The sequence below is a fragment of the Sagittula salina genome (assembly GCF_017813235.1).
GTDB classification, from domain to species: domain Bacteria; phylum Pseudomonadota; class Alphaproteobacteria; order Rhodobacterales; family Rhodobacteraceae; genus Sagittula; species Sagittula salina.
Genome location: NZ_JAGISH010000011.1, coordinates 114728 through 171863, shown reverse-complemented (window position 1 = coordinate 171863; position 57136 = coordinate 114728). Strand labels below are relative to the sequence as shown.

The 57136-nt window shown below is 65.3% G+C and carries 50 protein-coding genes (2 of these 50 cut by a window edge); 26 read left to right on the top strand and 24 right to left on the bottom strand.

Annotated elements, in window-relative coordinates:
* A protein-coding gene (msrP, locus tag J5474_RS18175; RefSeq protein WP_209362687.1) for a protein-methionine-sulfoxide reductase catalytic subunit MsrP crosses the window boundary here: on the bottom strand, positions 1 to 111 show its beginning. It extends 789 nt beyond the left edge of the window; the window shows 111 of its 900 coding nt (coding positions 1-111); the start codon lies at positions 109 to 111; its stop codon lies beyond the left edge, outside the window.
* 160 nt (positions 112 to 271) lie between these two features.
* Positions 272 to 1837, bottom strand: coding sequence for an FMN-binding glutamate synthase family protein (locus J5474_RS18170; protein ID WP_209362685.1), 1566 nt, complete (start codon positions 1835 to 1837; stop codon positions 272 to 274).
* A gap of 124 nt (positions 1838 to 1961) precedes the next feature.
* On the opposite strand from J5474_RS18170, the gene J5474_RS18165 reads away from it, so the two are divergent.
* The 3 genes from J5474_RS18165 (at position 1962) to J5474_RS18155 (ending at position 4335) form a co-directional block, all read left to right on the top strand.
* Positions 1962 to 2414 carry a DUF302 domain-containing protein gene (locus J5474_RS18165; RefSeq protein ID WP_209362683.1) on the top strand — a complete coding sequence of 151 codons (453 nt, stop codon included), beginning with the start codon at positions 1962 to 1964 and terminating at the stop codon, positions 2412 to 2414.
* Positions 2415 to 2543: 129 nt separating this feature from the next.
* Positions 2544 to 3413, top strand: a complete 870-nt coding sequence (locus J5474_RS18160) for a ParB/RepB/Spo0J family partition protein (protein WP_209362681.1) — start codon at positions 2544 to 2546, stop codon at positions 3411 to 3413.
* A gap of 160 nt (positions 3414 to 3573) precedes the next feature.
* Positions 3574 to 4335, top strand: coding sequence for a hypothetical protein (locus J5474_RS18155; protein WP_209362679.1), 762 nt, complete (start codon positions 3574 to 3576; stop codon positions 4333 to 4335).
* A gap of 168 nt (positions 4336 to 4503) precedes the next feature.
* Here the strand turns inward: J5474_RS18155 and clpB are convergent, their stop codons facing one another.
* Positions 4504 to 7116, bottom strand: coding sequence for an ATP-dependent chaperone ClpB (clpB, locus tag J5474_RS18150; RefSeq protein ID WP_209362677.1), 2613 nt, complete (start codon positions 7114 to 7116; stop codon positions 4504 to 4506).
* A 396-nt stretch (positions 7117 to 7512) separates the two neighbouring features.
* On the opposite strand from clpB, the gene pyrF reads away from it, so the two are divergent.
* Together pyrF and J5474_RS18140 are read left to right on the top strand one after the other, a co-directional pair.
* Complete coding sequence (pyrF, locus tag J5474_RS18145) at positions 7513 to 8247, top strand: orotidine-5'-phosphate decarboxylase (RefSeq protein ID WP_209362675.1); 735 nt, start codon at positions 7513 to 7515, stop codon at positions 8245 to 8247.
* A gap of 398 nt (positions 8248 to 8645) precedes the next feature.
* Positions 8646 to 8921 (top strand): hypothetical protein, encoded by a 276-nt coding sequence (locus J5474_RS18140; RefSeq protein ID WP_209362674.1) that lies wholly within the window; start codon positions 8646 to 8648, stop codon positions 8919 to 8921.
* A 299-nt stretch (positions 8922 to 9220) separates the two neighbouring features.
* On the opposite strand, the gene J5474_RS18135 is transcribed toward J5474_RS18140, so the two are convergent.
* The 3 genes from J5474_RS18135 to J5474_RS18125 are packed head-to-tail and all read right to left on the bottom strand — an operon-like array spanning position 9221 to position 10789.
* The gene (locus J5474_RS18135) at positions 9221 to 9640 is read right to left on the bottom strand and encodes an NUDIX domain-containing protein (RefSeq protein WP_209362673.1); all 420 of its coding nucleotides are present in this window, start codon (positions 9638 to 9640) and stop codon (positions 9221 to 9223) included.
* Entirely contained in the window at positions 9633 to 9896 is a 264-nt protein-coding gene (locus tag J5474_RS18130; protein ID WP_209362672.1) for an NfeD family protein, read from the bottom strand. The genes J5474_RS18135 and J5474_RS18130 overlap by 8 nt, the downstream gene beginning before the upstream one ends.
* A complete protein-coding gene (locus J5474_RS18125; protein ID WP_209362671.1) occupies positions 9893 to 10789 on the bottom strand; it encodes an SPFH domain-containing protein in 897 nt (298 codons plus the stop codon). Before J5474_RS18125 ends, J5474_RS18130 begins: the two co-directional genes overlap by 4 nt.
* Positions 10790 to 10888: 99 nt before the next feature.
* Here J5474_RS18125 and J5474_RS18120 point away from each other — a divergent pair, with 99 nt between their 5' ends.
* Positions 10889 to 12142 (top strand): DNA polymerase IV, encoded by a 1254-nt coding sequence (locus J5474_RS18120; RefSeq protein ID WP_209362670.1) that lies wholly within the window; start codon positions 10889 to 10891, stop codon positions 12140 to 12142.
* A gap of 72 nt (positions 12143 to 12214) precedes the next feature.
* Here the strand turns inward: J5474_RS18120 and J5474_RS18115 are convergent, their stop codons facing one another.
* From J5474_RS18115 to J5474_RS18100, 4 genes are all read right to left on the bottom strand, one after another.
* Complete coding sequence (locus J5474_RS18115) at positions 12215 to 12553, bottom strand: DUF3775 domain-containing protein (RefSeq protein WP_209362669.1); 339 nt, start codon at positions 12551 to 12553, stop codon at positions 12215 to 12217.
* An 88-nt stretch (positions 12554 to 12641) separates the two neighbouring features.
* Complete coding sequence (locus J5474_RS18110) at positions 12642 to 13373, bottom strand: SDR family NAD(P)-dependent oxidoreductase (RefSeq protein WP_209362667.1); 732 nt, start codon at positions 13371 to 13373, stop codon at positions 12642 to 12644.
* Between the two features lie 38 nt (positions 13374 to 13411).
* The gene (locus J5474_RS18105) at positions 13412 to 14209 is read right to left on the bottom strand and encodes a DUF1365 domain-containing protein (protein WP_209362665.1); all 798 of its coding nucleotides are present in this window, start codon (positions 14207 to 14209) and stop codon (positions 13412 to 13414) included.
* Positions 14206 to 15498 (bottom strand): NAD(P)/FAD-dependent oxidoreductase, encoded by a 1293-nt coding sequence (locus J5474_RS18100; protein ID WP_209362663.1) that lies wholly within the window; start codon positions 15496 to 15498, stop codon positions 14206 to 14208. Before J5474_RS18100 ends, J5474_RS18105 begins: the two co-directional genes overlap by 4 nt.
* Positions 15499 to 15718: 220 nt before the next feature.
* On the opposite strand from J5474_RS18100, the gene J5474_RS18095 reads away from it, so the two are divergent.
* Both J5474_RS18095 and J5474_RS18090 read left to right on the top strand, forming a co-directional pair.
* The gene (locus J5474_RS18095; RefSeq protein WP_342454065.1) at positions 15719 to 16291 is read left to right on the top strand and encodes a sigma-70 family RNA polymerase sigma factor; all 573 of its coding nucleotides are present in this window, start codon (positions 15719 to 15721) and stop codon (positions 16289 to 16291) included.
* Entirely contained in the window at positions 16288 to 16956 is a 669-nt protein-coding gene (locus J5474_RS18090) for a ChrR family anti-sigma-E factor (RefSeq protein WP_209362657.1), read from the top strand. The genes J5474_RS18095 and J5474_RS18090 overlap by 4 nt, the downstream gene beginning before the upstream one ends.
* A gap of 254 nt (positions 16957 to 17210) precedes the next feature.
* Here J5474_RS18090 and lpdA read toward each other — a convergent pair whose 3' ends face one another.
* The 5 genes from lpdA to mutL form a co-directional block, all read right to left on the bottom strand.
* Positions 17211 to 18935, bottom strand: a complete 1725-nt coding sequence (gene lpdA, locus J5474_RS18085) for a dihydrolipoyl dehydrogenase (protein WP_209362655.1) — start codon at positions 18933 to 18935, stop codon at positions 17211 to 17213.
* Positions 18936 to 18940: 5 nt separating this feature from the next.
* Complete coding sequence (gene aceF, locus J5474_RS18080; protein ID WP_209362653.1) at positions 18941 to 20221, bottom strand: dihydrolipoyllysine-residue acetyltransferase; 1281 nt, start codon at positions 20219 to 20221, stop codon at positions 18941 to 18943.
* Positions 20222 to 20242: 21 nt separating this feature from the next.
* Positions 20243 to 22900: a pyruvate dehydrogenase (acetyl-transferring), homodimeric type gene (gene aceE / locus J5474_RS18075; RefSeq protein WP_209362651.1), complete on the bottom strand. Its 2658-nt coding sequence runs from the start codon at positions 22898 to 22900 to the stop codon at positions 20243 to 20245.
* Positions 22901 to 23142: 242 nt separating this feature from the next.
* Positions 23143 to 24294, bottom strand: coding sequence for a DNA recombination protein RmuC (locus J5474_RS18070; RefSeq protein WP_245216561.1), 1152 nt, complete (start codon positions 24292 to 24294; stop codon positions 23143 to 23145).
* An 11-nt stretch (positions 24295 to 24305) separates the two neighbouring features.
* Positions 24306 to 26195, bottom strand: coding sequence for a DNA mismatch repair endonuclease MutL (gene mutL, locus J5474_RS18065; protein ID WP_209362647.1), 1890 nt, complete (start codon positions 26193 to 26195; stop codon positions 24306 to 24308).
* Positions 26196 to 26735: 540 nt separating this feature from the next.
* Between mutL and J5474_RS18060 the strand changes: the two genes are divergently transcribed.
* Positions 26736 to 27629 carry an MBL fold metallo-hydrolase gene (locus tag J5474_RS18060; RefSeq protein WP_245216560.1) on the top strand — a complete coding sequence of 298 codons (894 nt, stop codon included), beginning with the start codon at positions 26736 to 26738 and terminating at the stop codon, positions 27627 to 27629.
* A gap of 11 nt (positions 27630 to 27640) precedes the next feature.
* Positions 27641 to 28015 (top strand): rhodanese-like domain-containing protein, encoded by a 375-nt coding sequence (locus tag J5474_RS18055; RefSeq protein ID WP_209362643.1) that lies wholly within the window; start codon positions 27641 to 27643, stop codon positions 28013 to 28015.
* A 55-nt stretch (positions 28016 to 28070) separates the two neighbouring features.
* On the opposite strand, the gene J5474_RS18050 is transcribed toward J5474_RS18055, so the two are convergent.
* Positions 28071 to 28652, bottom strand: coding sequence for a DUF1285 domain-containing protein (locus J5474_RS18050; RefSeq protein ID WP_209362724.1), 582 nt, complete (start codon positions 28650 to 28652; stop codon positions 28071 to 28073).
* Between the two features lie 66 nt (positions 28653 to 28718).
* Here J5474_RS18050 and J5474_RS18045 point away from each other — a divergent pair, with 66 nt between their 5' ends.
* The 4 genes from J5474_RS18045 to J5474_RS18030 are packed head-to-tail and all read left to right on the top strand — an operon-like array spanning position 28719 to position 35420.
* Positions 28719 to 29738, top strand: coding sequence for an AAA family ATPase (locus J5474_RS18045; protein WP_209362641.1), 1020 nt, complete (start codon positions 28719 to 28721; stop codon positions 29736 to 29738).
* Positions 29735 to 30610, top strand: a complete 876-nt coding sequence (locus J5474_RS18040; protein ID WP_209362639.1) for a DUF58 domain-containing protein — start codon at positions 29735 to 29737, stop codon at positions 30608 to 30610. The genes J5474_RS18045 and J5474_RS18040 overlap by 4 nt, the downstream gene beginning before the upstream one ends.
* Complete coding sequence (locus J5474_RS18035) at positions 30607 to 33378, top strand: DUF4159 domain-containing protein (RefSeq protein WP_209362637.1); 2772 nt, start codon at positions 30607 to 30609, stop codon at positions 33376 to 33378. The genes J5474_RS18040 and J5474_RS18035 overlap by 4 nt, the downstream gene beginning before the upstream one ends.
* Positions 33375 to 35420 (top strand): glutamine amidotransferase, encoded by a 2046-nt coding sequence (locus J5474_RS18030; protein WP_209362635.1) that lies wholly within the window; start codon positions 33375 to 33377, stop codon positions 35418 to 35420. The genes J5474_RS18035 and J5474_RS18030 overlap by 4 nt, the downstream gene beginning before the upstream one ends.
* A gap of 167 nt (positions 35421 to 35587) precedes the next feature.
* On the opposite strand, the gene J5474_RS18025 is transcribed toward J5474_RS18030, so the two are convergent.
* Positions 35588 to 36493, bottom strand: a complete 906-nt coding sequence (locus J5474_RS18025; RefSeq protein ID WP_209362633.1) for a LysR family transcriptional regulator — start codon at positions 36491 to 36493, stop codon at positions 35588 to 35590.
* Positions 36494 to 36596: 103 nt separating this feature from the next.
* Here J5474_RS18025 and ilvD point away from each other — a divergent pair, with 103 nt between their 5' ends.
* Positions 36597 to 38444: a dihydroxy-acid dehydratase gene (gene ilvD / locus J5474_RS18020; RefSeq protein ID WP_209362631.1), complete on the top strand. Its 1848-nt coding sequence runs from the start codon at positions 36597 to 36599 to the stop codon at positions 38442 to 38444.
* Between the two features lie 45 nt (positions 38445 to 38489).
* Here the strand turns inward: ilvD and J5474_RS18015 are convergent, their stop codons facing one another.
* Entirely contained in the window at positions 38490 to 39185 is a 696-nt protein-coding gene (locus J5474_RS18015) for a DUF599 domain-containing protein (protein ID WP_209362630.1), read from the bottom strand.
* Entirely contained in the window at positions 39185 to 39595 is a 411-nt protein-coding gene (locus J5474_RS18010) for a CopD family protein (RefSeq protein WP_209362628.1), read from the bottom strand. The genes J5474_RS18015 and J5474_RS18010 overlap by 1 nt, the downstream gene beginning before the upstream one ends.
* 157 nt (positions 39596 to 39752) lie before the next feature.
* Here J5474_RS18010 and J5474_RS18005 point away from each other — a divergent pair, with 157 nt between their 5' ends.
* The 7 genes from J5474_RS18005 (at position 39753) to J5474_RS17975 (ending at position 46832) form a co-directional block, all read left to right on the top strand.
* Positions 39753 to 41198, top strand: coding sequence for an FAD-linked oxidase C-terminal domain-containing protein (locus J5474_RS18005; RefSeq protein ID WP_209362626.1), 1446 nt, complete (start codon positions 39753 to 39755; stop codon positions 41196 to 41198).
* A gap of 115 nt (positions 41199 to 41313) precedes the next feature.
* Complete coding sequence (locus J5474_RS18000) at positions 41314 to 42426, top strand: FAD-binding protein (RefSeq protein WP_209362624.1); 1113 nt, start codon at positions 41314 to 41316, stop codon at positions 42424 to 42426.
* A 33-nt stretch (positions 42427 to 42459) separates the two neighbouring features.
* Positions 42460 to 42798 (top strand): hypothetical protein, encoded by a 339-nt coding sequence (locus J5474_RS17995; protein WP_209362622.1) that lies wholly within the window; start codon positions 42460 to 42462, stop codon positions 42796 to 42798.
* A gap of 9 nt (positions 42799 to 42807) precedes the next feature.
* Positions 42808 to 44169 (top strand): glycolate oxidase subunit GlcF, encoded by a 1362-nt coding sequence (gene glcF / locus J5474_RS17990; RefSeq protein ID WP_209362619.1) that lies wholly within the window; start codon positions 42808 to 42810, stop codon positions 44167 to 44169.
* Positions 44170 to 44390: 221 nt separating this feature from the next.
* A complete protein-coding gene (locus J5474_RS17985; RefSeq protein ID WP_209362721.1) occupies positions 44391 to 45113 on the top strand; it encodes a trypsin-like serine peptidase in 723 nt (240 codons plus the stop codon).
* A 257-nt stretch (positions 45114 to 45370) separates the two neighbouring features.
* On the top strand, positions 45371 to 45844 hold the full coding sequence (locus J5474_RS17980) for an Hsp20 family protein (RefSeq protein ID WP_209362617.1): 474 nt from the start codon (positions 45371 to 45373) through the stop codon (positions 45842 to 45844).
* A gap of 94 nt (positions 45845 to 45938) precedes the next feature.
* Positions 45939 to 46832, top strand: coding sequence for a LysR family transcriptional regulator (locus J5474_RS17975; RefSeq protein WP_209362615.1), 894 nt, complete (start codon positions 45939 to 45941; stop codon positions 46830 to 46832).
* Here J5474_RS17975 and J5474_RS17970 read toward each other — a convergent pair.
* The 5 genes from J5474_RS17970 to J5474_RS17950 form a co-directional block, all read right to left on the bottom strand.
* Positions 46829 to 47371 carry a hypothetical protein gene (locus J5474_RS17970; RefSeq protein ID WP_209362612.1) on the bottom strand — a complete coding sequence of 181 codons (543 nt, stop codon included), beginning with the start codon at positions 47369 to 47371 and terminating at the stop codon, positions 46829 to 46831. The genes J5474_RS17975 and J5474_RS17970 overlap by 4 nt on opposite strands.
* 440 nt (positions 47372 to 47811) lie before the next feature.
* Positions 47812 to 49983 (bottom strand): esterase-like activity of phytase family protein, encoded by a 2172-nt coding sequence (locus J5474_RS17965; RefSeq protein ID WP_209362610.1) that lies wholly within the window; start codon positions 49981 to 49983, stop codon positions 47812 to 47814.
* Positions 49984 to 50104: 121 nt separating this feature from the next.
* A complete protein-coding gene (locus tag J5474_RS17960) occupies positions 50105 to 52162 on the bottom strand; it encodes a vWA domain-containing protein (protein ID WP_209362607.1) in 2058 nt (685 codons plus the stop codon).
* The gene (locus tag J5474_RS17955) at positions 52159 to 52716 is read right to left on the bottom strand and encodes an RNA polymerase sigma factor (protein WP_245216559.1); all 558 of its coding nucleotides are present in this window, start codon (positions 52714 to 52716) and stop codon (positions 52159 to 52161) included. Before J5474_RS17955 ends, J5474_RS17960 begins: the two co-directional genes overlap by 4 nt.
* A gap of 87 nt (positions 52717 to 52803) precedes the next feature.
* Positions 52804 to 53598 (bottom strand): alpha/beta hydrolase, encoded by a 795-nt coding sequence (locus J5474_RS17950; protein ID WP_209362605.1) that lies wholly within the window; start codon positions 53596 to 53598, stop codon positions 52804 to 52806.
* A gap of 67 nt (positions 53599 to 53665) precedes the next feature.
* On the opposite strand from J5474_RS17950, the gene J5474_RS17945 reads away from it, so the two are divergent.
* The 4 genes from J5474_RS17945 to J5474_RS17930 form a co-directional block, all read left to right on the top strand.
* Positions 53666 to 55141, top strand: coding sequence for an NAD-dependent succinate-semialdehyde dehydrogenase (locus tag J5474_RS17945; protein WP_209362602.1), 1476 nt, complete (start codon positions 53666 to 53668; stop codon positions 55139 to 55141).
* Complete coding sequence (locus tag J5474_RS17940; RefSeq protein ID WP_209362600.1) at positions 55126 to 55515, top strand: hypothetical protein; 390 nt, start codon at positions 55126 to 55128, stop codon at positions 55513 to 55515. The genes J5474_RS17945 and J5474_RS17940 overlap by 16 nt, the downstream gene beginning before the upstream one ends.
* 12 nt (positions 55516 to 55527) lie before the next feature.
* Positions 55528 to 56433, top strand: a complete 906-nt coding sequence (locus tag J5474_RS17935) for a hypothetical protein (RefSeq protein WP_209362597.1) — start codon at positions 55528 to 55530, stop codon at positions 56431 to 56433.
* Positions 56434 to 56621: 188 nt separating this feature from the next.
* Positions 56622 to 57136: the 5' end (the start) of an aminopeptidase P family protein gene (locus J5474_RS17930; RefSeq protein WP_209362595.1), read on the top strand. Its footprint extends 712 nt past the window's final position; the window shows 515 of its 1227 coding nt (coding positions 1-515); it begins with the start codon at positions 56622 to 56624; the stop codon falls past the right edge of the window.

Here is a 57136-nt window from a genome sequence, read left to right as displayed (position 1 = left end):
CCCGGCAATGCCCAGCGCCCCGGCGCCCGTCATCAGCTGACGGCGGTTCAGGAACAGCGTCTCGGCGGTCACGTCCCCCGGTGTCAGGTCGTTGTTCCAGCGGCGGCTCATGGCGGTCTCCTTGCGGTGTTTGCTGCAAGTCAAGATACGTCACGCCGCGCGCGCCCCCAACAAACACTGTCTCACGTTGCCGCCATGGGACTGAAACATTCGCTCAGAGGCGCGGGGGACGATTTCGGCCGTAGGGCCGCACTGTCCGCGCCAACCCGCGCTACAGTTCCTCCCCCTCGATCTGGAGCCGCTTCAGCGCCTCTTCGAATTGCTTGTGCCCGCGTGCCCGGGCCATCCCCGTCAGGCCAAGGTGCACCGACGGGTGGATTTCGTTCATCTGCCGGGTGGCACCGCTGTCCGTCACCACCCGCACATGGCGGCGGCGCATCTGCCGCGGTTCCGCCACGCCGACCGAATGGGCGATCATCTCCACCTCATGGATCACAGCCTTGGCGTAGGCCGCGACGCGCTTGTCCTTTTCCTCGACCACCAGACCCTTCTGCAGCGACGGGATATGCGTCGTGATTCCGGTCGGGCAGGTGTTCTTGTTGCACTTCAGCGCCTGGATGCAGCCCAGCGAGAACATGAAGCCGCGCCCCGCACAGACGAAATCCGCCCCCATGCAGATCGCCCAGGCCACGTCCGCCGGCGCCACCAGCTTGCCCGCCGCGATGATGCGGATGCGGTCGTGCAGGCCGGCGAGATCACGCAGGTCGACCATCCGGATCAACGCATCGCGCAGCGGCATCCCGACGAGGTCGATCAGCGGCATGGGCGCGGCGCCGGTGCCGCCCTCCCCGCCATCCACCGCGATGAAATCCGGCGCGCATTCGCCCCCCCGCTCCTTCACCCGCTTGAAGAAGTCGAACCAAGGATCCGCCGATCCGATGCAGGTCTTGAAGCCCACGGGCTTGCCGGTCACCTCACGGATGTGGCCGATCAGATCCAGAAGATCGTCGAAATCGTCCACTTCCCGGTGCCGGTTCGGGGAAATCGCGTCCTGCCCCCTCGGCACGCCGCGAATCCGCGCCACCTCCTCGTCGATCTTCGCCGCCGGAAGGATGCCGCCCTTGCCCGGTTTCGCGCCCTGGCTCAGCTTGATCTCGAACATGCGGATGCGCGGGTCCGCCGCCATCTGCCGCAGCTTGTCGTCACTCAGGTTGCCCGCCTCGTCGCGAACGCCGAACTTCGCCGTGCCGATCTGGTAGACGATGTCGCAGTTCCCCTCCAGGTGGTAGGGCGCCAGCCCCCCCTCGCCGGTGTTGAGCCAGATCCCCGCCTTCCCCGCGCCGCGCGCCAGCGCCTGTATCGCGGGTTTCGAAAGGGCGCCGTAGCTCATGCCGGAGATGTTGAAGATCGACGGCGCCACATAGGGCTCGCGGCAATGCGGGCCGATCACCATCGGCTCCGTCGTGGCGAACTGATCGTCAAGCGGCGGAAACACCGCGTTCATGAAGATCGGCGTGCCGGGGATGTTCAGGTTCCGGGTCGACCCAAAGGCTACCGTGTTCGACTTGTTCTCCGCTGCGCGGTAGACCCAGTTGCGCTGCGCCCGGTTGAACGGCATCTCCTCCCGGTCCATGGCAAAGAAATACTGGCGGAAAAACTCCCCCAATTCGGTGAACAACCCGCGAAATCGCCCGATTACCGGGTAGTTCCGACGGATCGCGTCGCTGGTCTGCCGTGTGTCCAGCCAGAACATCGCGGCGATCGCCAGCACGCCCAGCCCGCTGGCCAGCACGAACAGCAGCGCAAGGTACTGTAATACGGCCATCACGAATTCCATATTCACCTCCGGGAATGTCTGGATGCACAGCAGTGTCAGACGTGGTATCCACACTACATTGCCATCATCGCACCGCGTTGGCACCCCTGCCTGCGCAGGACACGGGCAATCTACGGGAGGACCCATGAAGAAACTCTTCACCGCGCTGGCGCTACTGGCGGCGACCGCCGCCCATGCGGACAACCCGCGCCCCGACATCATCGCCTACGACACCGACCAATCCTTCGAAGACGTGGTCTTCGGGCTGGAAAACACCATCCTCGACGCCGGCCTGGTGGTGGATCACATCAGCCACACCGGCGAAATGCTCGCCCGCACCAAAGAAGACGTCGGCGGGACAATGGATCTCTTCCTTCAGGCCGACGTCTACAGCTTCTGCTCGGCGCAGGTCAGCCGCGAGGTGATGGAGGACGACCCCCTCAACCTCGTCTTCTGCCCCTATGACATCTTCGTCATGGTCCGGGCCGACACGCCCGACACCACCACCATCGGCTTCCGAACCTACCCCGAGGGCGCCATGAAGAAGGTGGAAACCATGCTGGACGATATCGCCCGCGCCGCTATCGGCCTGGACTGACGCGCCGGGCTATCCACCATCGCACCGGCGGGCCTGCCGGAACGTTACCGCACCGCACGCTGAAACCGCGCCCGCGCAACACCCCGCGCGGGCGCCTACACTGCCGCCTCCCCGCAACCGGAGGCCGCCATGATACATGAAACATCCGAGACGACCGGAACCACCCAGACCGATCAGATCCGCCAGATCGCGATTGCGGAAATCGACCGCAACGCCCTGCCCCGCGACCGCACCACCGAAGACCCCTCGCGCTACGACCTCGAATGTTCCATCCTCACGCAGGGCCTGCGCATGCCCATCGAGGTCTTCCAACGCGCCGACCCCAAGGGGTCCTTCCGCTACGGCCTGATCTCCGGCTACCGCCGCCTGTCGGCCTGCGAGGCGCTCGGCCACGATACCATCGCTGCCTTCCTGCGCCGCCCCGGGGACCACGCCACGGCCCTCGCCGCCATGGTGGCGGAGAACGAAATGCGCGAGCAGATCTCCGCCTGGGAAAAGGGCCGCCTCCTCAACCGCGTCCTGTGCGAAGGCTTCTACCCGACCGAAGATGCCGCCCTCGACAGCCTCTTCCCCTCCGCCTCGCGTCAGAAACGCGCCCGCCTGCGCTCCATCGTGCTGGTGGTATCCGAATTCGACGGTTGCCTGAACGAGGCCGAAACCCTCTCCGTCGCCCGCATCGAACACCTCGCCACAGCGCTGCGGCTGGGATTCGGCGACCTCATCCACGCCGCTCTCCTGCCCTTGGGTCGCAAGGCCTCGCTGGCGACGCAATGGGCCGCCATCGCGCCGATCCTAGCCGAAGGCTTCAGCGCGGAGGAAGCCCCGATCTCCGCCCGCTCGCCCCGCCGCATGATCCAGCCCCGCACCGGCCTGACACTGCGCCGCGAACTCACCCGCGGCGGCTACGCCATCCACATAACCGGCAAACTCGCGCGCAGCCCCGGCCTCGTCGACGACATCTTTGAACTGGTGGAGCGGATGGTGGGGGTGAGGGAGTAAACGAAAGATATCCAGCGCTCTCCCGCAGCACCGAGATATTTGGCCCTACAACATACTGGCGGGGAGGCCAGGGAAAGGCATTACAGACACGGAAACGGCACTACGGTATATATCGACTGCGACGCCCAGCCTCCCTCTTCGCAAGATTAAGGACTGAAAATTGCTCCCGAGCACTTCTGACACCGCAGTCTCTGTAAACGGACTTTTTGTCCTCGCGCGAGACTTGCAGCGTTTTCTGGGCCGCTACAGCATTAACCTAATTTTCTGGACACACGATGAAACCTACAAAGTCTCACTGCGCGGTTCGGGTACGCCGATATTTTACCGCGACGAATACTTCGTCATTTGCACACAGCATCAGATAAGCGGAGTGAATCCGGAAGATATCAGCTTACTGACTGAGGACGGAGCGTTCGCGGTCACATCGTCGGGATATACTGTTCCTCCAAAATGCGCGGCAGGCATGCAGCAAGATTTGGAGGACATTATTGCATTCAACTTCAGCGACGCATGTCGCGATCACGAAGCACTGAAACGAAGATTTTTTAAGTTTACTGAAATCCCGGCCACTGTACGGAATGACCAAGTAGTTGCGATACTGAATTACGGATACCCTTTCGGCGAGCAGAAATATGATATTGATGAAAACAATCACATTGGATTATGTCTGCGGGCGACAACTCTTCTCCCAGCCAGCCAGCCTTCGGACGAAACACTAATCCACCTCAAACCGATCACCGATTTTGGTTTCTTACCAGATGGGCTTAGCGGTGGACCGAACTTCGTCGTTCAAGAATCCGAGGGCGCGCGTCGCGCTTATTTTGCGGGTACTACCGTGCGCGCTGGCAGGTCCGATGCATACATTGTAAAAAGCGGCTTTATAAAAGAAGTTCTAGATGCCGCCATCGATCTCCGATTGTGATCCCTGACATCCTCCGTCGGACCGTCCTTCCGGAAAAGCTTAATTGGCTCTAAACACCCCAACCCTAACTCCTTGGAATCCCTGAAGGCCTTATCCGTCCCAGCATGGGACACATGAAAAAGGCGGGGTTTCCCCCGCCTTTGTCCAAGCCTTCATCCGGGGCCCCGGTCAGTGGACCACGGCATCGTCCGGCTTGGGCCGGTTCGTGGCGCCCACCCGATCCCCGATCAGGAGTCCGTCGGTCCCCGCAGTGACCGGCACCACGTCCCCGTCCGAAACATCGCCCGAGAGCAGCATCTCTGCCAGCGGATCCTGAAGCGCCCGCTGGATCACCCGCTTCAGAGGCCGTGCCCCGAAGACCGGATCGTAGCCTTCCTCCGCCAGCCAGGTCTTGGCCGCCTCGTCCAGTTCGAGCCGGATCTTCCGCGCCGCCAGCCGCTTCAGAAGGCGGGACATCTGGATGTCCACGATGCCGCCCATATCCTCGCGTTTGAGCCGGTCGAAGATGATCGTCTCGTCCAGTCGGTTCAGGAACTCGGGGCGGAAGTGCGCCCGCACCGCATCCATCACGTCGCGCCGGGCCTGCGCGCTGTCGCCCCCATCCGGAAGCTGCGACAGGGCCTGACTGCCAAGGTTCGAGGTCAGCACGATCAGCGTCTGCTTGAAGTCCACGGTCCGTCCCTGGCCATCGGTCAGCACGCCATCGTCGAGCACTTGCAGCAGCACGTTGAACACGTCCGGGTGCGCTTTTTCGACCTCGTCGAACAGCACCACCTGATAGGGGCGCCGCCGCACGGCCTCTGTCAGGACGCCGCCCTCGTCGTAGCCCACGTAGCCCGGAGGCGCACCGATCAGCCGCGAAACCGCGTGCTTTTCCATGAACTCCGACATGTCGATGCGCACCATCGCGCTGTCGTCGTCAAAAAGGAACTCCGCCACGGTCTTCGTCAGCTCGGTCTTGCCGACACCCGTTGGCCCGAGGAACAGGAACGAACCCAAGGGCCGGTTCTCGTCGTTCAGACCGGCGCGCGCCCGCCGGACGGCATTCGCCACCGCTGTCACCGCCTGGTTCTGGCCGACGACCCGACGGTGCAGGTTCGCCTCCATGCCCAGGAGCTTGTCGCGCTCGCCCTCAAGCATCTTGCCCGCCGGAATGCCGGTCCACCGCTCGACCACGCTCGCGATCTGGTCCGGGCGCACGGCCTCTTCGACCATCATCTCGTCGGCGCCCTCGGCCTCGGCCAGCTTCTTCTCCAGTTCCGGGATCTTGCCGTACTGAAGCTCACCGGCGCGGGCGAAGTTGCCCTCGCGCTTCACGATCTCCAGTTCGGCCCGGACATGGTCCAACTGCTCCTTCAGGTCGCGTGCGGAGGCCAGCTTGTCGCGTTCCGCCTGCCATTGCGCCGTCATGGCGTCGGATTTCTCCTGCAGGTCGGACAGGTCCTTCTCCAGCTTTTCCAGCCGGTCCTTCGAAGCCTGGTCGTCCTCCAGCTTCAGCGCCTCGACCTCGATCTGCTTCTGCAGGATGTCGCGGTCGAGCGCATCCAGTTCCTCGGGCTTCGAATCCACCTCCATCCGCAGGCGCGAGGCGGCCTCGTCCATCAGATCGATGGCCTTGTCCGGCAGGAAACGGTCGGTGATGTAGCGATGCGACAGCGTCGCCGCCGCCACAAGAGCGGAGTCGGAGATCCGCACGCCGTGGTGCAGTTCGTACTTTTCCTTGATGCCGCGCAGGATGGAGATCGTGTCCTCCACTGTCGGCTCCTGCACAAAGACCGGCTGGAAACGCCGCGCCAGCGCCGCGTCCTTTTCGACGTGCTTGCGGTATTCCTCCAGCGTGGTCGCACCGACGCAGTGCAGTTCGCCGCGCGCCAGCGCCGGTTTCAGAAGGTTCGAGGCATCCATCGCGCCGTCGGCCTTGCCAGCGCCGACCAGCGTGTGCATCTCGTCGATGAAGAGAATGATCTCGCCCGCCGCGGAGGTGACCTCCGACAGGATCGACTTCAGCCGCTCCTCGAACTCGCCGCGGTACTTCGCACCGGCGATCAGCGCGCCCATGTCGAGGCTGAGCAGCCGCTTGTTGTGCAGGCTCTCCGGCACGTCGCCATTGACGATGCGCAGGGCGAGACCCTCGGCAATCGCGGTCTTACCCACGCCCGGTTCACCGATCAGCACGGGGTTGTTCTTGGTCCGGCGGCTGAGGACCTGCATGGCACGACGGATTTCCTCGTCCCGGCCAATGATCGGGTCGATCTTGCCCTCGCGGGCACGCTCAGTCAGATCCAGCGTGTATTTCTTCAGCGCTTCGTAGGCGTCCTCCGCACTGGCGCTATCCGCCGTGCGGCCCTTGCGGACGTCGTTGATCGCGGTGTTCAGCCCCTGTGCGGTGACTTTGGCCGCGTCCAGCGCTTCCTTCGCGGGGGACTTGACCATGGCCAGCGCCATGAGCATCCGCTCCACCGGAACGAAGCTGTCGCTGGCCTTCTTTGCAAGTTTTTCGGCCTCGTCCAGCACCTTGCCGGTGGCGGAATCGAGGTAAACCTGCCCAGCGTCGCCCGACACTTTCGGAATCTTCGCCAGCTTCGTGTCCAGCACCTGCACGACGCGTTGCGGCAGGCCGCCGGATGCCGTGATCAGGTTCGACGCAAGCCCTTGCTCGTCGTCCATCAACGCTTTGAGAAGATGCTCGGGGGCAAGCTTCTGATGGCTTTCCCGCATGGCAATGGTCTGCGCGGCCTGAATGAAACCCCGCGCGCGGTCGGTGAACTTCTCCAAGTTCATGTGCTGTCTCCTTGTCAAGCGCCCCTCTACGACCACGCCCGCATCCGCGGCACGCGGCCCCCTCGGGCCTCGGTTTCAAGATGGGAGCGTGCGCGGCCCTGTTCAAGCGCCATGTTGCGAAAATGCAACGCATGGCGTGCACCGTCCCTATACCGCCCCCCAAGGTAAGGGACAGGGCAGTCCCCGAGTCGAAAAAACGGGGCTTTTCGAGACGGTTGAAGATGTATCTTGTGGGCATCGAATCCGACCTCTCTTGCCAGCGCAAGACCCTGCGGCAGGCGCGCCGCGGGCCGGACGACCGGCGATACAGGCCGCGCCCGGCGTCCAGTGACCGGATCTGCGGCACGCTTGACCTGCGCGGCTCCTCCGGTCACATGTGGTCAAAAGGAGCCTCGCATGACCGAAGCCATGACCCGTTCGGACGACCGCCTTATCGTTGCCCTCGACGTACCGAACGTTCTGGACGGGCTGGACCTTGTGTCGAAGCTGGGCGACAGCGTTTCGTTCTACAAGATCGGTCTCGGAATGCTCACGGGCGGCGGCCTCGCGCTGGCCAATGAGTTGAAGCACGAACACGGCAAGCGCATCTTCCTCGACATGAAGCTCTTCGATATCGGCGCCACAATCGAGGCGGCGGTGCGTGGCATCGCGCAATACGACCTCGATTTCCTGACGGTACACGGCGACCCGTACGTTATCCGCGCCGCTAAGGAAGGGGCCTCCGGTTCGGGTATGAAGATCCTCGCCGTCACGATCCTGACCTCACTGGATCGCAGCGACCTCGACGCCGCCATGTACAAGGACGGCGACATCCCCGATCTGGTGGCTGAGCGCGCGGGCCGCGCCTTCGAAGCCGGGGCGGATGGCGTCATCGCCTCCCCGAACGAGGCTGCGTTGATCCGGGCCCTGCCCTCCGCCGAAGGCCGACTGATCGTCACCCCCGGCGTCCGTCCGGTCGGTGCCGACAAAGGCGACCAGAAGCGTATCGCGACGCCGGCTCAGGCGATCCGGGATGGCGCGAATCATATCGTTGTGGGCCGCCCGGTCCATCGCGCGAACGATCCCCGCGCCGCTGCGTCCGCAATCGTGGCCGAAATGCGGTCGCCACAGGCCCGGACCCCGAACGGCTGAGAAGCTCCGGCGAAAGGGTTCTTCCTCTTACGGATACTGCCCGCCGTCCAGTTCACGCGTACTGCATGCGCTGGCGCGGCCAGGGCAGCCCTCGAATGCAGACCGTGCCGCCACGATCGGCGTCCCGGCATACATACGGGCGGTCGTTGCGCCAAACAAACCGTGAAGACGGCCCCATATGGGGGCGGCGTCTGATCCTGCAACAGCCCGAAACGTCACGTCAGCGTGTGTGGATAACTTCAGGTGCAAATCCGCCTAGCGTCGCGCTGATTTCCGCCAAAGCGCGGAATTTGAATGTGAAACCCGTACCGCATAACCCATGAAACTTTTCCACAAGTTGTTACGTTAATGCATCAGAACGGCCCGGTGAGGGTCCCTGGACAGAAAGGAATTGAGGCATGAGTGACATGACACCGCGCATTCATGACGTCCGCTACAATGCTGTCGAGCAGTGCTTCGAAGCATTGGTCACCCTTCACACTCCGGCGGGCCGAGTGAACGTGGCGAGCGAGTTCGCCGCCCCCATGACAGCCGATTTCGAGGCCGCTTCCCGTGGCCTGCTGAACAACGCCCTGATCTCGTTGAGCGACGCATCCGCCTTGAAATCACGGCTCATGCGCCGTCCGGCCCTGCCGCCACGAAGCACGGGCGCGGCAATGTCCCATGCTGCATAGGTTTCGCCCTTCGCCGTTCTGACCGAGAACCGAAACACACGAATTCGTCCGGCGGGACTGCTCACCCACCATGGACGATACTGCGGTCCGCTGTCCCTCGGACCGTGACCATGGCCGGATGCCTCTTCTGCCCAGGCTCCGCCCCCCTACGGGGAAATCTGCCTGCAGCTCATGCACCTGTATGAGCCTGCCCGTCCGGGTCCTCTACTGTCCCCCGAGGCCCGGATTCACTGACCGGGGTCCGCCGATTACTGGCGGCCCCGGTTTTTTCTTGTTTGGGTCCGCCTGCCGGATTTTTATTACCCGGCCACGCCAAGCCCGAACAAATAGTCGCGAAGAATTCTGCGGAAGTGCGGGATGGCGTCCTCCGCCGCGACAAAGTCGTTGGGCGGCATGGCCAGCCAGCTTTCGCCCTCGTCCCCCATAACGACCGCCTCTGCCAACCGCGCGGGGCCGTGCAGGGCAAAGAACCACTCGATCCCCTTCGGCCCTTCCCGCCGGTGCGCCACTGTCAGTCCCGCAGGTTCCAGAGCAAGGCCCAGCTCCTCGCGGGTTTCGCGCAGGACGCAGACCTCCGGCGTCTCGCCCGGCTCGCGCAGCCCGCCGGGGAAATCCAGATACCCCGGCCAGTCGATCTCCGCGATCCGGTCACGCCGCAGCACCAGCAGCTGCCGCCCCGCAAAGAGCATCAGCTTTGCTCCGCGAAAGGGTTCATTCATTTATATCCGTTTCCCAGATCTTGACCTGCCCCTTGCGTTCACCAGCCAGTCTGCGGATCGCCACCCAGGCCACGGCAGAGACCGTCGCCCAGATCAGCAGCGCCATCGGAAGAGACAGGCCGGTTATCAGCAACATCAGCCCCACGGCAAAGGCTCCGATTGCCAGCCCCAGCGCCACGAAGCCGGGGGCGAGCACTTCCACGATCAGCAGAAGCACCCCGAAGGCGATCCACAGCCACCACGTTTCCCAGGTCATGACTTGCCTCCCTTGAAGAACCGGAAAGCGTCGGCAAAGGCATCGACAGCGTTCGCCGGCAGCACGACGGTCTGGGTGCCGCCCTTCTCCGCCATCCGGCGCAGGGCGTCGACCTGCTTCAGCGCGACCTCATATTGCGCCGCTTCAACGCCGTTCTCGCGGATAACCTTGGCGACGACCTCATTGGCGTAGGCCTCCGCATCTGCCGTGATGCGGCGCGCCTCCGCTTCCTGCTTTGCCGCATAAAGCTGCGCGTCGGCGGCAAGCTCCACCGCGCGACGTTTGCCCTCGGCCTCTGTAACCTGCGCGCGGCGGGCGCGTTCCGCGTTCAATTGCTGCAACATCGCGTCGCGGGTCGCCTGATCGAGGTTCACGTCGAGGATCTCCGCCCGTGTCACTTCGATCCCCCAGTTGTCAACCGCATCCTCCACGCTGGTCTTGATCTCCGTGATCAGCCGGGAGCGATTGGACTGCACCTCGTCCAGCTCCATCTTGCCGATTTCGGCCCGCACGATTCCGGCAACCGTGGTGGCGATCGCCGCGTCGACGTCGCGAATACGATAAACCGTCTTTTCCGGTTCGAGAATACGGTAGAAGACCGACGTCTCCACCTCGACCAGCACGTTGTCCATGGTGATGGCGTCCTGCGATGCCGTGGGCAGTTGCCGCTCCAGAACAGAGATCTTGTGCGCTACCTTATCAAGGAAGGGGATGATGAAATTGATCCCCGGCCCCAGCACCGCCCTCAGGCGGCCAAAGCGTTCGACCACGTGTTTTTCCGACTGCGGCACGATGCGCACGCCGAGAAAGATGCAAAGGAGAATGAACGCCGCCAGCAGCAGCAGGACGATGTTCCCCCCGAGCAGTTCGGCAACAATGGTTTCAATGGGCATCCGCTACGCCTTTCGATCAAATATCTGTCAGCAAAGGTAAGCGCTCCGTGCTCGCGGCACCAGATTGTCGATGCCCCGCAGACACGATATTCTGGTGCTATGCCCAGCCTGTGCCGCGATTGCCTGACACCGTTCGAAACCGGATCGCGCTGCCCCGCCTGCGGGCGGCCCAGAGTGCTGTCGCACCCCGAACTCTTCGACCTCTCCATAGCGCATATGGATTGCGACGCCTTCTATGCTTCCGTCGAAAAACGCGACAACCCGGAACTGGCGGCAAAGCCCGTCATAATTGGCGGCGGGCGGCGCGGGGTGGTGTCGACCGCCTGCTACATCGCACGCATCCGGGGCGTGCGATCCGCCATGCCGATGTATCGCGCGCTGCAGCTTTGCCCCGATGCCGTGGTCATCAAGCCGCGCGGCGCGGTCTATGCGCAGGTCAGTGGCCAGATCCGCGCGTTGATGGAGGAACTCACTCCGGCGATCGAACCGCTCTCGCTCGACGAAGCCTTCCTTGACCTGACCGGTACTGCGCGGCTGCACGGGGCGCCGCCTGCCGTCATGCTGGCCCGGCTGGTGAAACGGATGCAGGAGGAAATCGGCGTTACCGGCTCCATCGGTCTGTCGCACAACAAGTTTCTGGCCAAGATCGCCTCTGACCTCGACAAGCCGCGTGGCTTTGCCGTGATCGGTCAGGCCGAGACGCCGGCCTTTCTGCGGCCGAAACCCGTGCGCCTTTTGTGGGGTGTGGGCGATGCGGGGCAGGCCGCGCTGGATCGCGCAGGCATCCGCACCTTCGAAGACCTGCTGCGCTGGGAAAAACGCGATCTGGTGCAGCGTTTCGGGTCCATGGGGGAGCGGTTGTTCCACCTCGCACGGGGCGAGGACCGTCGCCGCGTGACCCGCAATGCCCCGGTCAAATCGATCTCCAACGAGACGACATTCGACGAGGACACCGGCGACAGGGATCTGCTGGACGGCCACCTCTGGCGACTGTCGGAGAAGACCACAGACCGTGCCAAGGCGAAGGGCATGGCAGGCCGGACCGTGACCCTGAAGCTGCGGCGGGCGAATTTCACGCTCATGTCGCGGCGCATGACCCTGCCCGACGCGACTCAGATGGCAGACACGTTGTACCGCGCGGCGCGTGGTCTTTTCGATCAGGTGCCGGAGCCGGGGCCCTGGCGGCTCATTGGTGTCGGTCTGTCGGACCTTGTGCCCGCGTCCATGGCGGACCGGCTGCCCGACCTTCTGGATCCGCACGCGGCGACGCGGGCAAAGGCCGAGCGCGCGGCGGACGAGATCCGCGCGCGCTTTGGCAATGACGCCATTCTCAAGGGTCGCGCCCTGCGCTGACCCTACGGCCATCAGTCAGAACCCCACTCCGGCCTCCAATCAGGCCCCGGTCAGGCCCCGGTCAGGTCCCGGTCAGGCCCCACGCCGTAGCAGATCGTCCTCTTCGTCAGTAGGATCGTAGCCCAACGCCTCAAGCCCCGCCTCGAGGTTGTCGGACAGGTGTGGCGTGCCGATCAGGTAATCGGCGGTCGGTGTCGTCGCCTCGCCCAGCGCGGTCTGGAAAGCGTCTTCGAATTCCTCCGCCTCGAACGACCCGCGCCCGACCCACATGATCGCCGTCAGGGCTGCCGCCTCTTCTTCGTCCATCCGGTCGATGAGGCCACGCAATTCGCCCTCACCCCGATTCAATTCCCGCGCCATCAGAATGACCCCGGCCACCTCCCGCACGCTGATCTTGTCGCTGAATTGCATGTCGCGCCTCCCTTTTCCGAGTCGCGACCAGACTACAGCAAAAGAGGCATCGCACCTTGATCTTAAACAAACACCGGCAAGCGGACGCTCATGAAAATATCCGGTAATAGAGCCAGTCCGGCAGGAACTGGCTGCCGCGGAAGACCCACGAGAATAGCCGCGGGAACGCCTTCTGGAAACCGCCCCGCGTCATGTGGCCGAAATAGACCTGCGCCGCCTCGTCCGGCTGCATCTTGAAGGGCATGTGGAAATCGTTCTTCTCGGTCAGCCGGGTCTCGATGAAGCCGGGGTTTATCAGCTGCACCTCCACCCCTGTGCCACGCAGGTCGGCGTGAAGCGATTCCGCCAGCGCCATGACGCCGGATTTCGTGGCGACATAGGCCGCGGCACCCGGCAGCCCACGATAGCCCGATAACGATCCGGTCATCACGATATGCCCCCGTCCACGCGCAACAAACCGCGGCACGACCACGCCCATCAGCCGCATTGCCCCGCCAAGATTCACGTCCGCCATGAGGTTGGCGTGCTCCGCGTCCCACTCCTGTGCGCCGAAGGGCCAGTAGACCGCCGCCAGTTGCACCACCCCGTCGAAATCCCCGATCGTCTCGGCCACGCGCTCAAGCGCTCCGGCGTCGGTGATATCGACCGGCAAAACATGCGCCTTGCCCGGCAGGCTGTCAGCCAACGCCCCCAGACGGTCCTCCGACCGCGCGGACAGGTACAACTCCGCCCCGGCGGCGCTCATCTCGCGGGCCAGTGCCGCGCCCAGCCCCTCGCTGGCGCCCACCAGCCAGTACCGCTTTGCGCTCCAGTCTCTCATAAGGCCTCCTCAGGTATCATCACGGGGACCAGTTCAGATCATGCCGTGTCGCGTCGGTGTTCGGCGCTCGCTTTGCCCATTCCCAAGTCGCCTGCTTTCGTGACCTCCGGCCCCAGCGGCAAGGGGCGCGGGCGATATCGCGCACTCTTCAGCTTCAGCGTCATCGCCTGCCAATAAATCAGCGCCAGCACCCGCCGCGTACCAAAGGGCCGCCGCAAAGCCGACCACAGGATCGCGCGATTTGTCAGCGGCTTGCGCGACCCGACCAGCGTGGCGATGACCCCGCCCCCGTCGTGGTCGAGGTCGATCCACACCCCCACCCGATCCGGCTGAATGTCGAAGCGAAAGGTATAGGCCCCCGCAATCGGCTGGAACGGCGATACGTGAAAGACCTTCACCGCCCGCAACCGATCCGACGCCCCGATCAGAGACCCGTCCTCTTTCGCACACAGGTAGGAATGCCGGTCGCCGAAAGTGTTCGTCACCTCCGCGATCACCGCCCGCAGTCCCTCCCCGTCACAGGCCAACCAGAAGGATACCGGGTTGAAGACGTGTCCCAGAAGGCGCGGCTGCGCCAGAAGCAGCAGCGGCCCGGCAAAGCGCACGCCGTGCGCAGCCAGAACATGCCGCGCCCATGCCGCGCCGCGCCCCCGCCCCGGCGCTCCGCCGTGGTCCGCATCCTGTACCGACATCAGCCCCGCCCGGTTGCGCCCGAAAAGCCCCGGCCCCGCCGAACCATCGGGATCGACCAGCACGTAATCGACGGAGTAACGAAAGGCGTTCTCGATCGCCCCTTTCCGCGCGTGGAAAGTATGCGCCGCGACCAGCTCGGTCATGCGGCGGCCCTTTCGCGCGCCTGTTCGGTCCGCGCGCGCGCAACCTCGGCTGCGCTGGCCAACCCGTCCTCGTGGAACCCGTTGCGCATCCACGCGCCGCAAAACCATGTGTTCCGCGCACCGTTGAAGGCAGCCACGGCGCGCTGCGCCTCCAGCATCCCGGCGTCATAGACCGGATGCCGCAGTACCACCTCGTCATGCACCAGCGCAGGATCGATGCCACGGGTGGAATTCAGCGTCACGAACAGCGGTCGCACCTCCAGGATTGGTTGCAGGCAGTTCATCCAGTAAGTCAGGTCGATGGTCTCCGACCGCTTGTCCGGCGCCTCGCAGTAGTTCCACGCCGACCAGCAGGCCCGGCGGCGCGGCATCAGCGCGGTGTCTGAATGCAGGACCACGCGGTTGGGCTGATAGGTCACACGGTCCAGTGCCTGCGCCTCGCGCGCGTCGGCATCCACCAGCAGGCGGCGCGACACGTCGCCATGGGTGGCAAAGACCACCTCGTCGAAGGCGTCCCAGTGACCATGCGCGCGGACCATAACGCCGGTGCCTGTGCGCTTGACCGCCTCCACCGCCACACCGGGCCGCAGATCGACGCGCTGCCGTCGCATCTCTGCCTCAAGCCGCGTGACGTATTCGACCGACCCGCCCTGAACCGTGTACCACTGATGCTGGCCGGTATGGCTGAGCAGCGCGTGGTTCTGAAAGAACCGCACCAGAGCGTGCGCCGGAAAGTCGAGGATTTTTTCTACCGGCGTCGACCAGATCGCCCCCGACAGCGGCAGCAGGTAGTGGTCGCGGAACCAGTCCCCGGTCCCCAGCACCTTCAGAAATTCGCGCAGCGTGAGGCTTTGGTCCTGCGCCACCGAGACGGCACGGGCGTTGAACCGCATTACGTCGCGCAGCATCCCCCAGAACTGCGGGCGTAAAGCGTTACTTTTCTGAGCGAAGACCGCCCCCATGTCGCGCAGCCCATATTCCAGCCCGCTCCGAAGTGACGCGGAAAAACTCATGTCGGATTTCACCACCGGCACGTCCAGCCGATCGAAAAGCGCGGTCAGCAGGGGATAATTGGCGTAGTTGAACACGATGAAGCCGGTGTCGACCGGCTGCCCCTCAACCACACGCGTACGAGCATGACCGCCCAATCGCGGCTCGGCTTCGAACAGCACAACGCGCGCATCATCGGCCAGCATGTGCGCCACTCCCATGCCGGAAATGCCGCCACCGATCACGGCGATGCGGCGGAGGGGCTCTGCCGCTTTCACGGGACTGTGCTCGAACGGCATGGTGTTTCCTTCGACTGTGTTTCGTCCAGCACTACGCAGGCAACGGCTCGCCGGATGACTCGGCGCTGAAAAAAACAGTGCCGCCACTGATCCGGTCCCCCGCGGCGCGCGTAGACTGCTTATGTTGACCGCGCTCCGCCATACCGCCCCCTGCGACCCGCCGCCCCTTGCCGTGCCCCCGCGCCGCAGGGCACAACGGATCGGGACGAAGGATCTCAGAGTGCCGCACGACACGACCAAAGCCGAAGACCCCGCCATCTGGGCCAATGCCCTGATCCGGATCCGCGACCACCGGGACGAAGCGGCCTTTGCCGCGCTCTTTTGCCATTTCGCCCCCAGGATCAAAGGCTTCCTTATCCGCTCCGGTACCGATCCGGCGCTGGCAGAGGAATGCGCGCAGGACGTCCTTGCCACCGCGTGGCGCAAGGCCGCGCTGTTCGACCCGTCGCGCGCGTCCGCCGCTACGTGGCTTTTCACCATCGCGCGAAACCGCCGGATCGACATTGCCCGGCGGCAAAGACGCCCTGAACCCCAAGACCTCCCCTGGGGTCCGGAGCCCGACCCGGATCAGGCCGAACTGCTCGGTCTGCAACAGGAGACCGAATACCTCGGCGCGGCGCTGAAGGCGCTGCCCAAGAAACAACGCGACCTGATCGAGAAGGCGTATTTCGGCGAAATGACCCATTCGGAGATCGCCGCCGAAACCGGTCTCCCGCTGGGCACGATCAAGTCCCGCATCCGGCTGGCGCTGGACCGCCTGCGCCACGCACTCGACGTGAGGGATCCCCGATGACGCATAGTCCATACAATCCAAAACATCACCTGACCGACGACCTGATCGCGGCCTACGCCACCGGCACCCTGGCGGAGGCGGTGAACCTGATCGTCGCCACGCATGTCTCGCTCTGTGACAGTTGCCGCGCTGCGGTGGAGGCACACGAAACGCTTGGTGGCGCGGTGCTCGAGGACAGCGCGGGCGCCGCGATGGGTGACGATGCGCTCGACCGTGCGATGGCCGCGATCCGGGGAACGGTTCCAGAGGCCCGCCCGATCCGCCTGTCCGCCGACCCCGCGCCCGACCCGGTGGTGCCCGCACCGCTGGCCGCCTACATCGGCGGGCTCGATCGCGTGCGCTGGCGCTCGCTGGGCATGGGGGTGAAGCAGTCGATCCTGCGCACCACGCCCGAAGCCACGGCCCGCCTGCTGTACATTCCCGCCGGCACCGCCGTGCCGGACCACACGCACAACGGGCTGGAGCTGACCCTGGTCCTGCAGGGGGCCTATTCCGACGAGGACGGCCATTTCGCGCGCGGCGATGTGGAGGTTGCGGACCCTTCGGTGAACCACATGCCGGTCGCTGACATGTCTCAGGATTGCATATGCCTCGCGGTCACCGACTCACCGCTGCGGTTCAACTCTTTCCTGCCGCGTCTGCTGCAACCACTCTTCCGGATCTGACACCGCGCGCGCAAGTAAATTGACCCGTTAACCATTTTTGACGCAGCGTCAGGCAGTATGGGCTATTATCCACCTGTTTCTGGAGTCCGTCAGGTCCAGATCTACCGTAAACGACTGCAGATCCTGTCAAGAATCCTGGTCTTCCCTTGTGCCGGCACCGGCGCGCCACGCCAAACCCAACACCAGATAAGGGCGCCCGGTTGCGACCGGGCGCCCCTTTCCGCGCGCGCTCGTGGTGTTAACTCCGCCCCACGTCAGTGCTTTTTCTTCTTCGGCGGCATCAGATCGGTGATGGTGCCCTCGAACATCTCGGCGGCAAAGTTCACTGTTTCCGACAGGGTCGGGTGCGGGTGGATCGTGTGACCAAGATCCACAGCGTCCGCCCCCATCTCGATGGCCAAAGCAATCTCTGCGATCAGGTCGCCCGCGTTGGGACCGACAATGCCGCCGCCCACTACCCGTTGGTCCTGGGGGTCAAACAGCAGCTTGGTCATGCCCTCGGAGCGTCCCAGAGACAGCGACCGACCAGAGGCGGCCCAAGGGAAGACGCCCTTTTCGACCTTTATGCCATCGGCCTTGGCCTGCGTTTCCGTCACCCCGACCCAAGCGACTTCGGGGTCGGTATAGGCCACGGAAGGGATCACCTTCGCGTCGAAATGCCGGTTCTCGCCCGCGCAGACCTCTGCCGCGACCTTGCCCTCGTGCACAGCCTTGTGCGCCAGCATCGGCTGCCCAACCACGTCGCCAATGGCAAAGATATGCTTGGCTCCAGTGCGTTGCTGGCTGTCCACGCCGATAAAGCCGCGTTCATCCACGGCCACGCCAGCCTTGTCAGCATCGATCTTCTTGCCATTCGGACGGCGACCCACAGCGATCAGCACCTTGTCGAAGGTATCGGAGAAAGTTTCGCCCTGGTCGTCCTCAAAGGTGACAGTCAGCCCCTCATCCTTCGCCTCGACCGCAGTCACCCTGGTCTTGAGGAAGATGTTCTCGTAGCGGCCTTTAATGCGCTGCATCAAGGGCTTGACCACATCCTTGTCGGCACCGGGAATGATCTGGTCCATCAGTTCGACGACCGTGATCTTCGCGCCGAGCGCATCGTAGACGCAGGCCATTTCCAGCCCGATAATCCCGCCGCCGAGCACCAGCATCCGGCCCGGCACGTTCTCCAGTTCCAGCGCGCCGGTCGAATCGATCACGCGCGGGTCGTCGTGCGGAATGAAGGGCAGCGTCACCGGCTCGGACCCGGCGGCGATGATGCATTGGTCAAAGCTGACGCTGGTCCCCTCCACGTCGATCATGTTCGGTCCGGTGAACTTACCGAAGCCCTTGACGATCTTGACCTTTCGCGCCTTTGCCAGACCGCCCAGACCGCCCGTCAGCTTGCCCACGACCTCGTTCTTGAAACCGCGCAGACCAGCCAGATCGACCTCTGGCTTGGCAAATTTCAGCCCGTGGTGGGCGACTTCCCCGGCCTCCGTGATGACCTTTGCCATGTGCAGGAGCGCCTTGGAAGGGATGCAGCCGACGTTCAGGCAGACACCGCCGAGGCTGTCGTCCTTCTCGATCAGCACAACCGATTTCCCCAGATCGGCCGCCCGGAACGCCGCCGTGTAACCGCCCGGACCCGAGCCGAGAACGACGACCTCGGCGTGCACGTCGCCCCTGCCCGTCGCCGTTCCACTGGCCACCACGGCCTTTGGCGTTTCGGCCTTGGGGGCCTCCTTCGGCGCTTCGTCCGAAGAGGCCTTGGCCCCTTCCAGCACCACGATCACGTCGCCTTGGGAAACGCGATCCCCCTCCTTCACTTTGATTTCCTTGACGACACCGGCGCCGGAGGACGGAACCTCCATGGTCGCCTTGTCGGATTCCAGTTCGATCAGCGCGTCCTCTTCGGCCACGGTATCGCCAACGGAAACCAGCACGGAGACCACCGGAACGTCATTGAAATCACCAATATCGGGTATCTTGATGTCCATCTCGTTCACCACATCAGCTTGCGCATGTCATCGAGCAGGTCCTTGAGCGTCACGCAGAAGCGTGCCGCAAGGGCCCCGTCGATGGCGCGGTGGTCATAAGAAAGCGAAAGCGGCTGCATCAGGCGCGGAACAAATTCCGAACCGTTCCAGACCGGGGCCATCTTAGAGCGCGTCAGGCCGAGGATCGCCACCTCCGGCGCATTGACGATGGGGGTGAACGACGTGCCGCCGATGCCACCCAGCGACGAGATCGTGAAGGTTGCCCCCTGCATGTCCTTCGATTTCAGGTTGCCGTCGCGTGCCGCCTTGGACAGCTCCATCAGGTCCCTGGAGATTTCCACCAGTCCCTTGCGGTCGGCGTCCTTGATCACCGGCACCATTAGTCCGTTCGGCGTATCGGCCGCAAAACCAATGTTATAGTAGCTCTTGCGGATCAGTTTGTCCCCGTCCGGGTGGATCGAGGAATTGACCTCCCAGTGCTGTTTCAGCGCGGAGACGGATGCCTTGATGACGAAGGACAGCAACGTGACACGATAGCCCTCCTCCTTGGCCTGCGTGTCCATCTCCTTGCGGTATTTGTCCAGCTCGGTGATGTCGGCTTCGTCGTTGTGGGTGACGTGCGGGATGTTCAGCCAGCTGCGGTGCAGAGCCGGGCCGGAGATCTTCTTGATCCGCGGCATTTCCACGTCTTCCACCGCGCCGAACTTCGAAAAGTCGACGGCGGGGATCGGCGGAATGCCCATGCCACCCTGCGCCCCGCCCGCTGCCGCCGGAGCCGCCACGGTTTTCATCGCCTTTTCAACGTCCTCGCGCAGGATGCGTCCCTTGCGGCCGGTGCCGTTAATCGTGTTCAGGTCGACCTCGACCCGGCGGGCAAAGGCCCGGACAGAGGGCGAGGCGTGCACCTTCGAGAAGCCCGCATCGGTCTTTGGCGCAGGCGCGGGTGCCGGGGCGACATCCGCCTCGGGTTCCCTGTCCTGCTTTTGCGTCTCGTGCTCTTTGCCCGGAGGAATCGGCTTTGATTCCATGTCCCCGGCCTTGTCGGTGGCGTCCTCGGCCTCGATGACCAGCACGACGGAGCCTTCGGAGACCTTGTCGCCTTCGGAAACCTTGATCTCCTTCACGACGCCCGCGTGCGAGGACGGAACCTCCATGGTCGCCTTGTCAGACTCCAGTTCGATGATGGCGTCTTCGACGGCGATGGTGTCGCCGACGCTGACCAGTACCGTGACGACGGGCACATCATTGAAATCGCCGATATCCGGCACTTTGACTTCGGTTGTCATTCTTGAATCCTCCTCGTCCCGTCAGACCAGCCGCGGGTTCGGCTTGCCGCCGTCGATGTCGTATTTCTTCAGGGCTGTTTCGAGTTCCTTCTCGCCGACCACACCCTCGCGGAAAAGGTCGACCATCGCGGCCGCCGCGATGTGGTTGGCATCCACCTCGAAGAAGCGCCGCAGGTTCACCCTGCTGTCGGACCGGCCAAAGCCGTCCGTGCCCAGTACCGTCATCCGTTGCATCACCGCGCCACGCACCTGTTCGGCATAATTCTTCATGTAATCGGTGGCGACGATGATCGGCCCCTGCGCGTTGGCCAGAGTTTGGGTCACATAGGGCACGCGTTCTTCGGCGAAGGGATTCAGCCGGTTGTGGCGCGCGCAGTCCTGATAGTCACGGGCCAGTTCGTTGAAGGAGGTGGCCGACCAGATGTCGGACGTGACGCCGAAATCCTCCTCCAGCATCTTCGCCGCATGCAGGGCCTGCACAAGGATCGTGCCGGACCCCATCAGGTTCACATGTTTCTTGGCGGGCTTTTCGGCTTTCTTCATCCGGTAGAGACCCTTGATGATCCCTTCTTCGGCGCCCATGGGCATCTCCGGGTGGTGGTAGTTCTCGTTCATCAGGGTGAGGTAGAAGAACACGTCCTCCTGATCCGCGAACATGCGCTGAAGACCGTGCTGCACGATCACCGCAACCTCATACGAAAACGTCGGGTCGTAGCTGATACAGTTAGGAATGGTCCCGGCGAGGATGTGGCTATGCCCGTCCTCGTGCTGCAGGCCTTCGCCGTTAAGTGTGGTCCGGCCCGCGGTGCCGCCCAGCATGAAGCCCCGCGCGCGGCTGTCCCCGGCGGCCCAGGCAAGGTCGCCGATGCGCTGGAAGCCGAACATGGAGTAGTAGATGTAGAACGGGATCATCGGCACGCCGTGGGTGGAATACGACGTTGCAGCGGCGATCCAGTCGGCCATGGCACCAGCCTCGTTGATGCCCTCCTGCAGCACCTGCCCGGTCTCGGATTCCTTGTAGTAGGACATCTGGTCCCGGTCCTCGGGCGTGTATTGCTGCCCCAGCGGGTTGTAGATGCCCACCGAACGGAACAGCCCCTCCATCCCGAAGGTGCGGGATTCGTCCGGGACGATCGGCACCACCTGCTTGCCCACCTTCTTGTCACGCAGGAGCGTGGTCAGGATCCGGACAAAGGCCATGGTGGTGGAGAATTCGCGGTCCCCGCTGTCCTGCAACTCCTTCTTGAAGGCCTCCAGCGGCGGGATTTCCAGCGAGGGCGCGTCGGTGAACCGTTTCGGGAAGGCCCCGCCCAGTTCCTTGCGCCGCTCGGCCATGTAGGCCTTCTGAGCGTTGTTCAGGCTGACGAAGGGAACGTCGTGCTCCAGTTCCTCGTCGGTGACGGGGATCTTGAAGCGGTCGCGCATGGCCTTCAGTTGTTCCACCTGCATCTTCTTCTGCTGGTGGGTGGTGTTCTGGCCTTCGCCAGCGGTGCCCATGCCGTAGCCCTTGACCGTCTTGACCAGAAGCAGCGTGGGCTGGCCCTCGGCTTCGGTCGCGCGCTTGAAGGCATTGTAGACCTTCTTCGGATCGTGCCCGCCGCGGCGCAGGGCCCAGATCTGCTCGTCGGTCCAGTCCTTCACCAGCTCGGCGGTCTCCGGGTACTTGCCGAAGAAATGCTTCCGGATGTAGGCGCCGTCTTTCGATTTGAAGGTCTGGTAGTCGCCGTCGATGGTTTCGTCCATCAGTTGGCGCAGCTTGCCCGAGGTGTCCTGTTCCAGCAATTCATCCCAGCCGCGCCCCCAGAGCAGCTTGATCACGTCCCAGCCGGAGCCGCGGAAGTTGCCCTCCAGCTCCTGCACGATCTTGGAGTTACCGCGCACCGGGCCATCGAGCCGCTGCAGGTTGCAGTTCACGACAAAAATCAGGTTGTCGAGCTTCTCGCGCGCGGCAAGGTGGATCGCCCCAAGCGATTCCGGTTCGTCCATCTCGCCGTCGCCGAGGAAAGCCCAGACCTTGCGGTCGGACTTCTCGATCAACCCACGATTCTCCATGTATTTCATGAAGCGCGCCTGGTAGATCGCCATCAGCGGGCCAAGGCCCATGGAGACGGTCGGGAACTGCCAGTAATCCGGCATCAGCCAGGGGTGCGGGTAGGACGACAGCCCCTCGCCCGAAACCTCCGACCGGAACTGCTTCAGCTGCTCTTCGGAAATGCGGCCCTCCATGAAAGAGCGCGCGTAGATGCCGGGGATCACGTGGCCCTGGAAAAACACCAGATCGCCGCCGTGGATCGCGGATTTGGAGCGCCAGAAGTGGTTCAGACCCATGTCATAAAGCGCGGCGGAAGACGCGAAGGAGGCGATGTGTCCGCCGTACTCGCTCGATTCCTTGTTGCGCTTGACCACGGTCGCCATGGCGTTCCAGCGGTTGATGGTGCGGATGCGCCATTCCATCTCGGTGTCGCCGGGCATGTCGACTTCGTCGTCGGGCGAAATCGTGTTCTGATATGGCGTGGTGGCCGAGAAGGGCAGCCGTGCCCCCGCCGCCCGCGCCCGCTGTACGGCCTTGTCGAGCAGGAAATGCGCGCGGTCCGCGCCGTCCCGTTCGATGACGTCCTCGATGGCTTCCTGCCATTCCTGGGATTCGACCGGATCCATGTCCTGGGGAGCGTCTTTCATGTGTCCTCTTCCCTCCTGTCGGCCTTCCCTAGCTGCGGCGCAGCAATGGTTCAGCCTTAAACAAACTACGCCGGGAGCGGTGCTCTCCTCCCGCTGACGGGTAATGGTAGCACGATCCTCCCGTGGTTAAAGCGGGGTGTATCAGCGGGTATGCCGTAGCGGCAGAAGGTCAGGCGCATAACGTCCATGCGCAGCGCGCATAGCTGCGCGTTGCGCCTGCCAGGAAATAGTTCAAGACTGAACTAATCTACGCGCTGGTCGGCACGCAGCACGGCAACAGTGGGAGCCGGCTCATCCCCAAGATCCTCAAAATCGAAATTGTCGAGCCGACGGGCGCGCTTACTGGCTTTTTCGGCGCTGATTTTGATCTCCTGAACGTCCTTCGCGGCTTGCCCGAAATGACGATCGAGATTTGCCACCCGCGCGCCCAGACGGTCGACGTCGCCGTAGAGAGCATGCAGTTCGCGTCGGATAGCCCCGGCCTGCGCCCGCATACGCGCATCCTTCAGAATCGCGCGCATGGTGTTCAGCGTCGCCATGCAGGTGGTGGGTGAAACGATCCAGACGCGGGCGGAAAAGCCTTCGCGCACCACCTCGGGGAAGTTCGCGTGCAATTCCGCGTAGACCGCTTCCGAGGGCAGGAACATCATGGCGCCGTCGGCGGTCTCTCCCTCAAGGATATAACGATCGGAAATGTCGCGGATGTGCTTGCGCACCGACAGCCGAAAGGCCTGCGCGGCGCGGCTCAGCTGTTCCTGCGTTTCGGCCCGGCGCAGGGCCTCGTAACCCTCAAGCGGGAACTTCGCGTCGACCACGATGGGGCCGGGGGGATTGGGCAGGTGGATCAGGCAATCCGCTCGCCGCCCGTTGGACAGCGTCGCCTGCAAGGTGTAGCTGTCCGAAGGCAGCGCCTTGCCGACGATATCGGTCAGCTGGATTTCACCGAACGCGCCGCGCGTCTGCTTGTTCGACAGGATGTCCTGTAGCGACAGCACGTCGCCCGACAGTTTCGTGATATTGGCCTGGGCCTTGTCGATGGCCTGAAGGCGTTCCTGCAATTCGCCCAGCGAATGCGCCGTGCGGCGGGCGGAGCCATGCAACGTCTCCACCGTGCGGGCCTGCACTTCGGCCAGCCGGGTTTCCATCACCTGCATCATGGCCGACTGGCTGTTCGCCTGCATTTCCGAGACATGATGCAGCCCGCCTGCCAGCCGCTCCTGTCCGTCCGACAATTGCTGCACCCGCCCAGCCATGGCGCGCATCTGCTGCGCCAGTGGCTCGATCGAACGCGCCGCGCGGGCCGAAGCGCGGGCCGAGGACACCAGCAAGAGCACCAGCAGAATGCCGAGGCCCAAAGCCACCAGCACAACCGGGTCGTTCAGATCGACCGTCATTCCGCCCGCCGTCATGTGCGCCCGAACAGCCGTTCGATGTCGGACAGCTTCAGTTCCACGTAGGTTGGGCGCCCGTGGTTGCACTGGCCCGAATGCGGCGTCGCCTCCATCTCGCGCAGGAGGGCGTTCATTTCCTCCGCGCGCATGACGCGCCCCGACCGGATGGAGCCGTGGCAGGCGACGCGGCTCAGGATCGCCTCGATCTTTTCCTGCACCAGCGCGGTCTCACCGTGATCGTCAAGCTCGTCCAGGATGTCGCGGATGAGGCCCTGACTGTCCACCTCCCCGAGGATCGCGGGAGTTTCGCGCACCGCTATGGCCCCCGCGCCAAAGGGCTCGATGGTCAGACCCATTTTCGTCAGGTCCTCTGCAACGGCCAGCAGACGGCCCGCATCATCGACGGACAGATCCACCACGTCGGGGATCAGCAGCGCCTGTGCGGCAACACCATTTTCCGCCATCTGGCGCTTGAGCTTTTCGTAAACCAGACGTTCATGGGCGGCATGCTGATCGACGATCACCACCCCATCCTCGGTCTGCGCAATTATGTAGTTTTCATGCACCTGCCCGCGGGCGGCCCCCAAGGGGCGCTGCGCATAGTCCTCACGCGGTGTCTCTGGCGTGGTCTCTGGCGTGGCTTCGGGCTCCACCACCCGGCCCGAGTAGCTGCCTCCGAGGTCGGCAAAGCCGGTAGGCTTCGGCTGGTAGGGCGGGACGGGCTGGTAGTCGGGCGCGGGCGCCTGCATGCCATAGGCCATCTGCCGCGCGCCAAGAGAAGGACGATCCATCTGGTAGATGCGCGGTCCCGTCGGTTCGGGCCGCATCGCGCCCAGCGTCGCCTCGGCCACGGTCGAAGACGCGCGGTGCCCGGCATTCGCCAGCGCGTGCCGCAGCGCCGTCACGACAAGGCCGCGCACCACGCCGGGATCGCGAAAGCGGACCTCCGACTTGGCCGGGTGCACGTTCACATCGACCTTGTGCGGGTCGCAGTCGACAAACAGGGCCACCGCGGGGTGCCGCTCGCGCGACAGGAAGTCCTGATACGCGCCGCGCAGCGCGCCAATCAGCATCTTGTCCCGCACGGGGCGGCCGTTGACGAACAGGTGCTGCATCACCGCCGTGCCGCGCGAATAGGTCGGCAGGGCCGCATAGCCGGTCAGGCGAAATCCCTCGCGCTCCGCGTCTATACTGACGGCGTTATCGGTGAAATCCGCCCCCAGCACGCGCCCGAGACGGCCACGCAAGGCGTCAAACAGGTCGCCCTGCTCCGGCTCCACCCGAAAGGTCACACGGTCGTTGCCACCCGAGACGTCGCGCAGGGTGAAACCCACGGCAGGCTCTGCCATGGCGAGGCGCTTCACCGTGTCACCAATGGCCTGCATCTCTGCCCGGTCGCTGCGCAGGAATTTCAGCCGCGCGGGTGTCGCGTAGAAAAGATCGCGCAAGGCAACCACCGTGCCGCCGTTCAGCGCGCAGGGTCGAAGCGCCCCCATGCGGCCGCCCTCGACCGACAACTCCACCGCGTCGAAACCCTTTGCCCGGCTCTGAAGCATCAAGCGCGCCACGGCGCCAAGAGACGGCAACGCCTCCCCCCTGAAGCCGAAGGAGCGGATATCCAGCAGGTCGGAGCCGTCGATCTTCGACGTGGCGTGTCGCGACAATGCCAGCGGCAGGTCATCGGCGGTCATGCCACAGCCATCGTCGGTCACGCGGATCAGCGTCTTGCCCCCGTCGGCGATCTCGATGCTGACACGGCGTGCGCCTGCATCGATGGCGTTCTCTACCAGCTCCTTTACAGCGGAGGCGGGCCGTTCGACCACCTCGCCCGCAGCGATACGGTTAATCGAAGCCTCGTCCAGCTGTCGGATCGTTGGGCGCATATTGGGGTCGTGGGTGTTCATTCCACCAGACCTAGCAGGCGCGCCGCGATTCTGGAACAGGTCCCGCGCGTGACAGGACGGTGAATTTATTGCGGGTTTAACACCTTGTATGGCAGGATACGTACCTATGTCGCATACTCCATGAAACTTTATTGCGTTAATCAGGTTAACAGAATTGTAACGCCCGCTTCAGAGGAAAGGATACGAACATGCTTGTGCCCCTGATCGCCTTCGAGACTATTCAAGCGATGTACGGAGAGGCCTTCGCCAAGGCGTGGTTCCAGCCGATCTCGCTGGTCAAGCGCTGATACCTGCGGGGGCGCAATAGAAGCGCCCCCTGCACAGCTCTGCCGCCCGCAGGACGACCATTGCGGGGCATTTCTATTGGATAAAACGGCAGGAGACTTCGCCCCTGCCGGACAGGAAATGTCCACCACGCACCGCCTGCACACCCCGCCCCCGACGCAACCGGCAGCGGGGGGCTTGCATGGAACCCTTCGTGATGCCACGTGTTGCATTCATTGAATGGAATGTAATCGACGCAAAACACAGGAGGACCGCATGTTTACCCGCACCAGCCCCTCGACCGGCCCCGGATCGCCCGAGGTAACGGGGTTCTATGAGAAGGACACCGGCTCGGTCATGTATGTCGCCGCCTGCCCGGAGACCAAGAAGGCGGCGCTTATCGACATCGTCATGGACTTCGACCCCGAAGCCGGACGCACCCGCCTCGACAGCGCGCAAGAGGTTCTTGACTTCGTGAAGGCGCAGGGGCTGGACGTCGTCTGGGTTCTGGACACCCACCCGCACGCCGACCACATGATGGCATCCGCCTGGCTGAAGGAACAGACCGGGGCGCCGAACGCCATCGGTGAAAAGGTGGCGGAGATCGCCGACCTCTGGCGTGACTACTATAACATGCCCGACGCCTTTGACGCGAAACGTGACTTCGACCGGCTGTTCGCCGATGGCGATACGTTTACCTTCGGCAATGTCGAGGCGCGCGTGATGCTGTCACCCGGGCACACGCTGGGCTCGATCACCTATGTGATGGGGGATGCGGCCTTTGTGCACGATACCTTCATGCATGTGGATGTGGGCACTTCGCGGGCGGACTTCCCCGGGGGGACAACGCAGGATCTATGGAACAGCCTCCAGGCGATTCTCGCCCTGCCGGACGACACGCGGCTTTTCGTCGGCCACGACTACCCGCCCGTGAAGGACCGCGAGGATCCGGCGTGGGAGGCGACGGTTGCCGAGCACCGTGCCAATAACCCGCATCTGGCGGGCAAGTCCGAGGCGGAATTCCGCAAGCTGCGCGCCGACCGCGACAAGACGCTGCCACTGCCCGACCGGATGCTGCATGCGCTTCAGGTGAATTTGCGCGGTGGCAGGCTTGAACCTTTGGAATGCGACGGCAATTTCTACTTCAAGATTCCAGCGAACAAGTTCTGAGGAGACGCGTAATGAAAAGCGAAACGATCGGCGACGCCACTTTCGAGACATGGACCCCCGATGAGGTCGAGCAGGCGATGAAAGCGGGCGAAATCGTCCTGATCGACGTGCGCACGCCGCAGGAATTCATGTTCGAACACATCGAGGGCGCGCTCCTGATGCCGATGGCCTTCTTCAAGGCGCAGGCCCTGCCGGGGCAGTCTGACAAGCGTATCGTGCTCCATTGCGGCTCCGGTGCACGCTCCGAAAAGGTAAGCCGGGCGACTGTGGAGGCTGGACTCAGGACGATCGCGCATATGGAAGGCGGTTTCGGCGCGTGGAAGACCGCCAAGAAACCCTACATCGGGACAGACATGAGCACCGGCGCGCCAAAGAAGGTGGCGTGAGAACCGAAGGATACCACAGGGGCGCCTCGGGCGCCCCTTTTCGCACGTCCCCTAATCAGACTTCCAGATCTTCAGACGGTATGATCGCGAAGAACGCGCCGCCCGACCACAGGCCGAACCAGCCGTCGTGATGCGCTCCGATATCCACGAGCCGGTAAAAGCTCTTGCGGTCGATCAGCGCTTCGAGGCCGTCGCGGATCAGGATGTACGGCGAAGGCTCGCCAGTCTCCGGATCGCGCTCCACCCGGATCGGATGGTCAGGACCCGCCGTGGCGTGGTCGCCGACGTGGGTCTCGAACGTGAGGATTTGTGCCTCCCCCGCCCCTTCAACCGTAAAATCCACAGCCACGAAGGGCGCATCTTCCACCGTGATGCCGACCTTTTCCACGGGTGTGACAAGGAAATATTTACCATCTTCCCGTTTCAATATCGACGAGAAGAGTTTCACGAGTTCGAAGCGGCCGATGGGCGTGCCGAGGTAATACCACGTACCGTCCCGTGCGATGCGCATGTCGAGGTCGCCGCAGAACGGCGGGTTCCACAGATGAACGGGCGCGGGGCCCCTGCCCTTTTTCGCAGCACGCGCGGTCGCCGCGAGGCCGTCGGCGGAGGGCGTCACGATATTTTGTGGCGTCATTGCTTTTGCCATTAACCTGTCCAAGGATACATTGGATTCACTATAGTTCGGAAACGGAGAGACGCCATGGCCCCCACCGACAGCACTGCCGAGGACCTCGTTGCCGACATCGAGGCGCTGGAGGCCAGGCTGGCCGACGCGAAGAAGTCGATCACCGCGCGGTTCATCGGACAGGAGCGGGTCGTCGACCTTACGCTTTCGGCCATGCTTTGCGGCGGGCATGCGCTGCTGATCGGCCTTCCCGGCCTGGGAAAGACGCGGCTGGTGGAGACGCTGTCCACCGTCATGGGGCTGGACGGCAACCGCGTGCAGTTCACGCCGGACCTGATGCCGGCTGACATCCTCGGGTCGGAAGTGCTGGAGACCGGCGCGGACGGCCAGCGGACTTTCAAATTCATCGGCGGCCCGATCTTCTGCCAGCTTCTTATGGCGGACGAAATCAACCGCGCCTCGCCCCGCACGCAGTCGGCGCTCTTGCAGGCCATGCAGGAGAAGCAGGTGACTGTCGCCGGCCAGACCCGCGCGCTGGAGGCACCGTTTCACGTTCTGGCCACCCAGAACCCGATCGAGCAGGAGGGCACCTATCCCCTGCCCGAAGCGCAGCTTGACCGGTTCCTCGTGCAGATCGACGTGGCCTACCCTGATCGCAAGACGGAAAGGGACATTCTGCTCGCCACAACCGGCACCGAAGAAGCCGAGAGCCACCAGGTCTTTACCGGGCCGGAACTGATCGCGGCACAGAAACTCCTGCGGCGGATGCCGGTGGGCGACGCCGTGGTAGAGCAGATCCTCGACCTCGTCCGCGCCTTCCGGCCCGACGACCCCAGCGCGCCGGAGCGGGTGAAGGATCTCGTCGCATGGGGCCCCGGACCGCGGGCCGCACAGGCTCTGATGCTGACCGTGCGGGCGCGCGCCCTGCTGCAGGGGCGGCTGGCGCCCTCGCCCGAGGATGTGCTGGACATGGCGAAACCCGTGCTGGTCCACCGCATGGCGCTGACCTTCTCGGCGCGGGCGCGCGGTGAGGATCTGGCTGGCCTCATCGACGAGGTCGCAGCCGGGCTGGCGCGACAAGAGGCCGCCGCGTGAGTTCTGTCGCCCATTTGCGCACGCGCGCTCAGACAGAGGCGGGACGCTTTCCCGCCCTTCTGGCGCGCGCCGAACATCTCGCGGGCACCGTCCTGTTGGGAGAACACGGCCGCAGGCGGGCGGGACTCGGTGATGATTTCTGGCAGTACCGCCCGCTGCGCGCAGGCGATTCCTACCGCCAGATCGACTGGCGCCGATCCGCGCGCGGGGACGAGCAATTCGTGCGGGAACGCGAATGGCAGATCGCACAGTCGGTTCAGATGTGGGTCGACCCCGGCGCCAGCCTGCGGTTTTCCAGCCACAAGGAGCTGCCGACCAAGGCGGATCGCGCACGGTTGGTGGCGCTGGCAACGGCCATCCTGCTGATCCGCGGCGGTGAGCGTGTCGGCCTCACAGGCTGGGCCCTGCCGCCCCGTCGCGGCGATACCCAGACGCTGCGGCTGGCGGAATATTTCTCCGAAGAGGGACAAGACGACTACGCAGAGCCGGAGGCGCGCGGCATGTTGCCCCACGCCAAGGCGCTCTTCGTTTCCGACTTCCTCTCTGATTTCGAGGCGGTCGAGGCCGCGCTGACAAAGGCCGCGGATCGCGGCGTGCGCGGCGTGCTGCTTCAAGTCCTCGACCCCAGCGAGGAGGCATTTCCCTTCCACGGCCGCACGATCTTTGAAAGCGTCGGCAGGACCGTCGCCTACGAGACCCTGAAGGCCGCCGACCTGCGCGAACCCTACCTCGACAGGCTGGCGGAGCGGAAGTCACGGCTTGACGCGATCTGCCGTCTGACCGGCTGGCAGTACTTCACCCATCACACGGATCAAAGTGCGCAATCGGCCCTGCTCTGGGTCTATCGCGCGCTTGACGGGAGCCCCGGATGACCTTTTTCGGCATCGGTTTTGCCGCCCCCTGGCTCTTGCTGAGCCTCCTCGCCCTGCCGATCCTCTGGGTGATCCTGCGCGCCGTGCCGCCTGCCCCGGTGCGGCGGATGTTCCCCGGCGTGGTCCTGCTGCTCGGGCTGAAGGACGACGAACAGATCACCGACCGTACCCCGTGGTGGCTGCTGCTGCTGCGGATGCTGGCTGTGGCGGCGGTCATCGTCGGCCTTGCGGGGCCGATCCTGAACCCGCGCACGGACGCGGAGGGGGTCAGCGACGCGCCGCTCCTGGTATTGATGGACGCCAGCTGGGCCTCTGCCGGCGATTGGCGGCAGGAAATGACCGCGCTGGAAGGGATGCTGGGCGAAGCGTCGCGCGATGACCGGCCCGTCGCGGTGATGCGCCTGACCGACCCGCAACCGCCACAGTTCCTTTCGGCCGATGTCTTGCGCACGCGGCTGTCCGGCCTGCAGCCGGAGCCGTGGGAACCGGACACCGAAACCATGGCCCGCACAGCGGACATCCTGGCCGAGGCTGACGCTTTCGACACCCTTTGGCTGTCGGACGGTCTTGCCCGCGACGGTCGGGAGGACCTGCTTGCTGCGCTGGAGGACCATGGCACCGTCACCGTTTTCGAAGCGCCGCGCAGCCTGATGGCGCTGGAGCCGCTGGTGCTGAAGGACGGAAACCTGCAAGCCACACTGCGCCGCATGCGCCCAGGGCCGGAGATCGAGGTCTCACTGGAGGCGCACGGCCGCGACCCCGCCGGCAATCCGGCGGTGCTGCTGCGTACGCCAGTGGTCTTCGACACGCAGGCCCTGACAGCGGAGGTCGAGCTTTCGATCCCCTCCGAGTTGCGCGCCCGCATCGAACGCTACGAGATCGGCGGCGCCCATAGCGCGGGCGCCGTCACCCTGCCCGACGATTCCCTGCGGCGCCGCGAGGTGGCGCTGATCTCCGCCCGCGAGGACCGCGAGGGGCTGCAACTGCTCGATCCGCTGCACTACCTCCGCAAGGCGCTGGTCCCGACGGCGGACATTCTTGAAACCGACCTTGAAACCGTGCTGCCCGCGAACCCCGACGTGATCGTTCTGGCCGATGTCGCGCGACTTACCGGCCAGGAAGCCGCCGATGTCCTCGAATGGCTGGAAAAGGGCGGCACGCTGCTGCGCTTTTCCGGGCCACGACTTGCCGCCTCCGACGTCAGCCGCGAATCCGAAGACCCGCTGATGCCCGTCCGCCTGCGCGAGGGCGGTCGCAGCGTCGGCGGTGCCATGAGCTGGGGCAAACCGAAGGCGCTGGCGCCGTTTACGGAGGACAGCCCCTTCTTCGGCCTGCCGGTTCCCGATGACGTTACCGTCAACAGCCAGGTCATGGCGCAGCCCGACCCGTCGCTTGGAGAGCGCGTGATCGCGCAACTGGCCGACGGCACGCCGCTGGTGACGCGCAAGTCAATCGGACAGGGGCAGGTGATCCTGTTCCACGTCACCGCCAATGCCGAATGGTCGTCGCTGCCGCTCTCCGGCCTTTTTGTGCAGATGCTGGAACGGCTCGCCGTTTCCTCCGCCATGACCCAGCCTGAGATCGAGGACATGGAAGGCACCGTCTGGCAGCCGGTTCGCGTGCTGGACGGGTTCGGCAACCCGCAGGACGCGGGAAACCTGCCGGGCGTGGACGGCCCCGCGCTGGTTTCCGCCCCGCTGGGGCCGAATCTGCGTCCAGGGCTTTACCAGGGCGAAGAGCGCAGCCTCGCCCGCAATGTGGTCACCGCCGACACCGTGCTGGAGCCCGTGACATGGCCCGAGACCGTAACCGTCGAGGGCCTTGACCGGCCACAGGAAAAACCGCTCGCCGGGCTCCTGCTCGCGGCGGCGATCCTGATGCTGCTGGCCGATGTGATCGCGTCGCTGTCTCTCTCGGGGCGCTTGCGCGGGGCGGTGGCCGCCGGGCTGGCGCTGGCGCTGCTTGGCGCCTTGCCGCAAGCCGCGCGCGCGCAGGAGGACATGCCACAGGGCGACTCTCGCGCCATTGCCGCCACATCTGAAGTGGTGCTGGCCCACGTACTCACCGGCGACACCGCTCTCGACGACCTCGCGCACGCCGGACTGCGGGGTCTTTCGGACACGCTTTATTTCCGCACCTCCGTCGAGCCGGCGGACCCGATGGCCGTCGACCTCGAAACCGACGAACTTGCCTTTTACCCGATGCTCTACTGGCCGATCAGCGCATCGCAGCCGACCCCCTCGGCAGAGGCTTATGCCAAGCTCAACACCTACCTGCGCTCTGGCGGGATGATCCTGTTCGACACGCGCGATGCGGATGTGGCGGGGTTCGGCTCCGGCACGCCGGAGGGGCGCAAGCTTCAGCAACTGGCCGCGCCGCTGGACGTCCCCCCTCTGGAACCGATACCGCCGGACCACGTGCTGACGCGTACCTTCTACCTGCTGAACGACTTTCCCGGCCGTTGGCAGGGCCGCGAAATCTGGGTAGAGGCCGCGCCTCCCGATGCCGAACTCATCGACGGGATGCCTTTTCGTGATCTCAACGACAATGTGACCCCGGTGGTGATCGGCGGCAATGACTGGGCCGCGGCCTGGGCCATGGACCAGCGCGGCAACCCGCTGGTGCCGATCGGCTCCGGCTTTACCGGCGAACGCCAGCGCGAGATTGCCTACCGGTTTGGAGTGAACCTCGTGATGCATGTGCTGACCGGAAACTACAAAAGCGATCAGGTCCATGTGCCTGCCCTGCTGGATCGGTTGGGACAATGAGCGGACAGATCGTCTTTGACCCGCTTCTGCCCTGGATCGTCATCTGGGCGCTGGCGGCGCTGGCTTTTGCCGGCGTCGCGCTGGCATTCTGGCGCGGGCTAAGTGGCTGGGCTCTGCGCGCTCTGGCCGGGCTTGTGCTGATCGCCGCGCTGTCGCAGCCATCGTGGCAGATGGAGGACCGCGCGCCCCTGTCGGACATCGTGCTGATGCTGGTGGACGAAACCGCATCGCAACGGCTGGCGGAACGCGCCGGGGTGACGGAGGCCGCCGCCGACCGTCTGGAGGCCGAGCTGCTCGCCCGCCCCAACACCGAAGTCCGCCGCATCCCCGTCCCCGATGGGGAGGGCGATGCCGGGACGCAGCTGATGACCGCGCTGTCGACCGCCATGGCGGAGGAGCCGCGCGCCCGCATCGCAGGGATCGTACTGCTGTCGGACGGGCGTCTGCATGACCTCGAACGCGCACCGTCCCTACCCGCGCCGCTACATCTGCTGATGACCGGGCAGGAGGACGACTGGGATCGCCGCCTGCTGGTAAAGAACGCGCCCGCCTTTGCCATCCTCGGCGAGCCGGTGGAACTGACGCTGAGGATCGAGGACGATGGCGCCGCCCCCGGTGAAACCGAGTCCGAGATCGAGATATCCGTCGACGGGGCGGAGCCGCAGCGCTTCCGCGTGCCCATTGGCGAGGATCTGACCCTGCCCGTCGACCTGCCGCACGGTGGTCTGAACGTGATCGAGTTCGTCGTCCCGGAGGCCGTGGGAGAGCTGACCGACCGCAACAATCGCGCGTTGGTCCAGATCAACGGCGTGCGTGACCGGCTGCGCGTGCTGCTCGTCTCCGGGGAGCCGCACGCCGGTGGACGGACATGGCGGAACCTGTTGAAATCCGACAGTTCCGTCGATCTGGTGCATTTCACCATCCTGCGTCCGCCAGACAAGCAGGATGGCGTTCCCGTCTCCGAACTGTCGCTGATCGCCTTCCCGACGCGAGAGCTGTTCCTTGAAAAGATCGACGACTTCGACCTCATCATCTTTGACCGTTACAAGCGGCGCGGCATCCTGCCCGCCATCTACCTCGAGAACGTGCGCAACTACGTCGAGAAGGGCGGCGCGCTGCTGGTTGCGGCGGGGCCGGATTTCGCTGCCGCCGATTCGATCTATCGCTCGCCTCTGGCCGACATCATCCCGGCGGAGCCTACGGCGCGGGTCCTCGACCAGGGCTATCGCCCAGCGGTCACCGATCTGGGCAAGCGACATCCGGTGACGGCGGGCCTTTTGGGGGAGGAAGACTGGGGCCGCTGGTTGCGGCAGGTCGAGGTCGACCCGGTTTCCGGCGACGTCGTGATGAGCGGCCTCGACGACCGCCCGCTGCTGGTGCTCGACCGCGTCGGCGAGGGGCGCGTGGCGCTGCTGGCCTCCGATCAGGCATGGCTCTGGACCCGCGGTTATGAGGGCGGCGGCCCGCAACTGGAACTGCTGCGCAGGCTGGCGCACTGGATGATGAAGGAACCGGAACTGGAGGAAGAGGCGCTTTGGGCCGAACCCTCCGGCCAGACCATGCGGATCGTGCGTCGCTCGCTCTCGGGCGAGGTCGGCGCCGTGACAGTCACCGACCCCGACGGACAAGAGATCGAAGTGCCGCTGGAAGAGGTCAGCCCTGGCCGCTTCGAAGGAGTCTATGACGGGCCGGAGATCGGGCTCTATCGCCTAGCGGAGGGGGATCTGAGCGCCGTCGTCGGTCTCGGCCCCGCTGCGCCGCGCGAGTTCATCGAGACCATCGCCAGTGGCGCGCCGCTTGAACCCCTGATCGATGGCGTGCGCGGCGGCATCCTGCGCCTGGCCGAGGGCGTGCCGAGCGTGCGCAGCGTCCGGGCCGGACGACCCGCCGCCGGGCGCGGCTGGATCGGCATCACCCCCCGCGAGGCCTACGAGACGCTCGACATCCGGCAGACGCCGCTCATGCCCGCGTGGCTTGTTCTGCTGCTGGCCGCGACGATGATCGTCGGCGCGTGGCTGCGCGAGGGACGCGGTCGGGCGTGACATGGGCCTCACCGGCGGGGACTGGACCGTCCGCTTCGGGATTGAATTGCAGGCCCCCGACGCGACAGGGACCGGGCCAACGCTGAAACGCGGCGGTGCCGCCATCCTGCGCCTGCCATAGACGGGAATCGCGCCCATACGCCCGGTGCAAGACCGTCGGAAAGGTGCTACCCGACGGCGACGGACGATACCGCGATCTGCAGAAAATTGCGCAGTGTCGGAGAGTCATCGTCGCGCCGCCAGACCACCCCCGTCTCCAGCATGGGCGGGTCGGTCAGGTCCAGATAGCGCACCCCCGACCGCGCGAGGTGCCGCAGCGAGGCGGGCACCAGCGCGATCCCCAGCCCTGCTGAAACGAGGCTGACGATGGTCTGCATCTGGATCGCACGCTGCACCACGTCCACCGTCCCGCCCGCGCGCGCGAAATAACCCATCACGAGGTCGTGGAACGCGGGCGCCGCCTGCCGGGGAAAGACCACCAGCGGCGAGGCGATCACATCCGCAGGCGTGAGCCCCGTTTCCGACGTCAGTCTCCCCTCCTGCGCCCAGACTTCCGGCACGGCGGCGACCAGCGGTTCGCGCAGCAGGCAGCGATAAGCCAGCCCCGCGGGCAGGCTCTCGCCGGGCGGCGGGATAATCAGACCCGCCTGCCCCTGGCCCGCCGCAAGCTGCATCAGTTGCCAGTCGGAGGTCGCCTCTGTCAGGGCCAGATCCACCTGCGGCCAGGCCTGCCGAAACTGGCGCACAAGCGGCGGCAGGACGGAATAATCGGCGGTGGAGACGAAGGAAAGCGCGAGCTCGCCGCTTTGCCCCGACAGCAGCCGTTGCGCCACCCCCGGCAGCGCATCGAGCCCCTCCAGGGCCGCGCGCACCTGCGGCAGGAAGGCCGCACCGAACGGCGTCAGCGCCACCGACCGCCGCGTGCGCTCGAAGAGCGCGGCGCCCAGCGACCGCTCCAGCGCGAGGATCGACTGAGAGAGCGGCGGCTGGGTCATGCCCAGTCGCTCTGCCGCGCGGCCGAAATGCAGCGTCTCCGCCACCGCCACGAAATGCCTCAGCTGCCGTGCTTCCATCCATTCAGTCCCGAAACGTCTCAATCCTGCCTTTCTAATATATTTCACATCACGCCGCGAGGACGGTATGACGCGGGCAACCCATCACCCGGAGGAGGCACCCATGCCGCGTTATCGTTCCAGAACCAGCACCCATGGTCGCAACATGGCAGGGGCCCGCGGCCTTTGGCGCGCGACCGGCATGACGGAGGGCGATTTCGGCAAGCCGATCATCGCCATCGTGAACTCCTTCACACAGTTCGTGCCGGGCCACGTGCACCTCAAGGACCTCGGCCAGATGGTCGCCCGCGAGGTCGAGAACGCCGGTGGCGTGGCCAAGGAATTCAACACCATCGCGGTGGATGACGGCATCGCCATGGGGCACGACGGGATGCTGTATTCCCTGCCCTCGCGCGAGATCATCGCCGACAGCGTGGAATACATGGTGAACGCCCATTGCGCCGATGCCATGGTCTGCATTTCCAACTGTGACAAGATCACGCCCGGCATGCTGATGGCCGCCATGCGGCTGAACATCCCGGTGATCTTCGTTTCCGGCGGTCCGATGGAGGCGGGCAAGGTCGATCTTGCCTCGCTCGACATCAAGAAGGTCGACCTCGTGGATGCGATGGTGGCGGCCGCCTCGGACACCTACACCGACGAGGAAGTGCAGCACATCGAGGAAAACGCCTGCCCGACTTGTGGCTCCTGCTCCGGCATGTTCACCGCCAATTCGATGAACTGCCTTGCCGAGGCGCTGGGACTGGCGCTGCCGGGCAATGGCTCCACGCTCGCCACCCACGCCGACCGCAAGGGCCTGTTCCTCGAAGCCGGCCGCAAGATCGTGGAGATCACGCGCCGCCACTATGAACTGGAAGAAAAAGGCCTGTTGCCGCGCGAGGTCGCCACCTTCGAAGCCTTCGAGAACGCCATGAGCCTCGATATCGCCATGGGCGGGTCGACCAATACCGTGCTGCACCTGCTGGCCATTGCCGCCGAGGGCGAAGTGAATTTCACCATGGACGACATCGACCGGCTGTCGCGGCAGGTGCCCTGCCTTTGCAAGGTCGCGCCGAACATCGCCAACGTTCACATGGAGGACGTGCACCGGGCGGGCGGGATCTTCTCCATCCTCGGAGAACTCAGCCGCGCGGGGCTTCTGCACACTGATTGCGCCACGGTACACTCCACCACCATGGGCGAGGCCATCGCGCATTGGGATATCAAGGTGGCGAACAACCCGGAGGCCGAAAAGCTGTTCAGCGCGGCACCCGGCGGCGTGCGCACGACGCAGGCGTTTTCGACCGAGAACCGTTACAAGGAGTTGGACACCGACCGTGAGAACGGCGTGATCCGCTCGAAAGAACACGCCTTCAGCCAGGACGGCGGTCTCGCGGTACTCTTTGGGAATATCGCAAAGGAGGGCTGCATCGTGAAGACGGCCGGTGTCGATGCCTCCATCCTGACCTTCACCGGAACCGCCCATGTCTGCGAATCGCAGGACACCGCCGTGTCCGACATCCTCACCGGCAAGGTGAAGGAAGGCGACGTGGTTGTAATCCGCTACGAGGGTCCGAAGGGCGGGCCGGGGATGCAGGAAATGCTCTATCCGACCTCATACCTGAAATCGAAGGGACTGGGCAAAGCCTGTGCCCTGCTGACCGACGGCCGCTTTTCGGGCGGGACCTCGGGCCTGTCGATCGGGCACGTTTCGCCGGAGGCGGCAGAGGGCGGCACCATCGGGCTGGTGGAAAAGGGCGACAAGATCGAAATCGACATCCCCAACCGCCGCATCCACCTTGCCGTGGACGACGCGACCCTGGCCGCCCGCCGTGCGGCGCGCGATGCAAAGGGCTGGAAACCGGAGGAGCAGCGCAAGCGCAAGGTGTCCACCGCCCTGAAGGCTTATGCCGCGCTGACCACATCGGCGGCAAAGGGCGCGGTGCGTGACGTCGAACAGCTGTCGAAGTAAGCCGTCTTCCGATGACATGATGCGCCGCCCCACGGGGCGGCGTTTTCATTTGTCGGAGGGGTCGAGCAGCACCGCCCGGCTGACAGAAGCAAATTCGCGGCGCAGGATCACCGCCGTGGTGACCACCGCCGCCAGCATCAAGGCCCATGGCCCCACCAGCCAGGCCGATGCGGCGATGCCGAAATAGACCGAACGCAGCCCCCGATTGTAGGCGCGCGCGCCTGCGACGTTTATCTCCGCCGCTTTGTGGGCGCGCGGCACCGTCGCGGGATCGCTCGGGTCCTCCGGCACGGCGGCCATCAACACAGAGGTGTAGCCGAACAGTCGGTGCGACCAGACGAATTTCAGAAAGGCGTTGGTGCCGAGCAGCAACATCGCCATCAGCTTGATCTCGAAAACCACCACCGGGTCGGTATGCTCTGTCAGGTCGGCGGCGACGCCGCGCAACTGGTCGGCATTGCCCAGAAGCGCAAAGATCCCGCCCACCGCGATCATCGAGGCGGAGGCGAAGAACGCCGTCCCCTGCCGCAGATTCGCAACGATCTGGCTGTCGAAGATACGCGGCTGGCGGGTGACGAACTGATCCATCCACGCGTGCCGATAGCCCGCCATGAGCGACGACGTGGAGGGCCGCGCCTTTGGCGGGTGTTCGATCAGCCGCGTGGCGCCGACCCAGCACAGCAGCAAAAGAGCGACCGCCGCCGCATCGGCGATGCCGAAGCCATTGACCACGTCCAGCATCAGAACGGCTGCACCACGACGACCCAGAGGATCGCGATGGTGCCGATGACAGAGGCTTCGTTGAAGATGCGCAGGAACATGTCGCTTTCGCGGAATTCGCCCTGCTGGGCGCGGCGCACCAACCGCCCCGTGTAGATGTAGTGGACGGCCAGCAGCGTTACCAGCGTCGCCTTCAGATGCAGCCAGGCGGGCCAACCAAGCCAGGTGCCGTACCAGATGCCCGTCGCGATGGCGATCACCCCGAGTCCAAAGGAAAAGCGGTAGAGCCGGAAGGTCAGATCGCCCAGCGGGCCGTTTTCGCCCAGCCGCGCGTGTTCGCGTTTCCAGTAGATCAGCGCGCGCGGCACCGCAAAGATCGAGGTCATCCACCCCATGACGCAGAGAATGTGTATGATCTTGACCCAGGCCATGGCGGTCTCCTTGTTTGACGCCAGATGACCCGGAGCCGGGGGGCTGCGCAAGAGGCCGGTGGCCTCTCGCTGATCAAGCCCGGTTTTGGTTATTTGAGTTGACCAATTTGCCGTTTTCTGGTTTTAAACGTCCCAGCCTGACGGGAGGAGACCTCAGATGCAAATGCCGGAACCGAACGCGGGTGTGCTGTCGCGGAAGGCGCGGATCGTCGAAAGGCTGAACGCGGTTCTGCCCGGTGGTGTGATCCACGAGGAGGCCGAGGTACGCGCCTACGAATGCGATGCGCTGACCGCCTACCGTTGCCCGCCTCTGGCCGTGGTGCTGCCCTCCACGACCGAGGAAGTCGCGGCCGCGTTGAAGGTCTGCCGCGCGGAGGGCGTGCCCGTCGTGCCACGCGGCGCGGGCACCTCGCTCGCGGGCGGGTCGCTGCCGACGGCGGATTCGGTGATCCTGGGCGTGTCGCGCATGAACGAAGTGTTGGAGGTGGATTACGACAACCGCTTCATCCGGGTGCAGACCGGACGCACCAATCTGTCGGTCACCGGGGCGGTGGCCGAGGACGGCTTCTTCTACGCGCCCGACCCTTCGTCGCAGCTGGCCTGTGCGATTGCCGGGAACATCGCGATGAACTCCGGTGGGGCGCACTGCCTGAAATACGGCGTGACCACAAACAACCTCATGGGCGTGAAGATGGTGCTGATGGACGGCACCGTGGTGGAGTTGGGCGGCGCGCATCTCGACGCGGGCGGGCTGGACCTGCTGGGCGTGGTCTGCGGCTCCGAAGGGCAGCTCGGCGTGGTGACGGAGGCGACGCTGCGCATCCTGCGCCAGCCCGAAGGCGCGCGCCCGGTGCTGATCGGATATTCCTCCAACGAGGTGGCGGGCGCCTGCGTGTCCGACATCATCAAGGCGGGCGTGCTGCCTGTGGCGATCGAGTTCATGGACGCGCCCTGCATCCGCGCCACCGAGGATTTCGCCAAGGCAGGCTACCCGGATTGCGAAGCGCTCCTGATCGTGGAGGTCGAAGGCTCGGACGCGGAGATCGCCGAGCAGCTGGACAAGATCAAGGAAATCGCCAGCCGTCACGATCCCGTCGAACTGCGCGAGGCGAAGGACGCCGACGAGGCGGCGCGCATCTGGCTGGGCCGCAAGTCCGCCTTTGGTGCGATGGGAAATATCAACGATTACATCTGCCTGGACGGTACGATCCCGGTGAGCGAACTGCCCTACGTGCTGCGCCGCATCGGCGAGATGTCGCAGGAGTTCGGGCTGGAGGTCGCCAACGTCTTTCATGCAGGCGACGGCAACATGCACCCGCTGATCCTGTTCAACGCCAACCAGCCGGGCCAGCTTGAGACCTGCGAAGCTTTCGGGGCGGAGATCCTGAAGCTCTGTGTCGAGGTCGGCGGCTGCCTGACCGGAGAGCATGGCGTTGGCGTGGAAAAGCGCGACCTGATGGGCCACCAGTACGCGCCGGAGGATCTGGAGGCGCAGATGGCGGTGAAGGACGTCTTTGACCCGCAATGGCTGCTGAACCCCGCTAAGGTCTTCCCGCTGGGCGTGACCGAGGCCCGCCGCACGGCGGCGCTGGCGGCGGAATGAGGGGTTTCGGCCCGGCTGCGCCGCGCCGACCCGCGCGCGCAGGGCGCGCGCGGGCGGGGGCTCCGCCCCCGCACCCCCGGAGTATTTCGAAAGCAGAGAAACGGGGGCGCAGGGGATGAGACCTGGAAGCGAGGCGGAACTGGCGGAAATGGTGCGGCAGGCGACCGGCCCCCTGCGCGTGCGCGGTGGCGGAACCCGGACCATCGGCGACGCGGGCGCCGGGGCGGTTCTGGAGACCGGCGGGCTAGCGGGCGTGACGCTGCATGAACCGGGCGCTCTGACGCTGGTGGCGCGGCCGGGCACGCCCTTGGCGGAGGTCGAAAAGCTGCTGGACGCCGAAGGGCAGCGGCTCGCCTTTGAGCCGATGGATCATCGCGGGCTGCTGGGAACCTCTGGAACATCGACCATCGGCGGTGTGGTAGCGGCCAATGTTTCCGGACCCCGGCGCATTCAGGTCGGTGCCTGCCGGGATTTTCTCCTGGGTGTGCGTTTTGTCGATGGCACCGGGGCGGTGATCAAGAACGGCGGCCGGGTGATGAAGAACGTGACTGGCTATGACCTCGTGAAACTGCTGGCCGGGTCGCGCGGCACGCTGGGCGTGCTGACGGAGGTCTCGCTCAAGGTGCTGCCGAAGCCGGAGGCCGTGGCTTCCGTGCTGATCGACGGACTGGATGACGCAGGGGCGGTAAAGGCGCTGGCCCGCGGGCTTGGGTCGCCTTTCGACGTGACGGGCGCGGCGCATCTGCCGCAGGGACCGGACGGCGCGCCGGTGACGATGCTGCGGATCGAGGGCTTTGCCGGGTCGGTGGACTACCGTTCGGTGCAGTTGGCGGCACTGTTCGACAGCATGGCCGTCCGGGTTGAGCGCGACCCCCAGGCGGTCGCCACCACCTGGGCGGCGGTGCGCGACGTGGCACCGATGCAGGGCGCGGCAGGCGATGTCTGGCGGATCAGCTGCAAGCCTTCGGACGCGCCGGGACTGGTCGCACGGCTGGAGCCGCGCGCCGTGGTCTACGACTGGGGTGGCGGGCTGGTCTGGGCCCTGACGTCGGAGGGCACCGATGCCCGCGCGCGCCTGGGCGCCTTCGACGGCCACGCAACGCGGGTGCGCGGCGCAGGAACCACGCCGGTCTTTCCGCCCGAGCCGGGGCCGGTCGCGGCGCTGACCCGCGCGATCCGGGCAAAGTTCGACCCGCGCGGCATTCTTGCCGCTGGCCTGCCCGGCTGATGGCACGGGACCCCACATGAGGGAGGGCACGGCATGACCGGGGGCGTGATCGTCGCCTTCCTGCTGTCCTTCGTCGCGGGACCGGGGCTCTGCGCGCTCCTGCTCCGGCTACCGCCCGACCGGGGCCTGATGACGGCGCTGCTGGTGCTGACCGTCGTGCTCGCCGCCGGGGCCGTGGCACTGCAGGGGCGCGCGCCCCTGGCCGGGGTCCTTGCGGGCTGGTTGGGCTGGGTCCTGGCCTGCACCATCATCGCGCAGGCACTGCGTCGGCGGGCCGCCCCCCGCCCCTCCCCGCGCGCTGTCACCATAACCGCCATCCTGGCGACCACCATGCCGTGGTTCGGGCTGGCAACCGCCCGCTTTATGCACTGAGAGGCAAAGATGCAGACCAATTTCACCCAGGCACAACTGAAGGACGCGGGCACCGCGCGGGCGAACGAAATCCTGCGCGCCTGCGTGCATTGCGGGTTCTGTACCGCCACCTGCCCCACCTACCAGGTGCTGGGCGATGAACTGGACAGCCCGCGCGGCCGCATCTACCAGATCAAGGATATGCTGGAAAACGAGCGCGTGCCCGACCCGAAAACGGTGAAGCATGTGGATCGCTGTCTGTCCTGCCTTGCCTGCATGACGACCTGCCCCTCGGGCGTGCACTACATGCACCTCGTCGACCACGCGCGGGAGTACATCGAAAAGCACTACGATCGGCCCTTCGGCGACCGGGCGCTGCGCTGGGTCCTGTCGAAGGTCCTGCCCTATCCGGGGCGCTTCCGGCTCGCCCTGGTCGGAGCCAGGATTGCGCGCCCCTTTCGGCGGCTGGTGCCCGACGCGCGCCTGCGGGCGATGCTGGACATGGCGCCAAAGTCGATCCCGCCGGTGTCGCGCAACGACGATCCGCAAAGCTTCGCGCCCGAAGCGCCGCGCCGGATGCGCGTGGCGCTGATGACTGGCTGCGCCCAGAAAGCGCTGAACACCGACATCAACGACGCCACCATCCGCCTGTTGACCCGGCTGGGCGCGGAGGTCGTCGTGGCCAAGGGCGCGGGCTGCTGCGGGGCGCTGACGCACCACATGGGCAAGACCGACGAGAGTCACGGTTCGGCCGCCGCCAATATTGAAGCCTGGATGGTCGAGGTTCGCGGCAAGGGACTGGACGCGATCGTGGTGAACACCTCGGGCTGCGGCACCACGGTGAAGGACTACGGTCATATGTTCCGCCAAAGCGTACTGGCGGCGGATGCGGCGCAGGTGGCGGCGCTGGCGCGTGACGTCAGCGAGGTGCTGGCAGAGCTGATGCCGGAGGCCCCGGTGGATGCGGCGAACGTGGCGCGCACCTCTGTTGCGGGCATCGACCGGGCGGACGCGCCGACCGCAGCGCAGGGCACGGGGCCCTTGCGCGTCGCCTACCACGCTGCCTGCTCCCTGCAGCACGGACAGAAGATCAAGGAACATCCCAAGGCGCTGCTGAAACGCGCGGGCTTTGATGTTGTGGAACCTGCGGACAGCCATCTGTGCTGCGGCTCTGCCGGGACCTACAACCTGCTGCAACCGGAAATTTCCGCACAGTTGAAGACGCGCAAGGTCCGCACACTGGAGGCAAAGCGACCCGACGTGATCGCGGCGGGCAATATCGGGTGCATGATGCAGATCGGGTCTGGTACGGGCGTGCCCGTGGTGCATACGGTCGAACTGCTGGACTGGGCGACCGGCGGCCCGAAACCGCCTGCGCTGGAAAATGCATGACCTGCCGGAGGCCTTTGCGACCGCCAGAGGGCCCGGCCTGAACCCTACGGTGAACCTTTCGTTAACCACCCGCGAAACATGGTTAAAGCATGGCGAGCGCCGCAATTTTGCCCCAAATTATCGGTAGATGCTGCGCCAAAACGGGGGCAAACGTGCGGATCATCCTTGCTATCGTGCTGATCTGCAGCAGCAGTTTCGCCTCTGCGCAGGGGTTGTTTTCCATGGAAAGCACCGAGGGCGCGCGCCAGTGGGAGGCTGTCGGGCGGTTGGAAATCGCCGGCGAAGCCTTCTGCACAGGCGCGCTGATTACCGACCGTCTGGTTCTGACGGCGGCCCACTGCCTGTTCGATCCCGCCACCGGCGACCGGGTGCCCGTCGACCAGATCCAGTTCCTTGCCGGGTGGCGCAACGGGCGCGCGGCGGCCTACCGGCGCACGAAACGGGCCGTGGCGCATCCGGCCTATGACTACCTCGACGCCTCCAGCACCGAGCGCGTGCGCCACGACGTTGCGGTGATCGAACTTCAGCATCCGATCCGCAACACCACCGTGACGCCCTTTGACACGGCGGATCTGCCCGCCAAGGGGGCACAGGTCGGCGTCGTTTCCTATGCGCACAACCGGTCAGAGGCACCCTCCCTGCAGGATCTCTGCACCGTTCTGGTGGAGCAGGAGGGCATGCTGGTGCTGTCCTGCGAGGTCGACTTCGGCGCCTCCGGTTCGCCGGTGTTCAGCTTTGACGAGGATGGCGCTCCGCGTATCGTTTCCGTCATCTCCGCCAAGGCAGAGGCAGATGGGCGCAAGGTCTCGCTCGCGGTGGATCTTCTGGCGCCACTGCGCGACCTGCGGTCGATGCTGGCGGTGGCGCAGGATCCTGGCAGCGGGCTGGAACGCATGCCTGCAGGCAGCCGCCGCGACACCGGCGCAAAGTTCGTGAAACCCTGAGAAGAGACGATGTCCGAAGGCACCATTCAGCGATATCGAACTTGCTGCTGCGGCCACCCCTTCCTCTGTGGCCTCTGTGGCCTCTGTGGCGCGGTCAAAAGCACCGGCCGGCCTTGCCCTCCCTGAGGGCTTGAAAGCCTGCGCGGCGATACACAGCTAATGGGAACCGGAGTGCCTGGAACAGGGCTCCGGTGCACGACAGGGCCTGTCCCCGTTGGGAAGGCCCGTTCACAGGTATCGCTCAACTGGAGGATTCCATGCGACATTTCGATTTTGCACCGCTCTACCGCGCCTCTGTCGGCTTTGACCAGCTGGCCGAGATGATGGATCGCGTCCTGACCAACAACGACGCACAGCCCGCGGGCTATCCCCCCTACAATATCGAGAAGACCGACGAGAACGCTTATCGCATCTCCATCGCCGTGGCAGGCTTCGCAGATGAGGATCTGTCGGTCGAGGTGAAGGAACACGCCTTGGTCGTCTCCGCCCGCAAGGCGGATGAATCCGAAGGCCGCGCCTATCTGCATCGCGGTATCGCGACGCGCGCCTTCGAACGGCGCTTCCACCTCGCCGATCATGTCCGCGTCGTCGGCGCCACCCACGAGAACGGGATGCTGCACATCGACCTGGTGCGCGAGATCCCCGAGGCGCTGAAACCGCGCCGGATCGAGATCGCGAAACCGCAGGTGGCCATCTCGAAGGACGTGGTCGAGGCCGACAAGGTCAACTGACCCGACGCTGAACCGATCGTGAAAGGGGGCCCACAGGCCCTCTTTCCTGCGTTTGAATTTGCTTTACGGGACGCAGGGTCCCATACGGTTCTGCATGGAATGGCGATCCGTAACCTTCGACTGGAACCGCGCGCGCGCGTTCCTCGTGACGGCGGAAGAGGGTTCCCTCTCCGCGGCGGCGCGGGCGCTGGGCATGACGCAGCCCACGCTGGGCCGTCAGGTCACCGCACTCGAGCAGGAACTGGGCGTGACCCTCTTCGAACGCGCCGGGCGCGGGCTGGTGCTGACCGATTCCGGTGCGCGGCTGGTGGAACACGTCCGGGCCATGGGCGAGGCGGCGGTGGCCGTCTCCCTCGCTGCCGGCGGGCAGGCCCGCGACCTCTCGGGCCCCGTCGCCGTAACCGCCTCCGAACTCTACGCGCTCTGGCTCTTGCCAGCCGTGCTGGAGCGGCTGGCACGGGTTGCCCCGGCCATCACTGTCGAAGTTGTCGCTTCCAATGCCATCCGCGACCTGAAACGGCGCGAGGCCGATATCGCCATCCGCAATACCCGCCCGGAACAGCCCGACCTGATAGGGCGGCAGGTTGCGCAGGATCGCGCCGGCCTCTTCGTCAGCCCGGCCTACCTCCAGGCTTTCGGGCCACTGGATCGCCCCCAAGACCTCGCCCGCGCCCGGCTGATCGGCTTTGACGACAACGCGAAATTCCTAGGAGCCCTGACCCTCGCGGGCCTCCCCGTGACAGAGGCGCAATGCGCCATCAGCGCCAGTTCCCACGCGGTCGTCGTGGAATACATCCGGCAGGGGCTGGGCGTGGGACTCTGTCCGGTGGGCATGGCGGCGAACGACCCGCATATGGTCCGCGTGCTGCTCGAAACCGGCTTCGACTACCCCGTCTGGCTGGTGGCTCACCGCGAATTGCACACCTCTCCACGCGTCCGGCTGGTCTGGGATCTGCTGGCAGAGATGCTTCCGGCATTGCTTCGTTAACGATAACGGCGGCGTAGCAGTGCCCAACCGGGACGCTGCAAGAGATCCCTTCGGGGCAACGCGCGGCCGCATTCCACCAGCCAGAGCGTGGCCGAAATCCGATCCGCCATGCGAAAGGCCAAAAGGAATCCACCCAGCGCCAGAACCAGCGATACCCCCACCCCGAAGGGCGCGGTATCCGCCAATAGCGCGGCACAGCCCGATACGATCACCGCCGACCAGACCTGCGCCTCCGCCCGCATCCGCGTCGCGACCAACCCAGGTGACAGGTCCACCTCGCCCCAAGGCTTGCCCAGCAGCATGATTTCCACCATGCGCTGGCGCGCCTGCGCATTCAGATAGCTTTGCGGCAAATGATCGCGATCCAGAAGGTCATTCGCAATATTGTCGTCCAGCCAGCAGATCCGCAGCACGACGAGGACCCCCAGCAGGCCGGTAAAGGCCGGATCGAGGTTCAGCGCCCCCAGCGCCCCGGCGGCTATGGCAAGCGCTCCGGCAAGGACGCACAGAACGACCGACAAATCCGGATCCTCGGGCATGGGGGCCTCCATGGCTTTATCCTTATCCTTCGACGGTACAACGCAAGGCTTAAGCGCCGGTTGCAATCTCAAATGAACGAAAACTCGCGGCACTTTCCCTTACGGTACCGGACCCAACGGACCTGCACCGTTTATGGTTCCCACACCGCGCCTGCCCCGCTTCTTCGGTTTCCAAATACCTCGGGGGCGGCGCTTCGCAGAAGCGACCGGGGGCAGCGCCCCCGAACCGTGCCCCTTGGGCGCAAATCCTGTCGCCCGAAGGGCGCCCATGACGCGCGCCGCAGGCGCGCGGGGGTCGACCGACGTCAGCGGGCGAAACAGGCCGGAGAAACTCGGCCCAACAAACACGGATCAAAAAAGCAGGCCCGAAAAAGCAGGCCCGAAAAACGCAAACGCGCCCCGCGGACTCCCGCGGGGCGCGCTGGTTCACACCGAACCGGTTACTGCGAGGGCTGCTCCGCGCGGCCCACCTGCCAGAAGAATGTCTCGCCAGAGCTGTCATCCACCCCGTCGTTGTCGGTAACGGCCCAGATCGTGCCGTCGGCCGTGATCGCCAGCCCCTCGACCTTGTCGACGACATAGCCACCCTGCGAGGCCAGCGCCGGGATCAGGTCCGCGACCTCTTCCTTCGTGACCACCGGCAGGTCGCCGCCCAGCGCCACAGGCACCATCTCGGACGCCGGGATGCGATAGACCTTCTTTGTCACCGCAGCCGCACCGATCTGATTGTCGCGCTCGATGACATAGACCCAGTCGCCATGCGCCACGATCTCCGACAGGCCGACCCAGCCGGTCTGCGGCGCCGCCTTCTCGTAGCGGACCGCCCCCCACTCCTCGGACTTCAGGTCATAGGCCACCAGCTTCACCGTGTTCTCTGGATCGTCGGTCCACTCGCGCTGCACCGCCATCCAGAGCACGTCGCCGATCCTTGTCACCCCTTCGAAGCCAAAGCGCTTCTCGTTCGCCAACAGGTCTGCGGGCAGCGCGACCTCCCCGGTGATCTCGCCGGAGGCGCCGACGTGGTAAAGCGCGTGCGGGATCAGCCGGTCGGTTCGGCCTTCCGAAGCCAGCCAGAAACCGCCCTCCCCATCCGTGGTGATTCCCTCCAGATCCAGCTTTTGCGCCGGCATCCCGGCACGCGTCACCGGCAGCGCTTTCACGATGCGCGCCGGGGACACCGTGGCGTCGATGCTGGAGATCGTCGGCTGATAGCCGTAGAAGCTGTCGTTGACGGCATGGATCAGACCATCTTCGCCGGCCACCATGCCCGAAATCGCACCCCAGCCGATCAGCGTGTCCGCCCCGGCAGAGGTCAGCTGCGGGTAGGCGGCCTTTGCCTCCTGATATTCGTACAGCATAACATGCGCCCGCACGCCGCCGTCCTCGACCAGATCAGCCTCGTTCGCGGTTACCAAAAGGTTCCGCTCCGGGATTGCGATCGCACCCTCGGGAGCGATGCCGGAGGGCAGGAGCTGCCTGAACACCGGGCTGGCCGGATCGGTCACGTCGTAAACGGACACGGTGGAGGACCGCTCCCCCAGAACAAAGGCGAAGGTCGTATCCCCGAAGGTCGCGACTTCCATGCCCTCGGGCTCCGCGCCCTTCGCGTCCGACCGCTTGTCCGGGTAGTGGCCCGCCTGGATCACAGCCGTTTCGAAATCCGAACCGCTCTCGAACACCACCGAGCCGTCCTTCGAAAACACCGTGACGGAGCGGGAGCCGCCGTCCATGTCGCCCTCGTTCGCGGTCATGAAATGCGCGTCATCCAGCCACTGCACCCCGTCGGGTTCGCGCGGGCGCCCTTCCTGCGTGTCCTCGAAGCGCAGCGCGCCGCGCTCGTCCTTCGTGTCGATGCGGGTCAGGTCGACCGCGCCCGCCGGGAAATGATTGATCACCGTGCCTTCCGCGCCGATCACGACGAGGTGGTTGTTTTCCTGCAGCGACACCACGATCTCGCCCCGCGCGTTCACGTCGACGAATTCCGGCTCCGGGTCGTCGGGCGCGATTTCCGCCAGCCCGGTGACGTCGATCCGCTGCACCGCGCAGTCCATCGCGCCGTCCGTGATCGCCACCTTGGATACCCAGCCACCCGGCATCTGACCGATGCGGCCGTCGCCCGCGTCCTCGTCGCGCTCGTTCTCGATGGCGACGACGACAAAGGTCCCCGCCTCATCATGCGCCGTCGCATCGGGCTGCCCGCCCAGGTCGCAGCTTTGGGCGATCTCGCCCGTGGCGAGGTCGAGCGCAAGAAGCGTGCCTGACGGCTTCGTGTAGCTTTCCGAGGTGTTCACGGCGACATAGGCCGTGTTGCCGATCACCGTGACAGAGGTCGGCTCCCCGCCCACGTCGGTGTTGCCCAGCGGCGCAGGCGCCTTGGGATCAGTGATGTCGATCCGGCCCACCACGCCCAGCGGGCTGTCGGTGTAGATCAGCGTCATGCCGTCCGCGGAGGCGGCGATGATCTCGGCGGAGGTTTCGCGGGCGGTGTCCTCGCCCGGCGCCATGTTCAGCGGCGTAGCGAACGACGCGATGCGGTTGAAATTCATCTCGGCATGGGCCGCCCCGGCGGTCAGCGCCAGCGCGCTGGTCAGGCAGATGCTGCGAAAGGTCATGTCACGGGTCCCCCGTTGTGTTCTGCATCAGCCTTTGCTGTCGCACTGTAACAACCGTGTGATGAACGCGTGACAGCGCTGCGAAACCCGCCCCCGCAGGATGCCGGTGCAGGGGATCGCGTCACTTCGTCAGGCTCTCCGCCAACCGCATGAGGGTGATCGCCTCCGTGCGGTAGCCAAAGCGGTCCGCCCCTTTCGAGGCCTGCGCCAGCGCGATGGCATCGCCCATCGACCAGTCGCCAATCAGGGTCGATCCCTTCAGAATCTGGCCAAAGCCCGCGATGGCCGTCGCCCAGCCCGCTTCTGGCAGGGGGGCGGCATCGGCCATAATCGGCGTCTCGATCAGCCGGCTTTCGCCCTCCCCCGGTGCCTTGTAGCGCAGGCGGAGGAATCCCAGCTCCTTGCTGTCGGACGCGACTTGCCGCGCCCCGTACCGCAAGGGATCAGTCATGCGCGCACCGGAGCCCGTGGGCGTGATCTCGTATAGCGCGGTCACCTGGTGGCCTGCGCCGATCTCGCCCGCGTCGACGTGATCATTGTTGAAATCCTCTCGGCGCAGGGCGCGGGTCTCGTAGCCGACCAACCGGTATTCCGCGACCAGCGCGGGGTTCCATTCCACCTGGATCTTCACATCGTCAGCGATGGGCACCAGCGCCCCGGTCAACTGGTCCGCCAGCACCTTCTGGGCCTCGGCCAGCGTGTCGATGTAGGCGGCCATTCCGTTACCGTTCTGCGCCAGCGCCTGCATCGTCGCATCATCCAGATTTCCGCGCCCAAAGCCCAGAACGCTAAGGTAGGTGCCGCCCTTCCGCTGCTCCGCGATGAAGTCCTTCAGCGCCTCCGGGTCGCTGAGGCCGACGTTGAAATCGCCATCGGTGGCGAGGATCACGCGGGACACGGCACCATCACGGGCCATTTCCTGCGCCGTGGCATAGGCCTGTTGCAGCCCGGCCTGCCCCGCCGTGCCACCGCCTGCCTGCAGGTTCTCCAGCGCGGTCAGGATCGTGTTGCGCTCCGTCGCCGGGGTGGGCGGCAGCACGCGCCCCGCCGATCCCGCGTAGGTCACGATGGAAACCCGATCCTCAGCCCCGAGCTGGCCCAGCATCAGGCGAAAGCTCTGTTTCAGGAGCGGCAGCTTGTCCGGCTCGTTCATCGACCCGGAGGTGTCGATCAGGAAGACAAGGTTCATGGGTGGGCGGGCGATGCCCGGCACTCCGGTTTTGCTGCCCTGTCCCAGAGGCAGCGCCCCCTGCAAACCGATCTGCACGATCCGCGTGCCCGCCCGCCACGGACTGTCCGACACGCCGACATGGGTGGCAAAGGGCTGCCCCGCCTGCGGGCCCGCGTAGTCATAGTCGAAATAGTTCACCATCTCCTCGATCCGCACGGCGTCCTTCGGCGGCAGTTGCCCCATGGTCAGTGCGCGGCGGATGTAGGACCACGACGCCGTGTCCACGTCGATGGAGAAGGTCGATACCGGCTCCTCCACTGTGACCTTGACGGGGTGGTCAGGGGCCTGCGGAAAAGCCTCCGTATCCGGCCGGGGCCGCGGCACCGCGTCAGGAACAGGGCGCGGGACGGGGGCGGGCGCGATGCCCGGCGAGGGCGCGGCAAGCGTCGCCATACCGCCCCCCGGTGCACCGCCTGCGGGGGCCGTGCGGGTCGACAACGACGGCTCGGCACGCATCCGTTCCATGGCCACAGGCGGGGAGGCCACAGGCGGGGAGGCCACAGGCGGAACCGGCGCGGCGGCGTCTGCCTGCGTGGCGAATTCCTGCGGCGCCTCTGCCGCCTCTGCCTCCGGCGATGCCGGGTCGTCCAGATCGACCTCCGGCTTGGGCACGGGGGCCTCGTGTGCCTCCCGCAGAACACCCGTCGCCTGGGGCCCTTGCGTTCTCAGAACCGGGATCACGGCCAGCATTGCCACGGCGGCAAGCGCGGTGGTGGCGGTCAGGATGGCGCGGGTGTTTCTGGCGATCAGCATCTTCAATCCTCCGAGCAGGCCCCTGGGGCCGGTTTCAGAGATGCGACGCGCGCCGGGCGCCAGTCCTTGGGAAGATCCGTGCAAATGCTCGAAATTCTTCATCGCCAGCGCCAGAACCTCCGCCTTGCGGTCGGCGTCCGGCGGCGGCAATGCCTCGTCCATCGCGGCCTTCAGCCTGTCGAGATCGTCGGTCATCTGCTCTCTCCCGCCGCGTCGGCGTCCCTCACCGCGCGCAGCCGCTTCTTTGCCTCCGAAATGCGCCAGCTGATCGTGCCCTCGGACACGCCCAGTACCGCGCCCGCCTCCGCGTGGCTGACCCCGTCGAGCACCAGCGCAAGCGTCTCGCGCAGATCGTCGTTCAGGCAGGCCATGGCCTCCGCCAGCCAGTCGCGGCGGGCGGCCTCCTCGGCGTTCGCCGCCTGACGCGCCTCTTCCCAGTCGCCCCAGCCTGCGGCGGCCCGCGCACGCGTCGCCTGCCTGCGGAAACGGTCGCGCGCGGCGTTCACCGCGATGCGGTAGAGCCATGTGGACAGCTTCGCCTCACCCCGGAAACTCCGCAGTTTGCCGGGCAGCGCGGCACAAAGATCCTGCGCCAGATCCTCCGCCTCCGCCGGGTTGCCGGTCAGCCGGACGGCGTAGCCGTAAACGCGGTCGTAGACCCGCGCCACAAGCAGCCCGAAGGCCGCCCGGTCGCCAGACGCGGCGGCGCGGGCGAGAGTTTCGTCATCCGGGTATATCTGGGCATCCATGCGCATCTTGTTCCTTGGACGCGCGCGCCTCTGCAATGCTTGGATACCTTACCGTCTTTTTTCGGAATCGACGGACGAAGGTCCCCCTCAAGTGTTCAAGAGCCGGTTTACCATGGCGCTTTCTGGATGGCGCAACCCGGCGATCACGTCGAAGTGGTGTCTGTCCTCGTCGATCACCAATCCGCAGCCCCAGGTCTCCTCCAGCCACTTCGCCTGATGCAGGAAGGCGGGCCGTTCCGCCCCGCCAACCCAGATCGTGACGGGGGCCACGGGGGCATCGAACGACACCGGGCTTTCGGCGCGGGCCTCCTCTTCATCCAGATGCAGATCGGCGTTCATCTCGGTCCGCATCAGGGGCCTCAGATCGGACAGCGGCGAGATCGGCATGTAATGCACCACACGCGCGCGCAGATCGTCCGGCAACACCTGCGCCATCCGCGCGGTCAGATGGCCCCCGGCGGAATGACCGGTGATGACGATCGGCCCTGTCACCTCGGCCGCCGCCACGGTGATTGCCTGCGCGATCTGGCGCGTGATGTCGCGGATGCGCACGGAGGGACACAGGTCGTAGGACGGCATCGCCACCGCCCAGCCCCGCGCCCGCGCGCCTTCGGCGAAATGCGACCAGTCCGAGCGGTCGAAGCGCCGCCAGTAGCCGCCGTGGATGAAGACCAGCAGCCCCTCCGGCTCGCCTTCGGGCAGGAAAAGATCCAGCCGCTGCCGCTCCCCTTCGCCATAGGGCAGGCCCAGAAGCGCCCGCGTGCCCAGCGCCGCGCGGTAGTCCGCCGCCTCCGCCGCCCAGCGCGGTGGGTAGTCGGCGGCACCGGGGATGTAGGTGCCGTTCTCGTAGGCGTCAGTGAGGTCTGTCGTGGAGTCTGCCATGGATTTGGCCCTATACTTTCTCTGCTCTAGATGCTCAGGCTACGCCCAACAACGCGGAGAGAAAACCATGCTGGATCAGTCGACCGACCTCAAGAGCCTGCTCAAGGATCCCACCCTGCTGGAACCCCGCGCCTACGTGAACGGCGAGTTCGTCGAGAACGGAGAAACCTTCGGCGTGACCAACCCGGCGCGCGGGGACGTCATCGCGCAGGTCACAGACCTCAGCCGCGACGACGTGGCCCGCGCCATCGACGCCGCCTATACCGCACAAAAGGACTGGGCACAGTGGACCGGCAAGGAGCGCGCCGCGAAACTGCGCAAATGGTTCGACCTGATGATGGAGAACCAGGAGGATCTCGCCATCATCATGACCGCCGAGCAGGGCAAGCCCCTGGCCGAGAGCCGGGGCGAGATCGCGTATGGCGCGGGCTTCATCGAGTTCTTTGGCGAAGAGGCGAAGCGTATCTACGGCGAGACCATCCCAGGCCACCAGCGCGACAAGCGCATCATGGTGATGAAGCAGCCGATCGGCGTCGCCGCCTCCATCACGCCGTGGAACTTCCCCAATGCCATGATCGCGCGCAAGGCCGCCCCCGCGCTCGCCGCCGGCTGCGCCTTTGTCGGGCGCCCCGCTGCCGAAACGCCGCTGTCAGCCACGGCCATGGCCGTGCTGGCGCATCGCGCAGGCATCCCGGCGGGTGTCCTGAACATCGTCACATCGTCGAAATCCTCCGACGTCGGCAAGGAATTCTGCGAGAACGCCAAGGTGCGCAAGCTGACCTTCACCGGCTCGACCGAAGTGGGGCGCATCCTGCTGAAGCAGGCCGCCGACCAGGTGATGAAATGCTCGATGGAGCTGGGCGGCAATGCGCCCTTCATCGTCTTTGACGACGCCGACATCGATGCCGCCGTGCAGGGCGCGATCCTGTGCAAGTTCCGCAACAACGGACAGACCTGCGTCTGCGCCAACCGCATCTACGTGCAGTCCGGCATCTACGACGCCTTCGCAGCGAAACTGAAGGCAGCCGTGGAAAAGATGAAGGTCGGTGACGGCCTCGAAGAGGGCACAGACCTCGGCCCGCTGATCAACTCCGACGCCATCGACAAGGTGCAGGAACACATCGCCGACGCCACCGCGAAGGGCGCGACCGTCATTCTTGGCGACGGCAAACCGATGCAGCGCGCGGGCCACTTCCTGCCGCCGACCATCGTGACCGGCGTCACGCAGGACATGCAGGTCGCGACCGACGAAACCTTCGGTCCGCTCGCACCGCTGTTCAAGTTCGACACCGTCGACGACGTGATCGAGATGGCAAACGACACGATCTTTGGACTCGCGTCGTATTTCTACGCCAATGACCTCTCCCGCGTGTACAAGGTCGCAGAGGCGCTGGAATATGGCATCGTCGGGGTCAACACCGGCATCATCTCGACCGAGGTGGCGCCGTTCGGCGGCGTGAAGCAATCCGGCCTTGGCCGCGAAGGCAGCCATCACGGCATCGAGGACTACCTGGAGATGAAATACGTTTGCCTAAGCGTATAAGCCCGGAACGCTTCGACCTCCTGTCCGCCGCCGAAAACGATGGCGGGCCGGAGGTCGACCTGCCCGCGTGGTTCGCCGCCGCGCATACCGGCGACGGCTCGCCATGGCTTGCCGCCGCGCAGGCGGACGAACTTGTGCGCTACGCCCTGAAGCGCGGCGAGGGCGTCTGCCTGATGGAGGCCGCCGCGCGCATGTTCCACGAGCCGCCCCGCGACATCGGCTGGGAGATCCTCGGCAATGACCGCGACGGCTTCAACTGGGCCGATCACCGCGACCCAAAGCTCGCCTACCGGGTGTTTCTGGCCAAGCTGAAGAAGGCCAAACTGGACGGGGTGCAGCTTCTGTATAAGCTGTGGTTCGCCGCCGGGGCCTGAGGGGGCCTGAGCGTGGCGGAAGAGGTTCACCTTTACCTTTATCCCGACCTTCGCAACCGGATGGAGCATGGTCGGGACAGGTTTCTCGGGACTTTTGTCGGTCTTTTGAGGGCGCGCGGCTGGCGCGTGGTGGTGCACGACGACAGCGCAAAGGAACTGGCGCAGGCCCCGCACCGCGCGGGCCACGCACTAGTGCGGATGATCCCGCCACCGCACGACCGGGCGCTGACCTTCCGTCGTACCTACCTGCGGCCCTTCTGGCATCTCGAACGCGTGGCTGAGCGCTGGAACTGGCCGGTGGCCCGCGCACGGTTCGACGCAAGCGGCGTGGCACCGAATAAGCCTGAACGATTTCTTAACAACCTGAGGCAGAGACATTACCCGCGGGTAACGCCATCGCGGGAGGGGTTCGTACTCGTCCCCCTGCAGGGGCGCCTTCTGGAGCACCGCAATTTTCAATCCATGTCGCCCATCGCCATGTTGGAGACGCTGCTGCAACACGACCCCCGCCCCCTGCATGCCACCCTCCATCCAAAGGAGCCGCCCGGCCCGGAGGAACGCGCCGCCCTCGACGCTCTCGCCGCTCGCCACCAGCGGCTGACGATCTCCACCGGCACCACTGCCGCGCTGCTGCCCTGCTGCGACTATGTGGCGACCCAGACCTCCGCCGTGGCCTTCTCCGGCTACCTGCTCGAAAAACCCGCGCTGCTCTTTGGGCAAACCGACTTCCACCACATCGCGACCACTGTCGCGGACCTCGGCGCGGAAGAGGCCTTGGCCCGCGCCCCCGGCATGACCCCGAATTTTGCCGCCTACCTGTGGTGGCGGCTGCGCGATCACGCCATCGACGACAGCCGCCCCGACCTTGAAACGCGCATTCTTCGGGCGCTGCGTCGCGCCGGCTGGCCCGTCCACTGACCAATCCGGGCGGCGCTTTGCATGACCACTTGCCAAGGCCCGCGCACGGGCGCAGGCTAGCCTCGTCGGCGATGGCGTCGCTGACCCTGTCCAATCCCTGTCCTGTACGCCGGGACCTTCGTTTGCCAGCGCGGCAGGGGGGGGGCCCATGGCCCCGGATGCCCCCTCGGCCGCCGACAGGAGCCTACATGGACCAGATCACCGACCCGTCCCCGAATCGCCCCCGCAGCTACCGCTTCCATCAGGGGGACCGCGTGCTGCCCTTTGCACCGTCGGAATACGACGCCCGCCTCGCCGGTCTGCGGCGGATCATGGCGGAACAGGCACTTGATGCCGTTCTCTTCACCTCGATGCACAATATCGCCTATTACTCGGGCTTTCTGTATTGCGCCTTCGGGCGGCCCTACGGGCTGGTGGTGACGCAGACCGACAGCGTGACCATCTCGGCGGGCATCGACGCGGGCCAGCCGTGGCGGCGCTGCCACGGCGACAATATCACCTATACGGACTGGGAGCGGAACAATTACTGGCGCGCCGTCGCCTCTGTCGCGGGCGAAGGCCCGGCGGTCGGCTACGAGGGCGACCACCTGACGCTGGCGCAATCGGCGCTGCTGGACGCGTTCGTGAAACCCGCACGCCGCGTCGACATCGCCCCTGCCGCCATGCGGCAGAGAATGATGAAATCCCCCGCCGAGATCGCGCT

What these genes read in the sequence shown, in the direction of transcription:
- pyrF (WP_209362675.1), top strand. Translation starts at nt 7,513, where the DNA reads ATGACCGAAGCCATGACCCGTTCGGACGACCGCCTTATCGTTGCCCTC.
- J5474_RS18110 (WP_209362667.1), bottom strand. Translation starts at nt 13,373, where the DNA reads ATGAGAGACTGGAGCGCAAAGCGGTACTGGCTGGTGGGCGCCAGCGAG.
- J5474_RS18060 (WP_245216560.1), top strand. Translation starts at nt 26,736, where the DNA reads ATGTTTACCCGCACCAGCCCCTCGACCGGCCCCGGATCGCCCGAGGTA.
- J5474_RS17970 (WP_209362612.1), bottom strand. Translation starts at nt 47,371, where the DNA reads ATGCCCGAGGATCCGGATTTGTCGGTCGTTCTGTGCGTCCTTGCCGGA.
- J5474_RS17960 (WP_209362607.1), bottom strand. Translation starts at nt 52,162, where the DNA reads ATGACCGACGATCTCGACAGGCTGAAGGCCGCGATGGACGAGGCATTG.
- J5474_RS18115 (WP_209362669.1), bottom strand. Translation starts at nt 12,553, where the DNA reads ATGCAATTCAGCGACAAGATCAGCGTGCGGGAGGTGGCCGGGGTCATT.
- J5474_RS18005 (WP_209362626.1), top strand. Translation starts at nt 39,753, where the DNA reads ATGCAAATGCCGGAACCGAACGCGGGTGTGCTGTCGCGGAAGGCGCGG.
- ilvD (WP_209362631.1), top strand. Translation starts at nt 36,597, where the DNA reads ATGCCGCGTTATCGTTCCAGAACCAGCACCCATGGTCGCAACATGGCA.
- J5474_RS18125 (WP_209362671.1), bottom strand. Translation starts at nt 10,789, where the DNA reads ATGCCCATTGAAACCATTGTTGCCGAACTGCTCGGGGGGAACATCGTC.
- J5474_RS17995 (WP_209362622.1), top strand. Translation starts at nt 42,460, where the DNA reads ATGACCGGGGGCGTGATCGTCGCCTTCCTGCTGTCCTTCGTCGCGGGA.
- J5474_RS18055 (WP_209362643.1), top strand. Translation starts at nt 27,641, where the DNA reads ATGAAAAGCGAAACGATCGGCGACGCCACTTTCGAGACATGGACCCCC.
- J5474_RS18015 (WP_209362630.1), bottom strand. Translation starts at nt 39,185, where the DNA reads ATGCTGGACGTGGTCAATGGCTTCGGCATCGCCGATGCGGCGGCGGTC.
- J5474_RS17950 (WP_209362605.1), bottom strand. Translation starts at nt 53,598, where the DNA reads ATGGCAGACTCCACGACAGACCTCACTGACGCCTACGAGAACGGCACC.
- J5474_RS18165 (WP_209362683.1), top strand. Translation starts at nt 1,962, where the DNA reads ATGAAGAAACTCTTCACCGCGCTGGCGCTACTGGCGGCGACCGCCGCC.
- mutL (WP_209362647.1), bottom strand. Translation starts at nt 26,195, where the DNA reads ATGAACACCCACGACCCCAATATGCGCCCAACGATCCGACAGCTGGAC.
- J5474_RS18170 (WP_209362685.1), bottom strand. Translation starts at nt 1,837, where the DNA reads ATGGAATTCGTGATGGCCGTATTACAGTACCTTGCGCTGCTGTTCGTG.
- J5474_RS18130 (WP_209362672.1), bottom strand. Translation starts at nt 9,896, where the DNA reads ATGACCTGGGAAACGTGGTGGCTGTGGATCGCCTTCGGGGTGCTTCTG.
- J5474_RS18140 (WP_209362674.1), top strand. Translation starts at nt 8,646, where the DNA reads ATGAGTGACATGACACCGCGCATTCATGACGTCCGCTACAATGCTGTC.
- J5474_RS18010 (WP_209362628.1), bottom strand. Translation starts at nt 39,595, where the DNA reads ATGGCCTGGGTCAAGATCATACACATTCTCTGCGTCATGGGGTGGATG.
- J5474_RS18070 (WP_245216561.1), bottom strand. Translation starts at nt 24,294, where the DNA reads ATGACGGTCGATCTGAACGACCCGGTTGTGCTGGTGGCTTTGGGCCTC.
- aceE (WP_209362651.1), bottom strand. Translation starts at nt 22,900, where the DNA reads ATGAAAGACGCTCCCCAGGACATGGATCCGGTCGAATCCCAGGAATGG.
- J5474_RS18090 (WP_209362657.1), top strand. Translation starts at nt 16,288, where the DNA reads ATGACGCATAGTCCATACAATCCAAAACATCACCTGACCGACGACCTG.
- J5474_RS18160 (WP_209362681.1), top strand. Translation starts at nt 2,544, where the DNA reads ATGATACATGAAACATCCGAGACGACCGGAACCACCCAGACCGATCAG.
- J5474_RS17945 (WP_209362602.1), top strand. Translation starts at nt 53,666, where the DNA reads ATGCTGGATCAGTCGACCGACCTCAAGAGCCTGCTCAAGGATCCCACC.
- J5474_RS18120 (WP_209362670.1), top strand. Translation starts at nt 10,889, where the DNA reads ATGCCCAGCCTGTGCCGCGATTGCCTGACACCGTTCGAAACCGGATCG.
- J5474_RS18030 (WP_209362635.1), top strand. Translation starts at nt 33,375, where the DNA reads ATGAGCGGACAGATCGTCTTTGACCCGCTTCTGCCCTGGATCGTCATC.
- glcF (WP_209362619.1), top strand. Translation starts at nt 42,808, where the DNA reads ATGCAGACCAATTTCACCCAGGCACAACTGAAGGACGCGGGCACCGCG.
- J5474_RS18035 (WP_209362637.1), top strand. Translation starts at nt 30,607, where the DNA reads ATGACCTTTTTCGGCATCGGTTTTGCCGCCCCCTGGCTCTTGCTGAGC.
- J5474_RS17965 (WP_209362610.1), bottom strand. Translation starts at nt 49,983, where the DNA reads ATGACCTTTCGCAGCATCTGCCTGACCAGCGCGCTGGCGCTGACCGCC.
- J5474_RS18045 (WP_209362641.1), top strand. Translation starts at nt 28,719, where the DNA reads ATGGCCCCCACCGACAGCACTGCCGAGGACCTCGTTGCCGACATCGAG.
- J5474_RS17985 (WP_209362721.1), top strand. Translation starts at nt 44,391, where the DNA reads ATGGAAAGCACCGAGGGCGCGCGCCAGTGGGAGGCTGTCGGGCGGTTG.
- clpB (WP_209362677.1), bottom strand. Translation starts at nt 7,116, where the DNA reads ATGAACTTGGAGAAGTTCACCGACCGCGCGCGGGGTTTCATTCAGGCC.
- J5474_RS18050 (WP_209362724.1), bottom strand. Translation starts at nt 28,652, where the DNA reads ATGACGCCACAAAATATCGTGACGCCCTCCGCCGACGGCCTCGCGGCG.
- J5474_RS17975 (WP_209362615.1), top strand. Translation starts at nt 45,939, where the DNA reads ATGGAATGGCGATCCGTAACCTTCGACTGGAACCGCGCGCGCGCGTTC.
- J5474_RS18135 (WP_209362673.1), bottom strand. Translation starts at nt 9,640, where the DNA reads ATGAATGAACCCTTTCGCGGAGCAAAGCTGATGCTCTTTGCGGGGCGG.
- J5474_RS17955 (WP_245216559.1), bottom strand. Translation starts at nt 52,716, where the DNA reads ATGGATGCCCAGATATACCCGGATGACGAAACTCTCGCCCGCGCCGCC.
- J5474_RS18105 (WP_209362665.1), bottom strand. Translation starts at nt 14,209, where the DNA reads ATGACCGAGCTGGTCGCGGCGCATACTTTCCACGCGCGGAAAGGGGCG.
- lpdA (WP_209362655.1), bottom strand. Translation starts at nt 18,935, where the DNA reads ATGGACATCAAGATACCCGATATTGGTGATTTCAATGACGTTCCGGTG.
- J5474_RS18025 (WP_209362633.1), bottom strand. Translation starts at nt 36,493, where the DNA reads ATGGAAGCACGGCAGCTGAGGCATTTCGTGGCGGTGGCGGAGACGCTG.
- J5474_RS17980 (WP_209362617.1), top strand. Translation starts at nt 45,371, where the DNA reads ATGCGACATTTCGATTTTGCACCGCTCTACCGCGCCTCTGTCGGCTTT.
- J5474_RS18000 (WP_209362624.1), top strand. Translation starts at nt 41,314, where the DNA reads ATGAGACCTGGAAGCGAGGCGGAACTGGCGGAAATGGTGCGGCAGGCG.
- J5474_RS18100 (WP_209362663.1), bottom strand. Translation starts at nt 15,498, where the DNA reads ATGCCGTTCGAGCACAGTCCCGTGAAAGCGGCAGAGCCCCTCCGCCGC.
- aceF (WP_209362653.1), bottom strand. Translation starts at nt 20,221, where the DNA reads ATGACAACCGAAGTCAAAGTGCCGGATATCGGCGATTTCAATGATGTG.